Source organism: Microbacterium sp. Z11_20 (assembly GCF_057197605.1).
Window position 1 is genome coordinate 112,064 of the sequence record NZ_JBXVOQ010000004.1, and the last position, 57,671, is coordinate 169,734.

At 71.5% G+C, this 57,671-nt stretch carries 42 protein-coding genes (1 of these 42 cut by a window edge); 11 read left to right on the top strand and 31 right to left on the bottom strand.

Annotation, left to right across the window (positions count from 1 at the left end; all coding sequences use genetic code 11):
* The first annotated feature begins 20 nt into the window (after positions 1–20).
* The 5 genes from AC2DFQ_RS11030 to AC2DFQ_RS11050 all read left to right on the top strand — a co-directional run bounded on the left by AC2DFQ_RS11030 (position 21) and on the right by AC2DFQ_RS11050 (position 5,883).
* A complete protein-coding gene (locus tag AC2DFQ_RS11030; RefSeq protein WP_484510126.1) occupies positions 21–809 on the top strand; it encodes a class I SAM-dependent methyltransferase in 789 nt (262 codons plus the stop codon).
* 263 nt (positions 810–1,072) lie between these two features.
* Complete coding sequence (locus AC2DFQ_RS11035; protein ID WP_484510125.1) at positions 1,073–2,164, top strand: polysaccharide deacetylase family protein; 1,092 nt, start codon at positions 1,073–1,075, stop codon at positions 2,162–2,164.
* 456 nt (positions 2,165–2,620) lie between these two features.
* Complete coding sequence (locus AC2DFQ_RS11040; RefSeq protein ID WP_484533919.1) at positions 2,621–3,754, top strand: glycosyltransferase; 1,134 nt, start codon at positions 2,621–2,623, stop codon at positions 3,752–3,754.
* Positions 3,755–3,795: 41 nt separating this feature from the next.
* Positions 3,796–4,053, top strand: coding sequence for a glutaredoxin family protein (locus AC2DFQ_RS11045; protein ID WP_484510122.1), 258 nt, complete (start codon positions 3,796–3,798; stop codon positions 4,051–4,053).
* A gap of 93 nt (positions 4,054–4,146) precedes the next feature.
* The gene (locus tag AC2DFQ_RS11050) at positions 4,147–5,883 is read left to right on the top strand and encodes an aldehyde dehydrogenase family protein (RefSeq protein WP_484533920.1); all 1,737 of its coding nucleotides are present in this window, start codon (positions 4,147–4,149) and stop codon (positions 5,881–5,883) included.
* 108 nt (positions 5,884–5,991) lie between these two features.
* Here AC2DFQ_RS11050 and pip read toward each other — a convergent pair whose 3' ends face one another.
* Positions 5,992–6,969, bottom strand: a complete 978-nt coding sequence (pip, locus tag AC2DFQ_RS11055) for a prolyl aminopeptidase (protein ID WP_484533921.1) — start codon at positions 6,967–6,969, stop codon at positions 5,992–5,994.
* Positions 6,966–7,841 (bottom strand): KPN_02809 family neutral zinc metallopeptidase, encoded by an 876-nt coding sequence (gene ypfJ / locus AC2DFQ_RS11060; protein WP_484533922.1) that lies wholly within the window; start codon positions 7,839–7,841, stop codon positions 6,966–6,968. The genes pip and ypfJ overlap by 4 nt, the downstream gene beginning before the upstream one ends.
* Before the next feature lie 43 nt (positions 7,842–7,884).
* On the opposite strand from ypfJ, the gene AC2DFQ_RS11065 reads away from it, so the two are divergent.
* Complete coding sequence (locus AC2DFQ_RS11065; RefSeq protein ID WP_484533923.1) at positions 7,885–9,633, top strand: cation:proton antiporter; 1,749 nt, start codon at positions 7,885–7,887, stop codon at positions 9,631–9,633.
* Between the two features lie 48 nt (positions 9,634–9,681).
* The gene (locus AC2DFQ_RS11070) at positions 9,682–10,155 is read left to right on the top strand and encodes a dehydrogenase (protein WP_484533924.1); all 474 of its coding nucleotides are present in this window, start codon (positions 9,682–9,684) and stop codon (positions 10,153–10,155) included.
* Positions 10,156–10,235: 80 nt separating this feature from the next.
* Here AC2DFQ_RS11070 and AC2DFQ_RS11075 read toward each other — a convergent pair whose 3' ends face one another.
* From AC2DFQ_RS11075 to AC2DFQ_RS11155, 17 genes are all read right to left on the bottom strand, one after another.
* Positions 10,236–11,069: a hypothetical protein gene (locus AC2DFQ_RS11075; protein WP_484533925.1), complete on the bottom strand. Its 834-nt coding sequence runs from the start codon at positions 11,067–11,069 to the stop codon at positions 10,236–10,238.
* Positions 11,066–11,743: a response regulator gene (locus tag AC2DFQ_RS11080; protein ID WP_484510115.1), complete on the bottom strand. Its 678-nt coding sequence runs from the start codon at positions 11,741–11,743 to the stop codon at positions 11,066–11,068. Before AC2DFQ_RS11080 ends, AC2DFQ_RS11075 begins: the two co-directional genes overlap by 4 nt.
* 49 nt (positions 11,744–11,792) lie before the next feature.
* A complete protein-coding gene (locus tag AC2DFQ_RS11085; RefSeq protein ID WP_484533926.1) occupies positions 11,793–13,106 on the bottom strand; it encodes a sensor histidine kinase in 1,314 nt (437 codons plus the stop codon).
* 513 nt (positions 13,107–13,619) lie between these two features.
* Positions 13,620–15,269, bottom strand: coding sequence for a serine/threonine-protein kinase (locus AC2DFQ_RS11090; RefSeq protein WP_484533927.1), 1,650 nt, complete (start codon positions 15,267–15,269; stop codon positions 13,620–13,622).
* Positions 15,266–16,846, bottom strand: a complete 1,581-nt coding sequence (locus tag AC2DFQ_RS11095) for an FHA domain-containing protein (protein WP_484533928.1) — start codon at positions 16,844–16,846, stop codon at positions 15,266–15,268. The genes AC2DFQ_RS11090 and AC2DFQ_RS11095 overlap by 4 nt, the downstream gene beginning before the upstream one ends.
* Positions 16,843–17,703 (bottom strand): PP2C family protein-serine/threonine phosphatase, encoded by an 861-nt coding sequence (locus AC2DFQ_RS11100; protein ID WP_484533929.1) that lies wholly within the window; start codon positions 17,701–17,703, stop codon positions 16,843–16,845. Before AC2DFQ_RS11100 ends, AC2DFQ_RS11095 begins: the two co-directional genes overlap by 4 nt.
* Complete coding sequence (locus AC2DFQ_RS11105) at positions 17,700–18,023, bottom strand: FHA domain-containing protein (protein ID WP_484510110.1); 324 nt, start codon at positions 18,021–18,023, stop codon at positions 17,700–17,702. The genes AC2DFQ_RS11100 and AC2DFQ_RS11105 overlap by 4 nt, the downstream gene beginning before the upstream one ends.
* Positions 18,020–20,506 (bottom strand): transglutaminase-like domain-containing protein, encoded by a 2,487-nt coding sequence (locus AC2DFQ_RS11110; protein ID WP_484533930.1) that lies wholly within the window; start codon positions 20,504–20,506, stop codon positions 18,020–18,022. The genes AC2DFQ_RS11105 and AC2DFQ_RS11110 overlap by 4 nt, the downstream gene beginning before the upstream one ends.
* Positions 20,503–21,765, bottom strand: coding sequence for a DUF58 domain-containing protein (locus AC2DFQ_RS11115; protein WP_484533931.1), 1,263 nt, complete (start codon positions 21,763–21,765; stop codon positions 20,503–20,505). The genes AC2DFQ_RS11110 and AC2DFQ_RS11115 overlap by 4 nt, the downstream gene beginning before the upstream one ends.
* Positions 21,765–22,736 carry an AAA family ATPase gene (locus AC2DFQ_RS11120; RefSeq protein ID WP_484510107.1) on the bottom strand — a complete coding sequence of 324 codons (972 nt, stop codon included), beginning with the start codon at positions 22,734–22,736 and terminating at the stop codon, positions 21,765–21,767. The genes AC2DFQ_RS11115 and AC2DFQ_RS11120 overlap by 1 nt, the downstream gene beginning before the upstream one ends.
* A 22-nt stretch (positions 22,737–22,758) precedes the next feature.
* The gene (locus tag AC2DFQ_RS11125) at positions 22,759–28,824 is read right to left on the bottom strand and encodes an Ig-like domain-containing protein (protein WP_484533932.1); all 6,066 of its coding nucleotides are present in this window, start codon (positions 28,822–28,824) and stop codon (positions 22,759–22,761) included.
* A gap of 171 nt (positions 28,825–28,995) precedes the next feature.
* Positions 28,996–31,404, bottom strand: coding sequence for an ATP-binding cassette domain-containing protein (locus AC2DFQ_RS11130; protein WP_484533933.1), 2,409 nt, complete (start codon positions 31,402–31,404; stop codon positions 28,996–28,998).
* A gap of 355 nt (positions 31,405–31,759) precedes the next feature.
* A complete protein-coding gene (locus tag AC2DFQ_RS11135) occupies positions 31,760–34,018 on the bottom strand; it encodes an LLM class flavin-dependent oxidoreductase (RefSeq protein ID WP_484533934.1) in 2,259 nt (752 codons plus the stop codon).
* Position 34,019: 1 nt separating this feature from the next.
* Positions 34,020–34,604, bottom strand: a complete 585-nt coding sequence (locus tag AC2DFQ_RS11140) for a TetR/AcrR family transcriptional regulator (protein ID WP_484533935.1) — start codon at positions 34,602–34,604, stop codon at positions 34,020–34,022.
* 136 nt (positions 34,605–34,740) lie between these two features.
* Positions 34,741–36,234: a DEAD/DEAH box helicase gene (locus AC2DFQ_RS11145; RefSeq protein WP_484533936.1), complete on the bottom strand. Its 1,494-nt coding sequence runs from the start codon at positions 36,232–36,234 to the stop codon at positions 34,741–34,743.
* A 225-nt stretch (positions 36,235–36,459) separates the two neighbouring features.
* Complete coding sequence (locus AC2DFQ_RS11150) at positions 36,460–36,936, bottom strand: GNAT family N-acetyltransferase (RefSeq protein WP_484533937.1); 477 nt, start codon at positions 36,934–36,936, stop codon at positions 36,460–36,462.
* Between the two features lie 77 nt (positions 36,937–37,013).
* Positions 37,014–37,589: a DNA-3-methyladenine glycosylase I gene (locus AC2DFQ_RS11155; protein ID WP_484533938.1), complete on the bottom strand. Its 576-nt coding sequence runs from the start codon at positions 37,587–37,589 to the stop codon at positions 37,014–37,016.
* A 292-nt stretch (positions 37,590–37,881) separates the two neighbouring features.
* On the opposite strand from AC2DFQ_RS11155, the gene AC2DFQ_RS11160 reads away from it, so the two are divergent.
* A complete protein-coding gene (locus AC2DFQ_RS11160) occupies positions 37,882–38,208 on the top strand; it encodes a hypothetical protein (protein WP_484510098.1) in 327 nt (108 codons plus the stop codon).
* Between the two features lies 1 nt (position 38,209).
* Here the strand turns inward: AC2DFQ_RS11160 and AC2DFQ_RS11165 are convergent, their stop codons facing one another.
* Positions 38,210–40,315 carry an acyl-CoA dehydrogenase family protein gene (locus tag AC2DFQ_RS11165; RefSeq protein ID WP_484533939.1) on the bottom strand — a complete coding sequence of 702 codons (2,106 nt, stop codon included), beginning with the start codon at positions 40,313–40,315 and terminating at the stop codon, positions 38,210–38,212.
* A gap of 261 nt (positions 40,316–40,576) precedes the next feature.
* Here AC2DFQ_RS11165 and AC2DFQ_RS11170 point away from each other — a divergent pair, with 261 nt between their 5' ends.
* Both AC2DFQ_RS11170 and AC2DFQ_RS11175 read left to right on the top strand, forming a co-directional pair.
* A complete protein-coding gene (locus AC2DFQ_RS11170) occupies positions 40,577–42,049 on the top strand; it encodes a GNAT family N-acetyltransferase (protein WP_484533940.1) in 1,473 nt (490 codons plus the stop codon).
* Complete coding sequence (locus AC2DFQ_RS11175; RefSeq protein ID WP_484533941.1) at positions 42,046–42,207, top strand: hypothetical protein; 162 nt, start codon at positions 42,046–42,048, stop codon at positions 42,205–42,207. Before AC2DFQ_RS11170 ends, AC2DFQ_RS11175 begins: the two co-directional genes overlap by 4 nt.
* A gap of 145 nt (positions 42,208–42,352) precedes the next feature.
* Here AC2DFQ_RS11175 and recQ read toward each other — a convergent pair whose 3' ends face one another.
* From recQ to AC2DFQ_RS11225, 10 genes are all read right to left on the bottom strand, one after another.
* Positions 42,353–44,335 (bottom strand): DNA helicase RecQ, encoded by a 1,983-nt coding sequence (gene recQ, locus AC2DFQ_RS11180; RefSeq protein ID WP_484534104.1) that lies wholly within the window; start codon positions 44,333–44,335, stop codon positions 42,353–42,355.
* 165 nt (positions 44,336–44,500) lie between these two features.
* The gene (locus AC2DFQ_RS11185) at positions 44,501–44,962 is read right to left on the bottom strand and encodes a MarR family winged helix-turn-helix transcriptional regulator (protein WP_484533942.1); all 462 of its coding nucleotides are present in this window, start codon (positions 44,960–44,962) and stop codon (positions 44,501–44,503) included.
* A gap of 94 nt (positions 44,963–45,056) precedes the next feature.
* Positions 45,057–46,019 (bottom strand): alpha/beta hydrolase, encoded by a 963-nt coding sequence (locus AC2DFQ_RS11190; protein WP_484533943.1) that lies wholly within the window; start codon positions 46,017–46,019, stop codon positions 45,057–45,059.
* Between the two features lie 14 nt (positions 46,020–46,033).
* Entirely contained in the window at positions 46,034–46,975 is a 942-nt protein-coding gene (locus tag AC2DFQ_RS11195) for an NADP-dependent oxidoreductase (RefSeq protein WP_484533944.1), read from the bottom strand.
* 142 nt (positions 46,976–47,117) lie between these two features.
* On the bottom strand, positions 47,118–48,572 hold the full coding sequence (locus tag AC2DFQ_RS11200) for a sodium/solute symporter (protein ID WP_484533945.1): 1,455 nt from the start codon (positions 48,570–48,572) through the stop codon (positions 47,118–47,120).
* A complete protein-coding gene (locus AC2DFQ_RS11205) occupies positions 48,569–48,958 on the bottom strand; it encodes a heavy metal transporter (RefSeq protein WP_484510091.1) in 390 nt (129 codons plus the stop codon). The genes AC2DFQ_RS11200 and AC2DFQ_RS11205 overlap by 4 nt, the downstream gene beginning before the upstream one ends.
* A complete protein-coding gene (locus AC2DFQ_RS11210) occupies positions 48,955–49,683 on the bottom strand; it encodes a LytR/AlgR family response regulator transcription factor (RefSeq protein WP_484533946.1) in 729 nt (242 codons plus the stop codon). The genes AC2DFQ_RS11205 and AC2DFQ_RS11210 overlap by 4 nt, the downstream gene beginning before the upstream one ends.
* A complete protein-coding gene (locus tag AC2DFQ_RS11215) occupies positions 49,680–50,858 on the bottom strand; it encodes a sensor histidine kinase (RefSeq protein WP_484510089.1) in 1,179 nt (392 codons plus the stop codon). Before AC2DFQ_RS11215 ends, AC2DFQ_RS11210 begins: the two co-directional genes overlap by 4 nt.
* Positions 50,859–50,871: 13 nt before the next feature.
* Entirely contained in the window at positions 50,872–51,108 is a 237-nt protein-coding gene (locus tag AC2DFQ_RS11220) for a YbdD/YjiX family protein (protein ID WP_484533947.1), read from the bottom strand.
* A 14-nt stretch (positions 51,109–51,122) separates the two neighbouring features.
* Positions 51,123–53,402, bottom strand: a complete 2,280-nt coding sequence (locus AC2DFQ_RS11225) for a carbon starvation CstA family protein (RefSeq protein WP_484533948.1) — start codon at positions 53,400–53,402, stop codon at positions 51,123–51,125.
* Between the two features lie 201 nt (positions 53,403–53,603).
* On the opposite strand from AC2DFQ_RS11225, the gene AC2DFQ_RS11230 reads away from it, so the two are divergent.
* Positions 53,604–53,945 carry a GNAT family N-acetyltransferase gene (locus tag AC2DFQ_RS11230; protein ID WP_484510086.1) on the top strand — a complete coding sequence of 114 codons (342 nt, stop codon included), beginning with the start codon at positions 53,604–53,606 and terminating at the stop codon, positions 53,943–53,945.
* 131 nt (positions 53,946–54,076) lie between these two features.
* Here the strand turns inward: AC2DFQ_RS11230 and AC2DFQ_RS11235 are convergent, their stop codons facing one another.
* A protein-coding gene (locus tag AC2DFQ_RS11235) for a S8 family serine peptidase (protein WP_484533949.1) crosses the window boundary here: on the bottom strand, positions 54,077–57,671 show its 3' portion. 8 nt of this gene lie beyond the right edge of the window; the window shows 3,595 of its 3,603 coding nt (coding positions 9–3,603); the start codon falls outside the window, past its right edge; it ends in the stop codon at positions 54,077–54,079.

Here is a 57,671-nt window from a genome sequence, read left to right on the forward strand (position 1 = left end):
TTGGACGACAAACGATGGCCATGGCCCTAGTAAATGGCAACCCCTTCGACGACTCCTTGGCGGCAACAGCCCGGTGGGTCGAACCCACGACCAGCGCGATCGCCCATCGCCTCTTGGACGAGCTGGACCTGCCCGCCGGCGCACGGGTCCTCGACCTCGGCACAGGCACGGGATCCCTCGCCGTTGCCGCGGCGGAACGGGGATACGTCCCCACCGCGATCGACACCGCCCCGATGCTCACCGACTACGTCGCCGGGCGTCTGCGACACTGGCCCGCGGCATCCGCCGAATTGATGGACGCGACGACGCTGACCTACCCGGACGCCGCATTCGATGCCGTCTTTTCGATCTTCACGGTCATGTACCTGCGCGACGGCGTGCCCGCCGCGCTGGCCGAGGCGCGGCGCGTCCTGCGGCCCGGGGGCGCCGTGGCGATCACTCACTGGCCGTCACCGAAGGCGTCGTCCGTGATCCGGGCGCTGCTGGAGGCGTCCGAAGACATCGGCGAGGAGCTCCCGTTCCCCCTCGACTACACGGCGCACGACGACCTCGTCCGCGCCGTCGCCGCTGCCGGCTTCAGCGACATCGAGGTCACGGAGCGCGAGAGCGATTACGCGTTCCCGCCCGCCGACGAGGTGTACTGGGAGTTCCAGCCGTTCTTCGTGATGATGCCCTTCTTCCGCGCCATGCCGCCCCACCGCCGTGCCGAACTCGAATCGGCGATGATCGCGCGCGCACAACGGGTGGAGCGCGGCGAGCTGGAGCGGCCCGCGCTCACCTACAACCTGGTCACGGCACGGGCCGCCTGACCGCATCCCTGCGGTCTGGATCCGCCGGCACCCCGTGCGCGACTTCTCGCGCGCCTGTCTCGGCCGCCCCGTCGGCGCGCCTGCTCGCTGAGACGGTATTCCTTCGCGTCCGGCTAGGCTGCCGCCCACCGAGGCGCGGGGGCGGATCGGTACCAGGGGGAGTCATGACGGCCGGAACGGGATCTCGGATGCGACGCCGACACTCGTCGCACGGACCGCGGGCGTCCTCATCCCGGCGGCGGCGTCGCCGGCGGGCGATCGGTGTGGCCGCGGCGATCCTGAGCGTGGCCGTCGTCAGCACCATCTTGGCGTTCGCGATCGCGCGGGGCACCGCACCGCCGGAGGGGAGGGCCGCTGCGTCACCGCGGCCCTCCCCGACCCCGACGCCGACCCCTTCGCCCACGCCGCTCAGCCCGGCCGAGGCGCTGCTGGCTGCGACGCCCGACCCGTCCGCCTGCGCCGTGTCGTTCCTCGGCGACGGCATCGCCCTCGAACCGCAGCTCCAGACACAGGGAGTGCTCTACGCGGGCCTCCCGATCCCCCGCCAGGACGGACGGGTGTTCGCCGGCTGGTACGCGACAGCGGCGGATGCGGCGGGCTTCGCCGTCCCCGCCCGGGTGAACGGTGCCGACCTCGTGACCTGCACCGCGAGGCGAGTCACTCTGCATGCCGGGTGGAAGACGCCCGGAGACAACGCCGCCGAAGACGCCGGCATCCCCGTCCTCATGTACCACCAGTTCACCACCAAGCCCGAGGGGGAACCGGGCTGGTTGCGGCTCAACTACGCCTTCATCGGAGACTTCGACGCGCAGATGGCGTACATCGCCGACTCCGGCTTCTATCTGCCGACCTGGGACGAGCTGAGCGCCTTCATCGACGGCGCTCTGTTCCTCCCGAAGCGCTCGGTGATCATCACGGACGACGACGCCGACTCCTCGTGGCTGGAGTTGGCCGCACCCATCGTGCACGGCAGGGGCCTGCTCACCACGTCGTTCGTGATCACGTCCGCCCGCACCGAGCCGGCGCCGAACCCGTTCGTGCTGCAGCGCTCCCACACCCACGACATGCACCGCGCGGGCGTGAACGGCGACGGGCGGATGGTCAACGATGCCGCGGACGCCATCGCCGCCGACCTCGAGCAATCGGCCCAGATCCTCGGGGCGCGGGAGGTGGTCGCCTACCCGTTCGGTGACTACAACGACGAAGCCCGGCGCGGCGTCACTCAGGCCGGGTTCGAGCTGGCGCGCACGATCGAGCAGGGGTACGTCCGGATCGGTACGGACAAGCTCTCCCTCCCCTGCATCCGCATCAACTACGGCATGGGCGTCGAGGCGCTGGCAGGCCTCATCGGGTAGTCGTCGGCGCGAGCACCTGCTCGAGAACCTGCATCCCTGCCGGTACGACTCGGCTTCTGCGCCGACCCACGGACCCGTGGGGTCGAGTTGGCGTTTGCGATGGCACACCTGCACGGGTACCTGCTGACCGCACACCTTTCGTGCAGGCGGATGTCGAGGGACGCTACTTCGGATTCGCGGCATACGGAGGACCGAAAATCGCGCAGGTGGCGTACTCCGCTGCCCTCGCCGCGGCCACGACGGCGAAGGTCCGACCGGCTTGCAGTACTACCAGCGACGAACAGGCAAACTGCCGCAGGCAGCGACCAAGGCTCCCGTGCAGCACGCTGTATGCATCGGTTCCGACCCCTGAACGCGGAGTGAATTCCGGCGTACCGCTTCCCGGATCCCCCGGCCCACGCCAAGGTGCGGACATTAGGCTGAAAGGCCTCAGCCCGACGAAATCGCGAGCCGCCCATGGACCTCTCCCTCATCGTTCCGACCTTCAACGAAGGTCCGAACGTCCGGGAACTGCTGCGCCGTCTGGCCCTCACGCTGGACCGCTCCGCGTATGAGGTCGTCTTCGTCGACGACTCCACCGATGACACCCCGGAGATCATCCGTGCTGCGGCGCGCGAGAGCGAAGCGCCCGTCCGGCTGATCCACCGCGAGGAGGCCACGGGTGGACTGGGCGGCGCGGTCCTCGAGGGCGTGCAGGCCGCGCGTGCCGACTGGTGCCTCGTCATGGACGGTGACCTGCAGCATCCACCGGAGGTCATCCCGCAGCTGCTCGCCCGAGCCACGCGAGGCGATGTGGACGTGGTGGTCGCCTCGCGCTACGTCCCCGGCGGGACGTCCACGGGTCTCGCCGGCTCCGTGCGCACCACCGTGTCGCGGTTGTCGACCCTGCTGACCAAGGCGATGTTCCCGCGCAGGCTCCATGGATGCTCCGACCCGATGACCGGCTTCTTCCTGCTGCGCCGGTCGGCCGTCGAGCTGGACGGCCTGCGCCCTCGCGGATTCAAGATCCTCCTGGAGATCCTCGCGCGCCGTCAGCTGCGCCTCGCCGAGGTGCCTTTCGACTTCGCCGAACGATACGCAGGACGATCCAAGGCCTCCTTCACCCAGGGCGTGCGATTCCTCACGCAGCTGACCATGCTCCGATTCGGGCGCATGTCGGCCTTCGCGCTGGTCGGCGGGGCCGGTGCCGTGGCCAACCTGGCCATCATGTGGGCGCTCATCGCCCTCGGCATGGAATACGTGTGGGCGGCGATCATCGCCAGCGAAGTGACGATCCTCGGCAACTTCCTCCTCCTGGAGTATCTCGTCTTCGCCGACCTGCGGGCCGACTCCGGTCTGATGCGGCACCGGTTCCTCAAGTCGTTCACCTTCAACAACCTCGAAGCCGTCATCCGCATCCCCGTGTTGTGGATCCTCGTCGAGGCCACACATATCCCCAGCGTCCTCGCCGCCGGCCTCACCCTGGTGGCCGCCTTCGTCGTCCGGTTCGTCTTCCACGCGCTCGTCGTCTACGGCCCGGAGAAGCAGCGCGCGGCAGCCCCTGCCGCCGCACGTGCCGCGGCCGCCGCCGCCGACAACCTGGCCGCTTAGCAGTGGCGAGGCAGCCCTCCGCCCGGGCATAACCTGGAGGGATGACTTCCTCCGCTGCCGTGACGATGTTCGGCGCCGCGTGGTGCAGGGACTGCCGCCGCACCAAGGCCGCGCTCGACAGCCTCGGCGTGCCGTACGAGTACGTCGACCTCGAGGCCGATCCCGCCGCCGCCGATGTCGCGCGAGACATCTCCGGCCGCACGAACATTCCCGTCGTCGTATATCCGGACTCCTCGCACCATGTGGAGCCGTCCGACGCCGACCTCATCGCCAAGCTCCGCGAACTCGCGCTCATCTGACCGCCCCGGCCCGGGTGCGCGCGCAAGGCCTACCACAGCACGATCCCGCTCCGCGGCCGACCTAGGCTGGAGCCCTGTCCGAAGGAGTGTGTCGTGCCCCTCGATCTCCCCTCTTCCGCGCTTCCCGACGCCGCTCAGGCAGCGATCGACGCCGATCTCGACGCCCTCGCCGCCGGCTCGCGCCTGTGGTCCACGCTCACCCTCGATGAGCGCGCGCGGCTCCTCGATCGCCTGCACGACACCGTGGGCGCGTCGGCCGAGGAGTGGGCCACAGCGGCCGTCGCATCCAAGGGTCTCGTCCTGGACTCTCCTCTGGCCGGCGAGGAATGGCTCGCCGGGCCCTACGCGACCCTCGCCGCCCTGGACACCGCGCGGGATTCACTGCGCGCGCTGCACACCGGCCTCAGTCCGCTCGGCACCGCGCGCTTCGACCCGGCGCCCGGCGGGCGCCTGCGCGTGCGCGTCCTGCCTGCCGCACCGATCGACCGCGTGCTGCTCTCGGGCTTCCGCGGTGAGGTGTGGCTGGAGCCCGGGGTGACGCGGGCGCAGGCGATCACCTCTGCCGGGCTCGGCCAGCGCACCCCCACCGCATCCGGCGGTGTCGGCCTCGTCCTGGGCGCCGGCAACGTCACCTCGATCCCCGTCCTCGACGTCCTGTACGAACTGCTCTCGGCCAACCGCGTGTCGCTGCTGAAGCTCAACCCCACCCAGGATGCCCTCGTCCCGGTGTTCGAGCGGGCGCTCGCTCCGCTGATCGAGGCGGGGTTCCTGCGGATCGTGCGCGGGGGCGGAGACCTCGGTGCGCAGCTGACGCGGCATCCCGCGTTCTCCCACGTGCACGTCACCGGTTCGGCCGCCACCTTCGACGCGATCGTGTGGGGAGAGGATGCGGCCGCGCGACGTGCCGAGAACCGCCCAGCCCTCACCGTGCCCATCACGGCCGAACTCGGCGGCGTCGCCCCGATCATCGTGGTGCCGGGGAAGTGGACCACCGCCGACCTCAAATACCAGGCGGAGCACATCGCGACGATGCGCCTACAGAACGGCGGGCACAACTGCATCGCCGGACAGGTGGTGCTCCTCAGCGCCGACTGGCCGCAACGGGGCGCGTTCCTCGCCGCCCTCCGCCGCGCGTACGCCGCAGCCCCGGCCCGGCCGGCCTGGTACCCGCGGAGCGACGACGCGCTCGCCTCGGCGCGGGCGACCTACCCGCACGCGACGTGGTACGCCGACGACACCCGCGCGATCGTGGAGGTCGACCGGGATGCGGCAGCCGACGCCGTGGAGACCACGGAGTACTTCGCACCCGTGCTCGGAGTGCTGACGCTGCCGGGATCGGGTCAGGAGTTCCTCGACGCCGCCGTCGCGCACGCCAACGACCGCCTCACCGGCACCCTCGGCGCGAACGTCCTGATCGACCCGGTGAGCGAAGCCGAACTCGGCGCGGGGTTCGAGAGCGCCATCGCCGAGCTGCGCTACGGCGCAATCGCGATCAACACCTGGACGGGCGTGTCGTTCACCGTCCCGGCCCTGTCGTGGGGCGCGTTCCCCGGCGGCACGCTGCAGAACGTCGGCAGCGGCATCGGCGTCGTGCACAACGCACGCCTCATCGATCGGGTCGAGCGCTCGGTGCTGCGCGGTCCGTTCCGCCCGTTCCCCCGGATGGTTCGCGGATTCGGCCGCCGCGGGACGTTCACGGTGCTGCCCAAGCCGTCGTGGTTCGTGACGGCGCGCACCGGTGCCGCGGTGAGCAAGGGGCTCACCCTGTTCCGCGCGCACGGCAGCCTCGCGACACTCGCGGGGACGCTGCTGAAGGCCTTCCGCGCCTGACGCCCCGCCCGCCCCCGCGCACCCCGCCCGCCCGCGAGACACGACATTCCGGCCGAGACACCCCGCGCCGCGCCGTTTCTCAGCCGGAACGTTGTTTCTCGGCGCCGCTCAGGAGACCAAGCGGTCGGCGGCGTCGCGCAGGGCGCGGGCGATGCCGGGTTCGAGCGCCACGTGCCCGGCGCCGGGAACCACGACCAGCTCGGCCTCGGGGAGCGCCCGGTGCAGGTCCCACGCCGTCATCATGGGCGTGCACACGTCGTAGCGGCCCTGGACGATCACCGTCGGGATGCCGCGCAGCCGCCCCGCGTCCTCGATGAGCTGCCCCTCCCGCAACCACCCGCCATGCACGAAGTAGTGGTTCTCGATGCGCGCGAAGGCGATGGCCGACTCCGGCTCGCTCATCTCGGCGATGAAGCCCGCGTCCGGCATGAGGGTGACGGTGGCCGCCTCCCACCGGGTCCACGCCAGCGCCGCCGGGCCGTGTACCGCCGGGTCGGGGTCGGTGAGGCGGCGATGGTAGGCCTCGATCATGCGCGAACGTTCGAGCACCGGGATCGGCGCGACGAACTCTTCCCACAGGTCGGGGAACAGCGCCGACGCACCGCCCTCGTAGAACCACTCCAGTTCGTGGCGGCGCAGGGTGAAGATGCCGCGAAGCACCAGCGCGGTGACGGTGTCCGGGTGCGCCTCGGCGTAGGCGAGCGCGAGCGAACTGCCCCACGAGCCACCGAAGACCTGCCACTTCCGGATGCCCAGGTTGCGACGGAGGAGGTCCATGTCGGCGACGAGGTGCCACGTGGTGTTGAACCGCAGGTCGGTCGTCATATCGCTCGCGTGCGGCGTCGACCGCCCGCATCCGCGCTGATCGAACAGGATGATGCGGTACTTCTCCGGATCGAAGAAGCGCCGCTGCCACGGGCTCGTCCCGCCGCCTGGCCCTCCGTGCAGGTACACGACGGGGATGCCCTCGGGATTGCCGCTCTGCTCCCAGTAGATCCGCTGACCGTCGCCGGCCAGCAGCATCCCCGTCTCGTACGGTTCGATCTCGGGGTACAGGATGTCGTCGAGGTGTGCCAAGGCGCTCACAGCTGCGACCCCGCGATCGAGAAGGTGTCGCACGCGCCGGGGCGGCCGTCGTAGCCGGTGTCGAACCACCGCTGGCGCTGCTCGCTGGAGCCGTGGCTCCACGTGTCGGAGTTGACGGCGCCGCCGGACTGCTGCTGGATGTGGTCGTCGCCGACGGATGCTGCGGCGTTGAGCGCGTCGGAGATCTGGGCAGAGGTCGGCGTTTCGAGGTACCGGGTGCCGTCCGCGTCGTCGGCGATCGTCATCCCGGCCACCCACGCCCCGGCGAAGCAGTCGGCCTGCAGCTCGGTGCGCACGCCGTTGCTGTCGGGCCCGGTGCCGTTGTCGGGATACTGCTCGAAGACGCCGGTGATGTTCTGCACGTGGTGTCCGTATTCGTGCGCGAGCACGTAGAGCTGCGCGAGGTCGCCGCCCGTGGCGTCGAAGCGCTCCCGCAGGAGCGCGAAGAACGTCGGGTCGACGTACACGGTCTCCTCCGGCGGGCAGTAGAACGGCCCGGTGGCGTTCGAGGCGGTGCCGCACTGCGTCGACGTCGACCCGTCGACGATGATCAGCTGCGGTTCGCGGTAGCCCTCCAGCTCACCGGCCCAGTACTCGTCGAGGGCGAGCGAGCCGGCGGCCAGGCGGCAGTCGTCGCGCGCATTGGCGTCTTCGCCGGTCTGGCAGTTCGAGATCTCTGCCCCCTCACCCTGGGGCACCGGCCCCCCGGCACCCCCGCCGAGGAGGCTCGAGAAATCTCCCCCTGTGAAGGCGTTGAGCAGGAGCACCACGATCACGCCGACACCGGCGACACCGCCGCCGGCGATGGCCGCGCCCCGTCCGCGCCGGCGCGCACGATTGCCGCCGACCTTGGCATCGTCGTTGAAGGTCACATGTTCACGGTACCGTTCCGCCCGCCCGCAATATGCTCGTTGCGTGCTGGAGACCCTTGTGGTGGTCGTCATCGGCGTCGTCGTCATCTCGCTCGCGACGGCTCTGGCACCCCGCGTCAACATCGCCGGACCCCTCGTGCTCATGGGCATCGGCCTCGCCGTGAGCCTCCTGCCCTTCTTCCCCGCGTGGGAGCTCGACCCCGAGTGGATCCTCGTCGGCGTCCTGCCGCCGCTGCTGTACTCCGCCGCGGTGCAGCTGCCCGCCGTGGAGTTCCGCCGCGACTTCGCCCCGATCGCGGGCCTCTCGGTGCTGCTCGTGGTGATCTCCTCCGTGGCGCTGGGCCTCGTCTTCGCCCTGCTCATCCCGGGGCTGGGCCTCGCGCTGGGGATCGCCCTCGGTGCGATCCTGAGCCCGACGGATGCGGTGGCCACCTCCATCGCGAAGCGCCTGGGCCTCGCTCCGCGCGTGGTCACGATGCTCGAGGGCGAGAGCCTGCTCAACGATGCGACCGCGCTCGTGCTGTTGCGCACGGCCATCGCCGCGATCGCCGGTGGCTTCGCCTTCGGCGACACGGTCTGGGCGTTCCTGCAGGGCGTCGCGGTCGCGCTGGCGGTAGGCGCGGCCGTCGGCTGGGCGAACCTGCGCGTCCGGCAGTGGGTGCGTCATCCGGCGGCCAACACCGCCCTGAGCTTCACCGTTCCGTTCCTGGCGTACCTGCCCACCGAGGCCCTCGGGGGCTCGGGGCTCGTCGCCGCCGTGGTCGCCGGCATCGTCACCGGGCAGGGAGCCACCCGGCGTTTCACGCCCGAGCAGCGGATGAGCGACCACCTCAACTGGCGCACGATCGAGCTCCTGCTGGAGGGCGCCGTCTTTCTCATCATGGGCCTCGAGCTCAAAGAGATCGTGCGCGCGAACGTGGAGGAGCACGAAGGGCTCTGGTACGGCACGTGGCTGGCTCTCCTGGCCCTCGGCGCCGTCCTCGCGATCCGGGCCGGCTACGTCTCGGCGTTGATCTGGGCGCAGGGTGCGCGCTCGCGCTCACGCTCGCGTCTGCGCGACCGCCTGAAGAGCGCCCGATCACGGGCGGATGACGCCGAACGACGCCTCGCGTCCCCTCCCGGCGCCCCCGGCCATCCGGGCCGTGCCGCGGATCCGGAGCGGGTGGAGCGACGCCTCAGCGCCTTCCGCGCACGCCTGGCCCGCATGGTGGCCGACCTCGACTACTACCGCGACTCCCCCCTGGACTGGCGACACGGCGCGGTCATCGTGTGGGCGGGGATGCGCGGGGTGGTGACTCTGGCGGCGGCGCAGACCCTGCCCGCCGATGCCCCGAACCGCCCGCTGCTGATCTTCATCGCGTTTCTCGTCGCCGTGTTCAGCCTCCTGTTGCAGGGCCTCACGCTGCCGTGGGTCGTGCGTGCGCTCGGGCTGCAGAGCCAGGGCGGTGACCGTCCCCCGCACGAGGAGCAGCGGTCGCTGGCGGCGGAGATGCAGCGCGCGGCGGCGGAGGCGGTGGCCGGCGGTCGCCTGCGCCGGCGGGATGGCGATGCCTTCCCCGACGACGTCGTGACCCGCGTCAACGCCCGCCTCACCCGACCGCCCGAGGACGACTCGGGAACCCGCGCGCGCGACCACCTGGAGCTCCGGCTCGCCCTCATCGAGGTGATGCGCGACCGCCTGGTGGAGCTCTCGCGCGGCGGCCGGTACAGCACGGCGACCCTTCGGCACGCCCTCTCCGAGCTCGACGCCGACCAGCTGAGCCTGGAACTGCGGCTCGAGGGCGAGGACTGAGGTCTCGGCCCACCCGCGGAAGCGGGCACAATGGGGGCGGGAGGTGCCATGAGCGAGACGCAGGATCCGGCGGCGATGACGCACGCGCACGCCGCACCGACCGACACGAGCCCGCTGTATCTGCCGCACCCGGCCGCGGACTGCCCGAAGTGCTTCACCGAACTGCAACGCGACCGCCACTGGTGGCTCGCCCGCCCCGCCGGCGCCCGACTGGTGGGTCTTGTCGTGTCCCGCCCGGGTATGCCCTCGGTCGTCCAGCAGCGGGAGGACCTGACCCGCTTCGGCGTGGCCATCGCGGACTTCCGGCACCCGGCGCCGGAGACGCTCGAAGACTGGTCGGAACGGCTCTGTCGCTTCTTCGACACCCTCGGCCGCGGCGACGTGCTCGTCGTCGCGAACGTGCACGCCCTCGGCACGACGCTGGAGGAGGAGACCCGCGCCGTCGCCGAACTCCACCAGCGCGGCGTCGTGGTGAAGGTGCTGGGCCACGGTGGCCGGCACCTCTACGACACGGGGCGCTGAGCCGCGGCATCCACACGCGAACGTCCACGACAGCCGGGGCGCCGCAGCGCATGCCGGGTGTCGTGGAGGCTCGACGCGGGTCAGCCGGCGTTCAGGCGTGCGCTCCCGGCCGCCACCTCGACGAAGACCCGCGAGGATGCTCCCGACACGGTGCGGAGGTTGTTGTCCAGCTCGCCCGCCGCGACGTCGGAGGTGACGTCGTAGTCGTCGTCGGGCAGGGTCAGTTCCAGCGACCCGGCGCTGACCGAGACGGCGACCTCCGACGGCGCCTCGCCCTCGAGCCGGGCGACCATCTCCCCGGCGGACAGCTGCAGGTCGGCGTCGCGGACGCCCTCCAGATCGAGCTCGGCCCGGCCCGCGCTGATATCGGCGACGACCGACTCGGCGGTGCCGCTGATGTCCATCCCACCCGCACCCATCCCGAGTTCCAGATCTCCGAAGTCACCGTCCGCGGTCAGCGAGCCGGCGCCGAGGAACAGGGCGGTGGGGGCACCCTCCAGCTCGGCCGGGAGGGTGAGCACGGCACGGCCGTTGTCGGAGCCGAACCACGACACGAAGGCGGCGCGGGGCGTCTCCACGCTCAGCGTGTCGCCGGTGCGCTCGAATGTCCACGCCCCGCCGCTGGAGTCACGCACCTCCAGGGATGCCTCGGGCACGTCGTCGAAGCGGATGGTGAGCGAGGTCGCTGCCACGTCCACGTCCAGGTCGCGCACCCCGTCGACGGCCAGCGTGCGGGTATCCGAGGAAGCCACCGACGCCGCCACGGTCGAGCGGATCCCGGCCCACGCGACGGCGACGAGCACGCCGACCCCCAGGAGGGCCGTGAGAATCGTGATCACGCGCCCGGCCGCGTTCCCCGGCCGCGGGGCCTCCGGGCCGGCCGTCGGCACCGGCGGGTTCAGGGTGCTGGTCATCGTGCTGCTCCTGTCTGCGGCGCGGATCCGCCGAATTCGATGTGGACGAGCGCGGCCTGGACGCGGCGGTTGCCCGACTCGTCCTGCTCGAGTCCGAGCTTCTGGAAGATCGCCGTGATGTGCTTCTCGACGCTCGCCTCCGACACGAACAGCGTCCCGGCGATCGCCTGGTTGGACTTGCCCTCCGCGATGAGCGAGAGCACCTGGCGCTCGCGCTCGGTCAGCCGCTGCATCCGTTCGTCGCGGCTGCGCCGACCGAGCAGCTGCGCCACCACCTCGGGGTCGAGGACCGTGGCTCCGGCGCCGATGCGGGCGACCGAGTCGAGGAACTCGGCGACATCGGCGACGCGGTCTTTGAGGAGGTACCCGAGCGCCCCACCGCCGGCGGAGATGAGATCGCTCGCATAGCGCTCCTCGACGTACTGCGAGAGCACCAGCACCGGCAGGTCGGGATGCGCTGCCCGCAGCCGCGCGGCGGCGCGGATGCCCTCGTCGGTGTAGGTCGGGGGGAGCCGCACGTCGAGGATGCACAGGTCGGGCGCGACCTCGGCGACCGTGGCGTCGAGGTCGGACGCGTCGGGGAGGGCTGCGACCACGTCGTGGCCCGCGTCCTCGAGAAGGCGCACGAGGCCCTCGCGGAGGAGGACGGAGTCCTCACAGATCAGGATGCGCACGGGACACTTCCTGCCGGCTCGATGCGAACGTCGCTGACGGCGCTGCAGATCAGGATGCGCACGGGACGCTCACCTCCAGGGCGGTGGGGCCGCCGGTCGGGCTGTCGAGGCGGTAGGTTCCGCCGGCGCCGAGGATGCGGTTGGAGATTCCGTCGAGGCCGCCACCGGGAAGGATACGGGCACCGCCGATGCCATCGTCCTCGACACGGGCCCACAGTGACCCGTCGTCCCGGCGGCGGACGACGACCCGGACGGCGCTGGCACGGGAGTGCTTCGCCGCGTTCGTGAGCGACTCGGCGATCGAGAAGTACACCGCGGCCTCGGCGCTGCGCTCGCAGCGGCCGTCGATGCGGACATCCAGCTGGACGGGCACGTGCGACCGGGCCGCGAGCGCCGACAGCGCCGCATCCAGTCCCCGGTCATCCAGCACCGAGGCGTGGATGCCGCGGGCGAGTTGGCGGAGCTCGGTGATGGCCGCCTTCGTGGAGGTGTGCGCCTCCTCGATGAGCGCCTTGGCGGCGGCGGGGTCGTCGTCGATCTTCTGCCGGGCCAGGCCCAGGGTCATCCCGACGGAGACCAGCCGGGGCTGCACCCCGTCATGCAGATCGCGCTCGATCCGGGTGCGCTCGACGTCGGCGGCGCGCACCGCCCCGGCGCGCTGCTGCGCCGACTGCCGGGCCTGCGCGGTGAGCTGCGCCTCCTGCGACGGCACCAGGATGAGGCGGGCCAGGACGCCGTGCAGGATCGCGATCGCCACCAGCCCGGCGAGGGCCAGGAGAACCAGGATCGGACCGACCAGCAGCGCCCATCCCGCCGGAACGTCGATTCCGGTTCGCCACAGGCGGGCGACACCGGAGCCGGCGTACAGGGGGGCGAAGGTGAGGGCCGCCCCGGAGGCGATGAGGCCGACGAGCAGCACCGTCACGAAGCCGAGGATCGTCGCCACGGCGAAGTTCGCGATGCCCCGCCACACCGCCGGGTCGATCGCCTGGCGCCCCACCATCCGCACCACGCCCCCGAAACCCGCACGCTCTGGTCGCTGAACGGTCAGAGCCGGGATGCGGAAGCCGTACAGGCCCTCGACGCGGGCGTTCTCGAGCCACGCCACCGCCCACAGCGCGTAGACGAGAGCGACCAGGAACAGCAGCCCGATCCCGAGCAGAACCACCAGCCCGAGCCCGGTGCCCAGCAGGGTGAAGAGCACCGTGAAGACGACCGGGCCGACGACACCGAGTGCGGCGAGCTGGGCGATCGCGGTGAGGATGCGCCCGGGCGAGGCGACCGCGCGGCGGCTCGTCGACGCCGGGGAGGGTGCCGCGGCGGGGGATTCGGGTGCCGGGGCGGCAGCGGTCTGCGAGGTCATGCTCCCACGGTAGGACCGCAGCTCGGCGCTGTCCCCCGCGTCATCCCGACCCGTATGTCGGGTTATCCCGAAGACCCGCTCCCGCGCACCCGAACGGCTCCGGCGCGCACCTCGGCTGTGCACGTACTCAGTCTGAATCGGGGCCGGGCCCGGCGCGCACCTCGGCTGTGCACGTACTCAGTCTGAATCGGGGCCGCGCCCGGCGCGCACCCGGAATAGCGCGGCTGCCGTGTCCGCGGCACGCGATTGAGACTGAGTACGGGCTGGGCGGGCAGGGCTCCGCGCGGGTCAGGGGACGCAGGCCGACGCCGGCTCGGAGGCCTGGCCGTTTGCGCGGCACGCGATCGAGACTGAGTACGGGCTGGGCGGGCAGGGCTCCGCGCGCACCCGGGTGTGCACGTACTCAGTCTGAATCGGGGCCGGGCCCGGCGTGCACCCGGAATAGCGCGGCTGCCGTTCGCGCGGCACGCGATTGAGACTGAGTACGGCTCGGCAGGGAGGGCTCCGCGCGGGTCAGGGGACGCAGGCCGACGCCGGCTCGGAGGCCTGGCCGGTCGCGCGGCGCGTGAGCACCTGGATGCAGGTGGTGCCCGAGGGGTCGGCGGGGACGGTCACGGTCGTGTCCGCCACCGGCTCCAGGGGCGGGTCGCCTCCGCCGCGCGTGACGACGCCCCACAGGTACGCGTCCCCGTCGGCGGGGTCGGGGTTCACCCACGTGAACACGACGCCGTCGGGGGTGACCGTGCCGGCGAGGTCGGCGGGCGGCGGCGCCGCGACACCGACGACGTCGATCGGCTCGTCGGTGGGCTGCGCGGTCGGGGTCGGCTCACCTGCGGTCCCGAGGACGGCGGGAAGAGCGAGGGCCAGGATGACCACGACCACGAGGGCGAAAGCCCCGGCCCCCACGGCGAACCACAGGCCCCGGCGCGACAGGCGGGGAGCGCCCGCATCCGCCGCGGTGGCGGCCGGGGCGTGGCCCGTGACGGCGACCGGAGGCGCAGCCACGGAGGCAGACGGGAGCACCTGACCGGCGGATGCCGGTGCCATCGGCGCCGGCGGTGGCACGCGGGGGGCGGTACCGAACTCGGGTGCGATGACCGCGGGCGGCCGGATGCGGGTCTCGTCGTCGTCGCGCGGCGAACGGCGCGTCGACGACTCCGGCCCCCACAGATCGGCGCGCGGCGCGGGCGGGCGGGTGGCACCGGCGGCCGGAACCGTCTCGGGGTCGATGCTCACCACGCCGCGGACGCGCGTGAGTCCGTCGTCCTCGTCGTCGACCACCCCGTCGGGGGTGCCGTCGTCGAGGATGTCGATCGGAGTCACGGCGTGAGCGAGCTCGATCTGCACCTTCTGCAGCGCGCGGGCGAAGGCCAGCGCCGTGTCGTACCGGTCGGCCGGCGACTTGGCCATCGCGCGCTCGAGAGCGCGCTGGAGCGACGGCGGAGCATCCGGCCGCCCGAGCGGCGGCAGCGGAAGAGCCTCGATGCGGGTGATGAGGTCGGCGCCGGTGTTGCGCTCACCGACGAGCTCGAACGGCGACCGCCCCGCCAGGAGGCTGTACACCGTGGCCGCGAGCGACCAGACGTCGGCGCGCGCGTCACCCGACGGCACGGCCCCGAGCGCCTCGGGCGGCGACCACGGGATCGACAAGCCCCCCGCATCGCCGGCGCCGGTGGTGGAGGCGATACCGAAGTCGGTGAGGGCCGGACGGTTGTATTCGGTGACGAGGATGTTCGCGGGCTTGATGTCGCGGTGCAGCACGCCGGCGCGGTGCGCGGTCTCGACGGCCGCCCCGACCTGCACGCCGACCCGCAGCGCCTCGGCGACCGAGAACGGCTCACGCCGGTAGCGCGCCTGCAGGTTCGGCCGCGGGCAGTACTCCATCACGAGGTAGGGGCGACCGTCGCCGGCGACCCCGGCCTGGTGGATCGTGACGATCGCCGGATGCGTCGACAGCATGGCCATGACGTTCGCCTCGGCGGTGAACTCCGCGATGGAGCCGCTGGTCATCCGCTCGGTCAGCAGCACCTTCACGGCGACGCGGCGCTTGGGGAGCTGCTGCTGGTAGAGGAAGACGTCGGCGAATCCGCCCGAGCCGAGCAGTTCGAGGTACGTGAAACCCGGGAGGTCGGGCGGAGCCTGCGGCGACCGGCGCGGACTCACGGAGCGTCCTCGACCGCCACGGTCACGCCGTCTCCCAGGTCGAGCACGTCGCCGGCGACCACGATCGTCGGCTCGCCGGGATGCAGCCGCACCGGCTCGGATCCGTGGCGCAGCAGGGTCGTGCCGTTGGTGGTATTGAGGTCGGTGGCCAGGATGCTGTCGCCTTCGACGCGCACCTCGAGGTGGTTGCGCGAGATGTCCTGCTGCGGGCTGTCGACGGCCACGAGGTGCGGCAGGTCGGCGCCGCTGATCCGGGTGGAGCGCGGCCGCCGGCCGAGGATCACCGTGCGGTCCAGGAGCACGCTCTGCCCCGTGGAGGCCCGCAGCACGCCCGCGGCCGACGGCGGGGTCGGCGGCGACAGCGGCGGCGCGACCGGCGGCAGCTTCCCGGAGGCGCGCATCGCGCGCGCTTCGGCGAGGGTGATGGTCTCGTCGGCGGCGGATTCCTCCGCACCACCGCGGATGATGGTGGCCTCGACGTCTTCGGCCAGCTCGGGCACCGCGTTCCCCGCGGCCGGGGTGGGAAGGTCGTCCGCGACCGGGCTCGGCGGCCCGGGGTCGGGCGCGACGGTGGCGGTCGGGCCGACTCCCGCGCGGCCGGTCGGGCCGACTTCCGCGGGTCCGGCGGGGTCCGGCTCGGCCTCGTCCGGCTCGGCCTCGTCCGGCTCCGCCTCGGTCGGCTCGGCCTCGGTCGGCTCGGCCTCGGTCGGCTCGACATCGACGGGCTCGGCCTCGGCGGGCTCGGCTTCGGCAGGGGCCGGAGTCGCGGCGGGCGCGGCGGGAATCGGAGCAGCCGGGACCGGCGGAGGGGCCGGAATGTCGGCGGGCTCGGCTTGGGCAGGGGCCGGAGTGTCGGCGGGCGCGGCGGGAATAGGGGCAGCCGGGACCGGCGGAGGGGTCACCGCATCCCCGTCGACCGGCGCCGCGGGAGCCGGCGCCGCGGGAGCCGGTGGGGCGGGAATCGCGACGGGTACGGCGGGAACGGGGGCAGCCGGGACCGGCAGAGGGGTCGCCGCACCCCCGTCGACCGGCGCCGGGGCGGGAGCACTCGGAGCGCCGTGCACCTCCGCGACGCTGTGCGGCTGCACGGGCTCGCTCGGCGCCAGCGCACCGCTCGCCGAGCCCGCCGCCTCGGTCGCGGTCTCCTCCCGGGAGATCGTGACCACCGATGCCGGCACGACGCCGTCTCTCAGCGGCAGCGACGCCGTCGTCGCGTCGGCGTCGGCGTCGGCGCTGAGGACGAGCGCGTCCGCCGCGCGGATGCTGCGTTCGGTCCACGTGGAGGCGCCGGCACCGTCCACCCGCTCCCCGTCCGGGCCCACCGACACGGAGAGCGCGCCGCGCACGGCCACCCGCCAGGTTCCGTCCTCATCGAGAGCGACGGCGAAGGACGGCACGGACGAGAGGGGCCCGCCGGCGGCGAGGGCGTCGACGACGCCGGCCAGGCCCGCGCCGCGGGTGAGCTGCCGCCAGACCGACTCGGCGGCTGCATCCGTGGTCCCCTCGCCGAGCAGCGCGACCGCCGAGGGCGCGACGACGGCGCGCAGGGTTCCGATGGTGTATCGCACGACGGTCATGAGAGTCCTCCTCGGGCTCGCGCTCCCGCGCGCGGCAGGGTGTCGCCCTCGATCTCGACGAGCGGCGCGGTCGGGGTGGTCTCGCTGCGGTCGCGCGCGCCCCGGATGTGAACCGACAACGCGTCGACGACCACCACGGTGACATTGTCACGTCCGCCGGCGTCCACGGCCTCGCGCACCAGCCGCTCGGCAGCGGCCTGCGGGGAACGTTCGGAGCGCAGGATCAGGTCGATGCGGTCGGGGTCGATCTCGGTGGGAAGACCGTCGGAGCAGATGAGGATGCGGTCGCCCTCTTCGGCGGGGAGCAGCCAGAAGTCGGGCTCGCTGTCGCTGCCGGCACCGATCGCTCGCGTGATGACATTGCGGCGGGAATCCTGCGCGGCCGAGGCCGCGTCGAGCTGGCCGGAGTCGATGAGCTCCTGAACCACGGAGTGGTCCACGCTGACCTGCTCGAGCACACCCTCGCTGAGGCGGTACGTGCGCGAGTCGCCCACGTTGACCGCCAGCCAGTAGCCCTCACCCTCGATGTCGGCGATCGTCACGCCCGCGAGCGTCGTTCCCGCTCCCGCGCCACCGCCCGCCGGCAGCGTGTCGACCCGGTCGCGCGCGGCGCGGAAGGTCTCCTGCACCTCCTGGATGGTGAGGCTCGTGCGGCCCGCGAGCTTGGAGAACTCGTCGATCACGGTGGCGCTGGCGACCTCGCCGGCCTGGTGGCCGCCCATGCCGTCGGCGACGAGGAAGACCGGCGGCGCGGCGAGGAAGGCGTCCTCGTTGAGGGAACGCCGCCGGCCCACGTCGGTGGCAGCGCCCCAGGTCACGGTCACCGGCGACTGCCCGGCCCTCGCTCGCTCGCTCACGGTGCCCCGCTCACGGTCGCGTGGCGGTCCCCGAGTTCGAGGTGATCGCCACTGCGCAGTCCGACGCGCTCACCCGGGCGGAGGGTCATGCGCTTCCCATCTCGTACGATCACGGTGCCGTTGCGCGACCATCGGTCGGCGAGCCACGCCCCGGTGTCGTCGCCGCCCACCTCGAAGTGCGTTTTCGACAACGACAGCGTCTCGTCGCGCACGACCACGGTCGCGCACGGACCGCCGAAGGGGTCGCGACCGAACACGGTCCGACCGTACACCGCGACCTGCTCGCCGGTGTCCCACGTGAGCACGGCGACGGCGTTCACGATCCGTCCCCGTTCTTGCGAGGCATGCGGATGCGGCTGGCCAGCGCCTTGGCGCGAGGCACCAGGGCCTTCGCGCGAGTCACCAGCGGGTCGAACGATCGCTGCGACAACCGTGGCGCGCGCCGCGCGCCCGACGCATCCCTATCGTGTCGCACAGGCGACACCAGTGACCGCGGCACCCGCCGATCCGGCAGGGCGAAGCGCGTGTCGGCCAGGAGCGAGCGCACGTCCAGCCGTGCCTTCAGGCCCCGCCAGAATCCGACACGCTTGCCCATCCCGCCGACGATGTCATCCACCTCGCGCCAGAAGTCGTCGATGTCCTGCGGCGTCGGGTCGAAGGGACCGAACACCTCTGCGTCGGCGCGGCGGGCCAGGGTCTTCACCTGCGGTTCCTCGAAGGCGCTTCCCACGACCGCCGCATCCTCCGCGCGCGTGCCGCCGCGGCGGACGGGTGTGCCGTAGTCGCTGGCCCGATCGACGAGTTCCTCCCAGCCGCCGCTGATGCGGTCGGCGGGGCGTTCGGCCTCCCGGCGGCGTCGCCGGCGGGCGGCCTTGAGCGCGCCGATCACGACGAAGGGCGCGAGGAGCAGGACGAGCACGCCGAGGATGGCGGCCAACACGAGGGCGATGAGCCCGAGGATGCTGGCGAGCGGGTTCTCCTCGTCCTCGGCGCCGCGCTCGTCGGGCACCGTCGGGGGCAGGTCGACGGGCTCCTGCTCCGGCGGCGGGGGCTGCAGCACCTGCGGCTTGGGGTCGGCGCGCGGCTTGGTGGTCTGATCGGTCGGAACCTGATCTTCCGGCGGCGTCGGGTCGAACGTCACCCAGCCGGAGTCTTCGAAGGCCACTTCCACCCACGCGTGGAGCGTCTCGCCGGTCGCGACGAACTCCCGGCCCGCGTCGTCCTCCTCCGGGTAGAACCCCATCACGACGCGCGCGGGGATTCCGAGCTGGCCGGCGAGGAGCACCATCGTCACGGCATACTGCTCGTCGTCACCCACCCACTGGTCACCGCGGAGGAGGGTGGCGATGCGCTCAGCACCGTGCCCGGCGCGCGAGAGCACCTGGCCTTCGAGGCCATGGCTGAAGAAGCCGTCCTGCGACAGGGTCTGCTCCAGCGCCCGGGCCTGCTCGATCGGCGTGGATGCGTCGGCGACGATGTCGGAGGCGATCTCGGCGAACTCGGGCGGGACGCCCTTCTGCTTGGGCATGCGGAGCGGCGCGAACGCCTCGTCGGCGAGGCGTTCATCGCTCGGGTCGGTGGGGAGGATGGCTTCGAGGGTGTACGTGTCCCCCTCCGCGAGCCGCGAGGTGACCACCCCGGTACCGGTCGCGTCGTTGTAGTACGTGGCGCGTCGGAGGTCTTCGGCCCGTGCGCCGTCGAAGGCGATCGAACGGACGGCCCCGGCATCGGGCAGCCACACTCCCCGCAGTTCGCCGATCTCGACGGAGATCGTGGCGGCGGAGCCTTCGGCCTCGGGCGACATGATGCTCCGCACGGGCGCGAACGCGCTCGAAGAGCCGGCGCCGTCGTCGGCGACGTTGAACACCGTGCCGTTGTACGCATCCATCGTCGCCAGGCGCATCCGTGCGCCGTCGGGAAGCCCGGATGCGGTGAACAGCGGCTCGTCGGGGAAGTCGCGCACGTATCCGCGGAAGGCCTGCAGGGGGCTCGGGTACTGGCGCACGTCGAACGGCGGGATGACGACGTCGCGCAGCACGTAGCGCGGGCCGTCGGGGGCTGCGATCGCACTGGTGGCGACCCCGATCCCGGTCGCGACGGCGAGGACGGCGGCCCCGGCGACGAGGCGGCGCAGGGCCATGCCCTTGGGCTCCCCGCCCTCACCGACCGACACGGCCGCGCGTGCGGGTTGCCACGCCTGCCGCACCGCCAGCCACACGGCCGCGACGACGGCGACGGCGATGCCCTGCGCCAGCGGCACGGCCGGTTCGGCGGTGCCGAGGGCGATCTGCGCCCCGAGGTAGACCGCCACCGGGAGGAGGGCCCACGCGGGCCGGCGGACGCGAAGGGCCAGGCTCGCGGCCAGCACGGCCGCGACCAGGGTGAGCAGGTAGGGGACGATGAGGTGGTTCTCGCCCGTTCCGACCGGGGCGACGGTGGTCAGCAGCTCCTTCCACGACGTGACGATGCCGACCGCGAGGCGCTGCAGCGACTCCAGGGTGGGGATGAACCCCAGCAGAGCCGTGTGCGGCAGGGCGAGCATGGTGCCGAACACCACGTACGCACCCAGCGTCGCTCCGGCCACCGCCAGGATGCCCCATCGCCGCCACGCGCCCACGCCCGCGATCGCGAGGCCGAGGAGGAGGCCGCCGATCCCGGCGGGGAGATATCCGGGGCCGCCGAAGGTGGGCCAGAACCCCACGATGCCCACCGATAGCAGCAGGGCGACGGCGCCGAGGTCCAGCGCCCACCGTCGCACCTCGATTCCGCCGGTCGTCCGCGGCGAGCCGTCCGGGGCGGTCATGCGAACACCCGTCGGAGGGCTCCGGGCAGCTGGTCCAGCGCGCCGATCGTCAGCACGTCGGCGTCCGCGATCCGGCGGAGCGTGGGCGAGGCGACCGTCGTATCGGCGACCAGGGCCAGCACGCGCGCGCCGAACGGCACGCGGCCGCACGCCACACGGAGGCGGGCAGCATCCACCGCGCTGCCGCAGACGAGCACGACGACGCTCGCGAGCGCCACGGTCGCGGCGATGTGTCCGGACAGGTCGACGATGTCGCCGGTGCGTCCGCGGGCGTACTCGAGCCCCGAGAGCCCGTCGAGGAACTGCTTGCCGGTGGCGGCGGGAAGCTCGGCGCCCTGCACGCGCATCTCCACGCGCTGCGAGTCGCGAAGCGCCCGGAGGCCGAGCGAGCCGGCGGCGGAGATGCCCAGTTCGAACTCGTCGGGATCGCTGAAGTCGCCCGCATTGCGCGACAGCCCGATGACGAAGTGCGAGCGCCGGGTCTCCTCGTACTGGCGCACCATGAGCTTTCCGGTGCGTGCCGTCGAGCGCCAGTGGACGTTCCGGCGATCATCGCCCGGCTGGTACTCGCGGAGGGCGTGGAAGGAGATGTCGTCACGGGAGAGGTCGGTGGCCGGCAGTCCCTCGAGGTCGCGCAGGAACCCGAGCGACTGCCCGTCGAAGAGCACGGTGCGCGGATGCACGTACAGGTCGACCGGCTCGTCGCGGCGGTGCACCCGCTCGAAGACGCCGAGCGGGTCGCCGCGCACGACACTGACGGGACCGACGGCGAGGATGGCGCGGCGCTGAGTGGGGATGGCGAAGAGCTCTTCCGCCTCCTCCCCCGGCGCGAGCCGCTTGACCGCGAACTCTCCGCGGCCCGCGCCCACGGGCAGCACGACGCGGGAGGGGAGGATCGCCCGCGAACCTCTGTTCGCCAGCGTCAAGGCGCCGACCGCGCGTTCGCCCACGACGACCCGCGTGCGGGTGAGGTCGAGACCGACGTCGTAGTTCGTCCGGCCGATCAGGAACAGCCCGCACAGCGCCACCACCGCGGTGAGCACGGAGGCGGCGACGATCAGTTCGTACCAGCCGAGGAGCTGCCCGGTGATCCAGAGCACGACCATGCCGGCGATGAGGATCCATCCGAGCGGCCGGACGACGCCCAGGACCTCCCGCGCACCACGCAGCACACGCGCCGCGAACGGGGCTGCGACCTCGCGCAGCGCCGTGCGGGTCGTGCCGGCGGGAACGGTCGTCCCGAGCGTCTCGCTGGTCATCAGGCCGCGGACCTCGCCTGCGGTGCCGCGATCGAGTCGAGCGTCCGCGCGATCACGGTGTCGGGGGTGATGCCGCTGAACTCGGCCTCCGGGTCCATGACCAGGCGATGCGTCCACACGGGAGCGACCAGCGCCTTCACGTCGTCCGGGACGACGTAGTGACGACCCTGCGACGCCGCGCGGATCTTGGCGATGCGCACCATGGCGAGCGACCCGCGCACCGACACCCCCAGACGCGTCGCCGCATCGGCGCGCGTGGCCTCCGCCAGCTGCGCGATGTAGCGCAGCACGGCGGGCTCCACGTGCACGGTGGCGCCGAGGTCGGCCATGTCGGCGACGGCGGCCGTGGTGATGAGCGGCGACAGGCTCGCCGACGGGTTGCGATCGGCGGAGCCGGCGAGGATGCGCTCGGCGACGGCCAGGTCGGGGTAGCCGATCGACGTCTTCACGAGGAAGCGGTCGAGCTGGGCCTCGGGGAGCTTGTACGTGCCGGCCTGCTCGATGGGGTTCTGGGTCGCGATGACGAGGAACGGCCGGCCCACCTCGTGCGGCACACCGTCGACGGTGACGCGCGACTCCTCCATGACCTCCAGGAGCGCGGACTGGGTCTTGGGGGACGCGCGGTTGATCTCGTCGGCGAGCAGGATCGAGGTGAACACCGGGCCGCGGTGGAACTCGAACTTGTGGCTCGCCTGGTCGTAGATCGTCACGCCGGTGACGTCGGAGGGCAGCAGGTCGGGGGTGAACTGGATGCGGCTGCTGGTGCCCTGCACGGTGGCGGCGAGCGCTTTGGCAAGGCTCGTCTTGCCCGTGCCCGGGGCATCCTCCAGCAGGACGTGGCCCTCGGCCAGCATCGCCGACAGCACCAGCCCCACCACCTCGGGCTTTCCCATCAGGGCGCGGTCGACGTTCTCGACCAGGCGCGTGAAGGTGGTGTGGAACCAGGCGGCCTGGTCAGGGGTCATGGTCATGCGGTCATCCTCGTTCTCGTCGCTATCGCCATGTGAATTTCTCGGAGTCGCCCCAGCCTTGGATGCGGACCCACACCTGGGTGTTGGGTTTGCCGTAGTAGCACCCCAGCTGGATGCGGCCGTTCGCCGGGACGTTGTAGCTGGCGCCGTCGGTGAACTCGCCGTCGGGGCCGCTGTTGCAGTAGATCCGGTAGCTGCCGGCCGGGAAGTTCTCCGTGTTGAGCTGGAAGTACGCGCACGACGACGACGTGCAGCCGGACTGGCCCACGGCCGACCCGCCCTTGCTGATCGTTGCCTTCGCCTTGGGCCGGTCCGCGGTACGAGCCTCCGCGCTCGCGGACGAGGTCTGATTCGCCGCATCCGTGGCGCGCACCTGGATGGTGTGCTTCTCTTCGTAGCCGAAGTCCCGCGTCCGGGAACCGTTGAGACCGACCGTCTCCCAGCCGCCCCCGGCGATGTTGATCTCCATCTTCGTGATGGCACGCCCGTTCTCCGCGGGAGCCGACCATCCGAACTCGATCTGCGTGCCACTGCCGCGCGCCGTCGCTCCCGGGGGCCGGATCGGGCCGTACGGGGTCACCTGCGGGGTCGTGTTCGAGGACGGGCCGTAGTACGTCGTCCCGTCCTGGGTGGTCACCGCGCGCAGCGTGACGCTGTACGCGGTGCCGTTGGAGACGTTGGTGATGCGGTTGTTGCCGCTCAACGCCGCCCATCCGCCGCCGTTGAGCGAGTACTCGTACCGGACCGCGCCCGCGTCGGCGCCGTTGCGCTCGGCCGGCTGGTAGGCGACGTGGATGGAGTTGTCGGGTGCGGGCGTGGAGGCGCTGACGCCCTGCGGCGCGCCCGGCGGCGTGAAGGCTCGACGCGGCGCCGAGGGCGGGCTCGCCGGACCCCATCCGGCCTTGTTCCGCGCTTCGACGGTGAAGGTGTAGTCGTTGGAGGACGCGGGAACGACCACGGCCTGGGAGGTCGTTCCGGGGCTGATGCCCGCGATCGTCCGCGACTGCGCCCCGCCCTGCACGTTGAGCCGGTACTCGGCGATCGGGTCGCCGTTGTTCGCCGGGTGCTGCCACGACACCTGCAGCTGAGCCTGCGGCCCCACGGGGTCCAGGCGTGTCGTCGTCGGCGCGGCGGCGGCGGCGGGGGGCCCGGCGGGGATCTCTCCGGCCGAGTACCCGCTCCAGCTCGACGGCTCGGGCGCGCGGTTGTGGGCCTGCACGCGCACCTGGTACACGGTGCCGTTCTCCAGCCCCTCCCACACGAGCGAATTCCCGGTCGCGGTCTTCTGCGTCGCACCCGAGGGGGGCGCCGGAGAGATCTCCAGCGTGAACGACTCGACGGGTGAGCCGGGGGTCGGCGGCGTCACCCACGCGACGTTGAGCGAACGGTCGCCGAAGCGCAGCGTCGGCGGCTGCGGCGTGTCGGGGCGCGCGTCGGGTCGGGCGGTCTCCGACGGGGATGACGGGTCGGACTCGCCGACGCGGTTGGTCGCGGTCACGACGAAGTTGTACTCCACGTTGTTGGTGAGTCCGTCCAGCGTGCACGTGGTCGAGCCGCACTCCTTCGTGTAGTTCCCCGCGGTCGAGGTCACGGTGTAGCCGGTGATCGGAGCACCGTTGTTCGGCGGCGGCGTCCACGACAGCACGACCGTGCGGTCCTGCACGCTCGACACCGTCGGCACCCCGGGGGCGTCGGGCTTCCCCTGCACCGTGAGGCGGATGCGGCCCTCGACCTCCCGGTCGACATCCCCCGTCGCATCCTGGATGCGGTAGCGCACGACCATCGTGCCGAAGAAGCGCGCCGACGGCGTCACCGAGACCTGGTCACCGCGCACCTCGGCCATGCCCTCGCCGGTCTCGGTCGAGGCCGCGACCACCTTCAGCGGCGTCTCGGGGAACGGGTTGAAGTCGTTGGCGAGCACGGGGACCGAGATCGTCTTGCCCTGATCCGCCTCCGGAAGCACGTCGTCGTTCGCCGTCGGAAGCGGACGGGTGGATGCGGTCACCCGCACCGTCACGGTGCCCTCGATCGGGTCGGTCTCACCGTCGTCGATGCGGAGCTCGACCTCGGCGGTGGTGCCCTTGCGCGTATCGGCGTCCGCGCTCACGCGGAGGGTCTGCCCGTCGATCGTCGCGTTCATGCCGCTCGGCGACCCGCCCACGATCGTGTACCGCATCCGCTCGAGGTCGCCCTCATCCGGGTCGGTGGTCAACGCGGCGAGGTCGAGGCCCGTGGCCTCCTCGCCGGGGGCGACGTCCATCTGGCCGTTGACGAACGTCGGCTGCTGGTTGTCTGGCGGGAGCACGGTCACCGGCAGCGTCAGGGTCGACTTGCGACCCTCGGGGTCGTCGGGCCCGGTGCCGTCGGTGACCTCGAACGTGATCGCATCCTGACCGAAGTAGCCGTCGGCCGAGGTGTAGACGAGCGTGCGCTGGTCTTGGACGAGCGGCGCGCCGTTCGCGTGGGCGGCGCTGACCTTCGCCGCCTCGGTGATGACGACGTCGAGGTCGCCTGCCGCGCGGACGTGCTCGGACAGCGGGATCTCGATCGTCTCGCCGCTTTGCACCTCGACGCCCTCGGTGGAGATCAGCACCGGTGGGAGGTCCCGCAGGGCCGGGACGTGGATGAACGCGGATGCGGTCAGGTCGTCGCCGTCGGTGATCGTGTACGTCACCAGCTGCGCCTCTTCGAGGATCGGGACGCGGACGACACCGTCCTCCAGCACGCGCGCGCCCGCCGCATCCACCGCGATCTCGAGGGCGTCGACGGTGCCGTCGGGATCCTCGTCGTTGACGAGGACATCGAGATCGGCGAAGGAGTCGTCTTCGACGTCGACGGGACGCACGCGGTCATCGCGCGCGATGGGGCGCTGGAGGGGCACGTCCTCCGCGACGGTGACCTGCAGCACCGCGCGTGCTTCCGCGCCGCGGGCATCGCGGATCGTGTACTGCAGGCTCGTCTCCACGGGCTCACCCGGTGAGGTGACGACCACCCGGTCGCCCACGACCCGGGCCTCGAGACCCCCGACGTCGGGGAGGATGAGACCCTCGGAGATCAGGCTGAGCGCGTCGCCCTCGGGGTCGGAGTCGTTTGCGAGCACCGGTACGGCCACTTCGCGGCCCGGGCGCATGATGACCGCATCCTTCACCGCGTAGGGAGCCTGGTTGGCCGCCTCGGGCGGGGCGATCCCCACCCGCACCGCGGCGGTCGCCTCGGCGCCCTGACGGTCGCGCACGCGATAGGTGAAGGCGTCGGGTCCGGTCTCGCCCTCGAAGGCCTCGTAGGTCAGGAAGTTGGCGCCGACCTCGCTCACACGGCCCTTGGACGGGGCGGAGTCGATGCCGAGGAGTTCCACCGAGTCGCCGTCGGGGTCGAGGCCGTCCAGCGGAACCGGGATGCGCACCTCGGCGCCGGCGAGCGTCCGCGCGGTGATGTCGCGCGGGCGCGGAGCCTGGTTGGTGTCGGCGTCCACCGGGAGCACCTGGATCGTGACATACCCGGCGTCCTTCTGGCCGCTGGAGTCCTCCACCTCGTACGTCGCGTAGACGGTGCCCGGCTCGGCGCTCGCGCGGAAGCGGACGGTGTCCTGCGAGACGAAGATCGTGCCGTCTTCGGGGGCGGGCAGCGGCTCGACGAGGTCGGGGGCGAGGCGCAGGGTGTCATCGTTCGGGTGGTAGTCGTTGTCGAGCACCGGGATGGTGACGACATCGCCCGCGCGCACGACGGCTTCGTCGTCGTTGGCCACCGGCGGGCGCAGCTGGTCGGGCGCGGGCACGGGGAGGACGACGACCTCGCCCTCCGCGGTCTGCTGACCGTTGGAGATCCGGTAGCCGATCCGCGTCTGCTCCCCGAGAGCCGACTGGTCGGTGATGCGGAGGGTCTCGTGCCCGAGGACGGCCACCGAGATGCCGCTGGCGGGGTCGACCGTCACCGACTGGACGACGAGGATGCCGCCGGAGGGGTCGCTGTCGTTGGCGAGCACGTTCACGAGCACGTCGCCGCCGCTGGGGAGCAGGGCGACGTCGCGGACGGCGACGGGGGGCAGTTCGGTGTCGGCATCCGGCAGCACGTCGATGCGCACGAGGCCCGCCACCGCGTTGGGTCCGGCGGCGACGAGGTACTGCGCGTAGTACGTCCCGGGGGCCGAGGAGCGGAACGTGAACGTCTTGTTGGGGTAGTCGGGGACGATCTCGGCACCGGGCACTTGATCCACGCGCGTGAGGCGCAGCGCCTCGCGGCCGGAGCTGGTGTCGTTGGCCAGCGGCGCGACGGTCGCGGTCTGACCCGCGCGCACGACGAGGTGGTCGGCGTTGGTGACCGGGACGGTGGACCCGGGCGGTCTCACGTCGAAGCGCACGATGCCCTCGGTGACGTCCGATCCGTCCGACACGGTGATCGGCACCTCTTTGCGGCCCTGCGTCCCGCCGATCGCGCGATAGGTGATGCGGCCGTCGGCGGTGAAGTCGGCTTCGTCGCCCTCCGCCGGCACCACCGAGGCGAGGAAGATCTCATCGCCGTCGGGATCGATCCAGTCCGGCATCACGTTGTAGGTGATCGACCCGCCCGCCTCCACGACGACCGTCGTGACCCGCTTGGGTGCGGGCGGCGCGTTGACGTCCCATCCGCGCACCGACAGGCGCACGGTGGCGCTGTCGGTGCCGCCGCGGCCGTCGTCGATCTCGTACCGGAAGGTCTCCGACCCGGATGCCTCCTCCGGGATGGCGATCTGCAGCGCCGAGCCGTCATGGATCGGCTGCACGGCGCCGAGGCCCGGTGCGCCGTCGGGCAGCGTGACCGTCAGCACGTCGCCGTCGGCGTCGGTGTCGTTGTCGAGCACCGGCAGCACGGTGGTGCGGCCCGGCCGCACGCCGAACTCGTCGTCGGTGGCGATGGGAGGGGTGTTGACCTCGGTGCGTTCGGGGAGCGTCGTCTCGACGGTCTCCTCGGTGGTCTGCTCGTCCTCCTCCGCCTCCCCCTCGGGCGGGATGATGTCGTCCCAGTTGTCCACGCGCTGCATCGCGTCGGTCGCCATCCACGCAGCGCCGCCCACGACATCGTTGAGCACCACCACGTCGCGGTTCTGGCGGAACTGCAGCTGCGCGGTCGGGTCGAGGCCGTCGATCTGGGTGGTGAGATCGTTCGCGTCCCCGGAGCAGTCGCGCACGAACGCACCCGATCCGCTCCAGGCGGCGTACGTGCAGCCGCCCAGCGTCACCGCGGCGGCCGGTGCTCCCTCGCCCCCGCCTGAGGGCGTTTCCACCGGACCCGAGCCGTCGAAGGGCACCCGCACGACGGCGGATGCGGTCGACAGGACGACCTCCTCACCCGACGCGGCAGGTTGCTGCAGCACGGCGGAGTCGCCGCCGACCTCGGCCCGCATGCCTCCGGTCGTGTGCACGGTGCCGGTATCGGCGTCGAGCACCGCTGCCGTCGTGCCGACGACCGTGATCGACAGCTCGGCGCCCTCATCGACGCCGTCGAGTCCGCGCCGCGAGGGTTCGCCGGTCTCGCCGTCGGCGGCCACCGGCACCGTGACGATCTCGCGTGACTCCGGTGACACGCCGTAAACGGTGCCGTCGCGGCCCACCGCGACATCGGCGCCCTCGCCCAGTTCGGTCACCGGGTCGGTCCCCTCGACGGTGAACGCGGCGGTGGCGGCCGACCGGGCGACCCACAGCGAGCCGGTTGCCGGGTCGAGCACGGCCATCGTGGGGCCGCCGAGGGCGACCTTCGCCCCGGCGGGCACGTCGGCGGGGTCGGTGAGCATCACCATCGCCGGGTCGACAGCGGTCACGGTCGATTCGGTCTGGTCCAGGAGCAGCACGGTCGACCCGTCCTGGAGGATGTCGTACTCGTCGCCCGCGGCACGAAGGCCTCCGTCGAGCACGCGGGACTCGTGGTTGAAGTGTCCCACCAGCACGCTCGAGCGCTTCGTGATCCACACACCGCCGTCGTGCAGGTCGACCTCGGTGGTCGGGAACCCCTGGTACGCCACGGCCATCGTCGTCACCGCGAGCGCGGACACGGTGACGACGCCGACGGACGCAAGTGTCCGGCGACGCTGTCGAAGCCACGTAGAAGCCCTCACGCGACCCTGCCTCCTCGGGCGGAAACGAGCCGTCATCCCGTAGGAACGGGCGGATGTCGCACTCAGCATATCCACAGCAGCGACCCCAGCCGCAATCGCGTGGGAATCCTTGCCCCGCGCTTTCTCGGCGTGCTATCCCCCGCGCGGCATACAGCGAGGCGGTCGGGGGATTCAGGATGCCACGTACGCGGCCAGATGCTTCCCGGTGAGGGTGGATGCCGCGGCCACGAGGTCGGCGGGTGGGCCTTCGAACACCACCGTGCCCCCGTCGTTGCCGGCGCCGGGGCCGATGTCGATGATCCAGTCCGCGTGCGCCATGACGGCCTGGTGGTGTTCGATCACGATCACGCTGTTGCCGGCCTCGACGAGACGGTCCAGCATCCCGAGGAGGTTGTCGACGTCGGCGAGGTGCAGCCCCGTGGTCGGCTCGTCGAGCACGTAGATCGCCCCGGACTTGGCCATCGAGATGGCGAGCTTCAGGCGTTGCCGCTCGCCGCCTGACAGCGTGCTGAGGGCCTGCCCGAGGGTCAGGTAGCCCAGCCCGACATCGACCATGCGGGCAAGCGTCGTGTGAGCCGGTCCCTTCGGGAAGAACTGTGCGGCCTCCGTCGCCGACATAGAGAGCACCTCGGAGATGTTCTTGCCGTCGAGGCGGTACTGCAGCACCTCGTCGGAGAAGCCCGTGCCCGCGCACACCTCGCACAGCGTCTCCACCGTGGACTGGAAGCCGAGGTCGGTGATGATCACGCCGAGGCCCTTGCACGCGATGCACGCACCCTCCGAGTTCGCGCTGAACAGGGCGGGCTTCACGCCGTTCGCCTTCGCGAAGGCCGCCCGGATCGCGTCGAGAAGTCCGGTATAGGTGGCTGGGCTGCTCCGCCGCGAACCGCGGATCTGGGCCTGGTCGACCACCACGACCTCATCACGGCCGGAGAGATTCCCGTGGATGAGCGACGACTTGCCCGACCCCGCGACCCCGGTGACGACGGTGAGCACCCCGAGAGGGACGTCGACATCGACGCTTTGGAGGTTGTGCTGTCTCGCCCCGCGGATCTCGATCGCGCCGGCGGCGGCGCGCGTGGTCTCCTTGAGTCTCGCGCGGTGGTCGAGGTGACGGCCGGTGAGGGTGTCGGATGCGCGGAGACCCGCGACATCCCCGGTGAACTGGATGCGGCCGCCGTTGCGCCCCGCGCCGGGTCCGAGGTCGACGACATGATCGGCGATCGCGATCACCTCGGGTTTGTGCTCGACCACGAGCACCGTGTTGCCCTTGTCGCGGAGCGCGAGCAGCAGCGCATTCATCCGCTGGATGTCATGCGGGTGCAGGCCTGCGGTGGGCTCGTCGAAGACGTAGGTGACGTCGGTGAGGCTCGAGCGCAGGTGCCGGATCATCTTCGTCCGCTGGGCCTCGCCGCCCGAGAGCGTGCCGCTGGCACGGTCGAGTGAGAGATACCCGAGGCCGATGTCGACGAAGGAGTCCACGGTGTCGCGCAGGCCACGGATGAGCGGGGCGACGGCCGCGTCGTCGATGGTCCGCAGCCACGCCGCGAGATCGGTGATCTGCATCGCCGCCGCATCCGCGATGCTGACGCCCTCGATCGTGGACGAGCGCGCCCCCTCGTTCAGGCGCGTGCCGCCGCAGTCGGGGCACGGCATGAACTTCACGGCGCGATCGACGAACGCCCGGATGTGCGGCTGCAGCGAGTCGCGGTCCTTCTGCAGCATGCTCTTGGTGATCTTGGGCACCAGGCCCTCGTAGGTCATGTTGGTGTTGGCGATGCGCACCTTCGTCTGATCCCGGTAGAGGAAGTCGTTCAGCTCCTGCTCCGTGAAATCGGCGACGGGCCTGTCGGCAGGGACGAATCCGGATTCGGCGTAGATGCGCACCATCCAGCCGTCGGCGTTGTAGCCGGGGACGGTGATCGCACCGCCGTCGAGCGACTTCGAGCGATCGACGATTTCGTCGATATCGACCTCGCTCACCTCGCCGAGGCCCTCGCACCGCGGGCACATGCCGCCGGTGATCTCGAACGAGCGGCGCTCCTTCACGGTCTTCCCGCCGCGCTCGGACGTGATCGCGCCGCCCCCGCGCACCGACGGGACGTTGAAGGAGAACGCCTGCGGCGACCCGACGTGCGGGACGCCCAGCCGGCTGAACAGCATCCGCAGCATCGCGTGCACGTCGGTGGCGGTGCCCACCGTGGAGCGGGCGTTGGAGCCCATGCGCTCCTGGTCGACGAGGATCGCGGGGCTGATGTTCTCCAGCGCGTCGACCTCCGGGCGCGGCGGGGTCGCCATGAACGCCTGCACGAACGTCGGGTAGGTCTCGTTGATGAGCCGCTGCGACTCGGCGGCGATCGTGCCGAAGACGAGCGACGACTTGCCCGAGCCGCTCACGCCGGTGAAGACGGTGAGGCGGCGCTTGGGGATGTCGAGCGTGACCCCCTGCAGGTTGTTCTCCCGCGCCCCCACGACGCGGATGACGTCGTGGGCGTCCGGGGAGCGGTCGGTGGCGGGGGCTTCGGATGCGGCGGATTCGGCGGATTCGGCGGGCTCGGACGGAGCGGATGCGGCGGCCATGCTTCTCCTCCTCGATGCTCGCCCCAGTGTCCCGCACATCGCGGACATCCCGCTTCCTCGATCCGGCGCCCCCCTCCGCGACAATCCATGTGCGGGTCGAGAATGCCGCAGCGTGCCGTACCCTCGCCGCGCCGGTGGATTCTCGCGGTCTCGGGACGGGGACGCGTCCGCGCCGCCCCGCGCAGGGCCGGCCCCAGCGAGACTGCAGCCTGCCGACGAGACCGGCGCATTATGTCGGGGGCTCGTCGGCAGCGTGCGGTCTCGCGGTCTCGGGACGGGGGCGCGGGCGGGGGCGGGGGCGGGGGCGGGGGCGGGGGCGCGGGCGCGGCGCGGCGCGGGCGCGGGCGCGGGCGGGTCAGGATGCGGCGGCCGGCGCCTCGAATCCGTCGCAGAGCGCGACCGAGAAGTTGTCGGCGAACACGGCATCGGGATCGACCTCGTGCTTGACCGCGCGGAGACGCTCGATCTTGTGCACGGGGAAGGCGTCGAGGATGCGGTCGGGCCGATCAGAGGAGTCGAAGCTCAGGTACATCCCCTGCCCGAACGGGCGGAACGTCTCCCACGCGGCATCCAGCGTGGCGCTGTTCGAACCGAACGCCACCACGGAGAACTGCGCGGCGCGGTTCGAGTAGGCGGTGTCGTCCTCCCCCACGTCGGCGACGGCGCCGCCCACGGAGCGGTACTGGAGGAAGAACGCGGCCCCCTCATCCAGCATCCGCGTCGTGGCCGCTGCGATCTCCGGTGTGATGTCGCCGAGGAGCAGCGATCGCGCGTTCGGCTCCCCCCGCCCGTGCTGGGGCCCGAGATCGGCGTTCGCCATCACCTGCGGATACGACGTCACCTGAACCGTCTGCTGCAGCAGCGGTGCCAGCTCGGCGAACGGCTGGAGGCGCTCGATGATCTGGTCGGGATCGGCGGAGTCGACCATCGCCATGATCTGCGCGATGCGGGGCTGTCCCGGACGAGGGGCGCCGAGGAGGAGGAACGCCGTCAGATCGCGCGGCGCGTCGCGCATCACGCGGCTGTACCCGACGAGGAAGTCCTCGGCCTCGGACGCGTCGAAGGCGAGTTGCGCCCAGCCCACGTCGCCGACCTCGTCGACTTCGAAGTCGAAGCTCGTGACGATGCCGACGTTGGCGCCGGCCCCGCGGATCGCCCAGAACAGCTCGGGGCGGGTATCCGCATCCGTCTGCACGATGGAACCGTCGGCCAGCACCACCTCGGCTGCGCGAAGGTGGTCGATCGTCAAGCCGTGTTCGCGCGCGAGGAACCCGATCCCGCCGGCGGTCGCCAGCCCACCGACCCCCACGCCGCCGTAGTCGCCCGACGACAGGGCCCAGCCGTGCTGGCCGAGCGCGGCGGCGACTTCCGCCCAGCGCGCACCGGGACCGATCCGCACCCGGCGGCGCTCCTGGTCGATCACCTCGATGTCGTTGATCCGTCGCAGGTCGATCACGATGCCGCCGTCGTTGGTACTGCGACCGCTGATGCCGTGCCCGCCACTGCGGATCGACAGCGGGACACCAGGATGCTGCCGCGCATACGCCACCGCTTCGGCCACCTGTTCCGCCGAGCTCGGCTGCAGCACGATGCCGGGGGCGCCCCCGCGGAGGTACGTCGAGCTCACGTCCGGGTACTCGAAGTCGCCGGGCTCGATCGCGTGCATCCCCGCCGGTACCGCGTTGTAGTCGATGCCGGCGCGGCGGCGACCCAGCGCGGCGGCCGACCGCACCGGCGCCGAGGCGGTGCCGCGATCGCCGCGCTCGCGGGCGACGATCTCCCGGACCGCCGGGGCCACCTCCTGCCCGAAGAGCTGAATGATGCGTGGGTCGTCAGCGACGACGATGAGGCTCCCGATGCCGTCCTCGAGTGCGTACCCGGCGAGTTCTTCGATCCACCCGCGCAGGTCTCCCGAGGGCGCCCCCACGTTGAGCAGGCGACGGATCTCGCGGGGATCGCGCCCAGCGCCTGCGGCGGCCCCGTCGATGGCGGCGTTTCCGCGGGCGAGGTCACCCGGCTGCATGTACCCCAGACTCACCAGCCACCCATCCGCCACGCGACCGGTCAGTGCCAGCATCCGCGGCTTGTAGGCGCCGATCCAGATCGGGATGTCGTGGGCCGGGCGTGGTCCGCGCTTCGCGCCGTGCACCCGGTGGTACTGCCCGTCGGTGAACAGCCCTCGGCGCTCGGAGGTGTCCCACAGACCCCGGATGACCTCGATCGCCTCTTCGAGCGCGCTGACCGCCTGGCCGGGGGTGAGACGCCGGCCACCCATAGCCTCGATGGCGTCCCAGAAGGAGCCCGAGCCGAGGGCGAGGTCAACCCGTCCGCCGGAGAGGAGGTCGAGGCTCGCCGCCGACCGGGCGATCACGGCGGGCGGGCGCAACGGCACGTTGAGCACGTTCGGAGCGATGCGCACCGTCTGGGTCTGCGCCGCGACGTACGTCATGAGTGTCCAGGTGTCGAGGAACGCCGGCTGATACGGGTGGTCCTGGAACGTGACGAGGTCGAGTCCGGATGCTTCGGACAGCTGCGCGAGCGCGACCGGGACGTGGGGATCGGCCGCGGCGGGGGTGATGAATGCCCCGAAATCGAGTCGGTGCCCGTAATCCATGTCAGATCCTTGCTGCGAGAGGGCGGGAGGGAAGGAGGGAGGGGTCGCGGGATGACCGCAACCCGGCGATGAGCACATCCAGCAGCACGGGCCGATCTTCCGGCGAGCCGAGACGTACTGCGCGCTCGACCCCGCCCAGCATCCGCTGCACCTGTTCGACGGTGACGTCGGGGCGAATGGCGCCCTCGCGCTGAGCGCGTTCCAGTAGCGTGCGGAAGCTGCGGACGAACGCGCATTTCGCCTCGCGGGCCGCGCTGAGGACCCCATCGGGGGTGCTGATGATCGTCTGCACTCCTTCATCCCCGAGCTGCAGCTCCAGAGCGGCCGCCAAGAATCCGGGCAGTGCCTTCCCCGCGTCGGGGGAGCGTTCCGCGTCGGCGGCGAGGACGCGCAGCCGTTCGACGGAGTCGACGGAGAGCGCCTCCGCGAGCGCCGGCACGGTGGGGAAGTGCCGGTAGACCGTCGCGACCCCGACACCGGCGATGCGGGCAACTTCGTTCAGGCGCAGGTCGTCGCGCGGGATGCGGCGTGCCGCGCCCAGGATCGCTTCCCGGCTGCGCACGGCATCGGCTCGGGGACGGGTCATGGCCCGAGGCTACGCCGGAAACGGATACATCATCCGATTAATTTACGAACGTCCCCCACCCCGGGAACGACGAAGCGCCGACGGACAGCGATTCGCTGCCTGTCGGCGCTTCGGGGAGCGGGCGTGCCCGCGGGGATCAGCCCTGCGCGCGGCGGTTGGGGCGCGCGTTGCCACGCACCACATCGCCGACGCGGAGACCGCCCGAGCGCGAGCCGGATCCGGCGGCACCGGCCGAGCGCGAACCAGCACCGACGGGGGCCGCACCGGCACCGCGGCGACGGCCGTTGCCACCGTTGGATCCTGCCGAGCGCGAGGGCGCAGCATCCGCGGCCGGACGGCTGCCGGAGCGCGAGCCGCCACCGGAGCCGCCGCGGGCGGGACGGTTGCGCTGCGCGTTGCCGCCCTGCGACGAGCCGCCACCGCGCTGCTGCGGGGCCTGCTCGGGCGCGGGCGTCACGTACGCGGCGACGTCGCCGACGAGGGCGGTGACCTCGGCGGACTCGGGCGTCACCGGGGTGGGCGTCGCGGAGATCGCGGCCTTGCGGAGGATGTCGAGCGTGTCGCGGCGCTGCTCGGGCAGCATCACGGTCACGACGTCACCGGCGCTGCCGGCGCGGGCCGTGCGGCCGGAGCGGTGGAGGTATGCCTTGTGCTCGACGGGCGGGTCGACGTGCACCACGAGGGCGATGTCGTCGACGTGCACGCCGCGCGCGGCCACATCCGTTGCCACCAGCACGCGGGCGGTACCGGCGCTGAACGCGGCGAGGTTGCGGTCACGCGCCGGCTGCGAGAGGTTGCCGTGCAGGTCCACCGACGGGATGCCCGCTGCGGTCAGCGTGCGCGCCAGCTTCTTGGCCTGGTGCTTCGTGCGAGTGAAGAGGATGCGGCGGCTCGACCCCGATGCGAGGGCACGCACGAGGTTGTTCTTGGCCGTGGCATCCGCGGCGACGAAGACGTGGTGCGTCATCGCGGCGACGTGGGAGTTGGCCTCGTCGACCGAGTGCAGCACCTCGTTGCGCAGGAACTTGCGGACGAGCTTGTCGACGCCGTTGTCCAGCGTCGCCGAGAACAGCATGCGCTGTCCGCCGGCGGGGGTGCGGGTGAGCAGGCGCGTCACGCCGGGGAGGAAGCCGAGGTCGGCCATGTGGTCGGCCTCGTCCAGCACGGTGATCTCGATGTCATCCAGGCTCGCGAAGCGCTGGGAGATGAGGTCTTCCAGGCGGCCGGGGCACGCGACGAGGATGTCGACGCCGGCGGCGAGCGCATCCACCTGGCGGCGCTGGTTGACGCCGCCGTAGACGGTCGTGGTCGTCAGGCCGTACGCCGCGGCGAGCGGCTTGATGACGGCGTCGATCTGGTTGGCGAGCTCACGGGTGGGAGCCAGCACGAGCGCGCGGGGCTTGCGGCCCCGGCGGGTGGAGGCGGTGGCGCCGAGGCGGGCGACCAGCGGAAGGGAGAAGGCCAGGGTCTTGCCCGAGCCGGTCTTGCCCCGACCGAGCACGTCGCGCCCGGCGAGGGTGTCGGCGAGGGTGTCGGCCTGGATGGGGAACGCCTCGGTCATGCCCTGCGAAGCGAGGACGTCGACGAGAGGAGCGGGAACGCCGAGATCGGCGAAAGTAGGAGAGGTCATGTGTCTTTCATGCCGGCGCGCAGACGCACGCACGGCGATTCGGATGCGGCGCCGTCGGGAAGAGGGCCGCAGTATGGCGAAGGCGTCGGGTGACGCATCCGTTCGCCGTGAAAGTTCGGGCCCGAAGGCCGATGCGTTCGACGACGCAGGGAGCAGAAAAGCTCCGCAGTTCCCCCAGTCTACCGGGCCCCGCGGCCTCCGCGGACCACGCGGCGCGCGAGAGGGCTATAACGCCTTTCGCATCTGCTGCGTGACGACGTGGTAGCCGGATGTGTCGTACAGGCCGACGGCTACCGCGTTGTGTGCGAAGACGTTCAGTTCGAGCGCCGGCGCCCCCGCCGCCCGCGCCGCCTCCTCCACCGCTACCAGCAGCGCCCGGCCCCATCCCGATCCGCGGCGCTGCTCGATGACCTCGATGTCCTGGAGGAGCGCGACATCCGGCAGACCTCGCGGATGATCCAGTGACACCCACGCGTGACCCACCGCCTCTCCGGCGGTGTCGGTCGCGTGGAGGATCAGCATCCGAGGCGTATCGACGCCCTGGGGCAGCTGCCGCACGACCGCTTCCCGCGCGAGTTCCACCGACCCGGCCGCGCGCCAGTTGCCGGCCGCCACCTGTTCGTTCGCCAAGAGCCTGGCGACCGTCTCGACCCACCCCTCGTATTCCGCGTCGTTCATCTGCCGCAGCAGCACATCACTCACACCGAAAATCCTGACATCCGGCACATCGTTGGCGCCGTGGTTTCGCAAATCTGTGGGTGAGTGCGCCGACGGCCGCGTCAGGCGGCGCGCCAGCATCCGGCGATGTGGTCGTCGACCATCCCGGCGGACTGCATGAGCGCGTACATCGTCGTGGGGCCGACGAATCGGAATCCGCGCTTGCGCAGCGCCGTGCTCATCGCCGTGGACTCGGGCGTGACCGCGGGCATCTGGGCGAAAGCCGTCAGCCGCGCGCGCCGGGGCTCCGGGGCGAACGACCACAGCAGCGCGTCGAGCTCGCCCTCGCCCATCTCGGCGACGAGCCGGGCGTTGGAGATGGTGGCCTCGATCTTCGCGCGGTTGCGGATGATGCCGGCATCCTGCATCAGCCGCTCGATGTCGTTCTCGTCGAAGGCGGCGACCCGCGCCGGCTCGAACCCCGCGAACACCTCACGGAAGCGCGGCCGCTTGCGCAGGATCGTGATCCACGAGAGCCCGGCCTGGAACCCCTCGAGGCTCATCTTCTCGAACAGCGCCCGGTCCCCGTGCAGGGGAACGCCCCACTCCTCGTCGTGATAGCGGCGGTACTCCGCATCATCCCCCGCCCACGCGCAGCGCGGGACGCCGTCGGGTCCGATCCGCACGTCGGTGGTCACCGCGCCACCTTATCGGCGCGCGCCCGACGTCCGCCCCGCCACCGCTCGACCCGGCACCGCTCGTGCACAACGGCGGAGATTCTCGACAACACGCCGCGACCCCGACGCCGCCGCCGGGGCGCCGGGGTCGATCTCCGCCGTTGTGCACGCAGCACGGCATGGGCCGCGGCGTTGTGCACGCCGCACGGCATGGGCCGCGGCGGCACGGCACGCGCCACACGGCCCGGGGCGGGCACGGCCGGGGCGGGGAGCCCCCGGGCATTCATCCAGATACGCACGAGATGGTGGTCGGGTGAGCTCAGCCGACCACCATCCCGAGACCGTTGCCGCCGATGTCCTGGAGGCCCGGCTCGATGACCGGCGGATGCATCCGATCGCCAAGGCCGCACGCGTGGTCGCCACCTTCGCGATCGGGGTGCTCAGCGGAGGGGTCGGCACCGACGAGACCCTCCCCGGGATGGACCTCGTCGTCGCGCGCAAAGACACCGGTGCGGAGGTCGTCCGGCTCGCCGCCGGTCAGCCGCAGGAGGCCGACCGCATGCTGCAGTCCACCCGCCGCGACCTCGACGCCATGACCGTGGAACAGTTCGTGCGGTCATGGCGCGTCGTCGAGAACTGACCTACTTCTTCGCAGGCTTGGTCTCCGGCACCGGCGCGTTCCCGGATGCGGCCAGCGCGGCGTAGTACGCCGCCGCCTCATCCTGGCGCGCCTGCTCCGCGCCGGACGCGATGGGGGCGCGCACGTGCTCCGGCTCGTACCCGAAGGCGTCGACGAGGTCCTGGGCGTGGGGCCGCAGCCGCAGGCACAACCGGTCGATGTAGCTGGACACCGCCGCCGCACGCTGCGCGGACAGCCGGCCGTGGATGAGGTGCCACGAGAGGTGCTTCTCGATGACGCTCAGCCCGAAGAGATCGCGGAGCCACGTGAGCACCTGCTTCGTGCCGGCGTCCTCGGTGCGGTTCACCGCATCCGTGAACGCCTCCCAGTGCAGCAGCTCGCCGTGCGCCCGGGCCGCCTCGATGAGCTCGGACTGGTTGGCGTTGAACAGCGCGGCGGCCTCTTCGGGCGACAGCTTGGAGGCTGGGCGCAGCCGCCCCGCGATGTCGGCGACCATCTGCTGTACCCGGCCGGCGATCAGCTCGTGCTGCTGATCGGCGCGCAGCCCGCGCTCGACCGAGCGCGCCGTCGACCCGAAGTCGCTGACCGCCTGGCCAAGCTGGCGGAGACCCGCACCGTGGAAGACCTTGCCGGCGGTCTGGCCGACGGCGAATGCGGCCAGGGCCTTGGCATCCTTGCCCTTGAACTGCGCGGCGTAATCCGACAGCAGACGCTTGCCGACCAGTTGCAGCAGGACGTTGTTGTCCCCCTCGAATGTCGCGAAGATGTCGAGGTCCTGCCGGAGGCTCACGAGACGGTTCTCGAAGAGGAACCCCGCCCCACCGCAGGCTTCGCGCGCCTCCTGGAGGGTGTCCAGGGCGTGCCAGGTCGAGAGGGGCTTGAGCGCCGCGGCGAGGGTCTCGAGGTCTTGCCGATCTTCGTCGGTGTCGGTACGGCCGCTGAAGACGGCGTCGAACTTCTGGAGGAACTCGTCGTGCGCGAAGATCTGCGCGTAGGTCGTCGCCAACCGCGGCAGCAGCCGGCGCTGGTGCTTGCCGTAGTCCAGGAGCACGACCTCGGGCGTGCCACGGCCGGAGTCGAACTGGCGGCGCTGGTTGCCGTACGTGATCGCGATCTTGAGGCCCAGGGCCGACGCCCAGGCAGCAGCTCCGTCGAGGGAGATGCGCCCCTGCACGAGCGTTCCGAGCATCGTGAAGAAGCGGCGGCCGGGGCTGGAGATGTCGCTCATGTACGTGCCGTCGGGGGCGACGTCGCCGTAACGGTTGAGGAGGTTCGTGCGCGGGATGCGGACGGAATCGAAGTGGAGGCGGCCGTTGTCGATGCCGTTCAGCCCGCCCTTCAGGCCGTCGTCCTCGCCGCCGATGCCCGGCAGGAACTGTCCGTTCTCGTCGCGGAGCGGGACGTAGAAGCAGTGCACGCCGTGGTTGACGCCGTTCGTGATGAGCTGCGCGAAGACGGTCGCGGCGACGCCGTGCAGGGCCGCGTTGCCGAGGTAGTCCTTCCACGCACCGCGGAACGGCGTGTGAATCACGAATTCCTCGGTCGCGGGATCGTAGGTCGCCGTCGTTCCCACGGCCGCGACATCCGATCCGTGTCCGGTCTCGGTCATGGCGAACGCGCCGGGGATCTCCAGGCTCATGATGCCGGGCAGCCACTTCTCGTGGTGCTCGGCGTTGCCCAGCTGCAGCACCGCGGCACCGAACAGGCCCCACTGCACGCCCGATTTGATCTGGAGGCTCGGGTCGGCCACGACGAGCTCTTCGAACCCGGCGATGTTTCCGCCGTTGTCGTCGGAGCCCCCGAAACGCTTCGGGAAAGCACGGTGCACGGCCTTCTTCTGGACGAGCAGGTGCAGCTGGGTGAGCACGCGCTCGCGGTGCTCGTCCATGGATAGGCCGTCGACACGCCAGTACGCGGGGTCCTTGATCATCTCGCGGGCGGTGCGGCGGGTGTCAGCCCAGGTGCCGAGGAGCATGTCGGTCACCGCGGCGACATCGATCTGCGATTCGGATGCCTCGGCAGCCGTGTGCGCCGCGGTGGGTGCACCGCCCGCGGGCGTGCGCTGATCTTCGGCGGGAGTAGTGGGACGGATGGCGGCATCAGCCATATTCGAGACCTTTCGGCAAGACGCGGATCGACCATCACCGTAGGACTTCCTACAAGCTGCGGCCAACTCCGGTGGCCCTTTCCCACAAAGTCTCCGCGCTCCCCGAGCCCCCTCCCTTGTGCCTTCCGACAGTCCCCTCGCCGCCCTCACGGTTACGGACGACTTTTGTCGCTTCGGGCCCCTCCCACAACGACGAAACCGTCCGTCACCGGTGGCGCATCGGACGGGGGCGATGTCGGTGGGCGGCGGGACACTGGACCCATGCGCGATGAGAGCGTGACCCTGCGCCGGTGGGGGCCGGACGACCTGCCGCTGCTGGAGGCGGCAAACACTCCGGAGATGACGCGACTGATCGCCGGGCCGGAAACGGCGGAACAGCTCCGGGATCGCCACGCCCGCTACCTCCGTTTGAACGACGCGGGCGAGGCATGGATGTTCCGCATCGAGGTTGGCGGCGAGCCGGCCGGGGGAATCGGCTTCTGGTCGATCGAGCACGACGGCGCGGCCGCGTACGAGGCCGGCTGGAACGTGCTTCCGCCCTGGCAGGGCCGCGGCGTCGCGCGGGAGGCGGTCCGGCTTCTGCTGCGGTACGTCGCGGATGACTCGCCCCACCGCGATCACCTGTACGCGTACCCCGACGCCGCGAACGCCGCATCCAACGCCCTGTGCCGTTCCGCGGGCTTCGCCGACGTGGGTGAGCGCGACTACCCCTACCGGGACGCCGTCCTGCACGTTCGCGTCTGGGAGCTGGATCTGACTCCGCTGTCGCTCGGCGGGCGCACGCCCGATGTCGAGGAGAGCTTCAGCGAGCTCGACCCGGCCCGATGGTGGCCGTACTACACGCCGCACTGGTCGTCTCGGGCTCGAACGGCCGCGCGGTACGAGCTCGATGACACCGGACTCGTGCTGCGCGTCGACGCCGAGACCGCCCCGTGGGCGCCGCAGCTCGACGGGGAGGTGCGGGTGTCGCATCTGCAGACCGGGCAGTTCAGCGGCGGCGTCGGCTCGGCGATCGGCCAGCACCGGTTCCGCGACGACTTGATCGTGCAGGAGGAGCAGCCGCGCCATCGCGGCTGGCTCGTGCGGCAGGGCGTGATCGCGGCACGGTTCGCCGCAATCCGTCACCCGGACGCGATGGTGGCGCTCTGGCCGATCGGGTTCGAGGAACGGCCCGACGACTGCGGCGAGATCTGCATCGCGGAGATCTTCGGATCAGAGCTCGACGACTCCGGAGGCCGGGTGGGGGTGGGGGTCAAGGCGCAGCGCGATCCGCGACTGCGGACCGACTTCGACAAGGTCCGGGTCCGCGGCGACCTCACCGCGATGCACGACTACGCCGTCGCGTGGACGCCCGAGCGTTTGCGCTTCTTCATCGACGGGAGATGGGTGAAGACGGTCGGACAGCGGATCGACTACCCCGTGCAGCTGATGCTCGACGTCTACGAGCTCCCCGGCGCAGCGCCGCGCGACGTGTCGCAGCATCCCCTGCTCTTCCGGGTGGGGCGCATCGCCTCGTACCCGCCGGCGCCCAGCCGCGAGAAACCACAATCCGGCCGAGAAACAACGCGACGCGGCCTTTCTCGTCCGGGATGGCGTTTCTCGGGGAGGGCGCGGATCAGTCGCCGCCCCGGAAGAAGCGGTCACCGGTTGCACGAAGCTGTCTCTGCACGTCCCGGGCGTAGGAGATGGCCGGGGTCGCGGTCTCGGTCTCCCGCACGAAGTAGCGGCCGGTGACGCCGTCCAGTGCGGGGTCGAGGGCAGGGCCCGAGACGAGCACCGCCCTCGCCGTCGGTCCGCTCTACTATCGGGCGACCATCGAGCGCGCACCCGCCGACGACGCTCTGATCGAGCGCTGCGTCGACTCCCTCGGCACCTGGCGCGCACGCACCTGACCCGCGCCACCCGCCGGCGCCCAGCCGCGAGAAACAACATCCCGGACGAGAACCCACGCGTCGCGGCCTTTCTCGTCCGGATCGTCGTTTCTCGCGGCGGACGCGGCGGCAGAGCGGCGGCGGAGCGGCGGCGGAGAGCCGCGGGTCAGTGGGCGGCGACGACGGCGAGGATGCTGTCGCCGTAGGCCTCGCGCTTCTTCGCGCCGATGCCGGTGACGCCGTCGAGATCGGCGAGCGACGCGGGGCGGGCGGCGGCGAGCGCGCGCAGGGTCGCGTCGCCGAAGACGATGTACGCGGGGACGCCCTGCTCGCGCGCCTGCTCCGCGCGCCACGCGCGCAGCGCCTCGAACAGATCGCGGTCACCGGCATCGACCGACTCGGCCGCCGACGATTTGCGCACGCGCGCACCGCCCCCGCCCGCACGGCCGAGCGTGTCACGCCGCAGCGGCACCGGGGTCTCGCCGCGGAGGACACTCCCGCTCGACTCCGTCAGGGCGAGGGTGCCGTAGTCACCGCGGCCCACGAGCAGTCCCCGCGCCAGGAGCTGGCGGATGACGCTGCGCCAATCCTGGTCGGAGAGGTCGGCGCCGATGCCGTAGGTGGAGAGCTTGTCGTGGCCCTGCTGCGTGATCCGCTCGGTGCGCGCGCCGCGGAGGATGTCGACGAGGTGACCGGCGCCGTAGGACTGGCCGCGCTCCCGCTGCAGTCGCACGATGGTCGACAGGAGCTTCTGTGCGGCGACGAGTCCGTCCCACGTCTCAGGCGGCTCCAGGCACGTGTCGCAGTTGCCGCACCGACCGGCTTCCTCGCCGAAGTACGCCAGGAGGTTCTGCCGGCGGCACGCCACCGTTTCGCACAGCCCGAGCATCGCCTCCAGGTGCTGCCCTAGGCGCATCTTGAAGGTGCGGTCGCCCGGGGACTGGTCGATCATGCGGCGCTGCTGCACGACGTCGCCCAGTCCATACGCCAGCCATGCGACGGCCGGCTCGCCGTCGCGACCAGCGCGGCCGGTCTCCTGGTAGTAGCCCTCGACCGATTTCGGCAGGTCGATGTGCGCGACGAAGCGCACGTCGGGCTTGTCGATCCCCATGCCGAAGGCGATGGTGGCGACCATCACGACACCGTCCTCGCGCAGGAACTTCGACTGGTTCGCCGCCCGCACCGATCCATCCAGGCCCGCGTGATACGGCAGCGCGTCGATGCCCTGCGTGCGCAGGAACTCCGCCGTCTGGTCGACGGTCTTGCGGCTGAGGGCGTAGACGATGCCGGCCGACCCCTCCGGCTGCGCGCGGATGAAGGCGGCCAGCTGCTTGCGCGGCTCCACCTTGGGTGCGATGCGGTACTGGATGTTGGGACGGTCGAAGCTCGCGACGAACCGACGGGCGCCGTCCAGTCGCAGCCGCTCGACGATCTCGCGCGCCGTCGCGGGTGTGGCCGTGGCGGTGAGCGCCATGCGCGGAACACCGGGGAACCGGTCGGCCAGGTCGCCGAGCGCGAGGTAGTCGGGCCGGAAGTCGTGGCCCCACTGCGATACGCAGTGCGCCTCGTCGATCGCGATGACACTCAGCCGACCGCGGGCGAGGAGGTTCAGCGTCTGCGCACCGTTGAGCCGCTCGGGCGCGACGTAGAGGAGGTCGAGGGTGCCGGCGAGGTACGCCTGCTCGACGGCCTGCCGTTCGCCGGGGCTCTGCGTGGAGTTGAGGTACGCGGCCCGCACGCCGTTGGCCACGAGCGCGTCGACCTGGTCGTGCATGAGCGCGATGAGGGGGCTGACCACGAGGCCCGTGCCGGGCCGGACGAGGGCGGGCACCTGGTACGTGACGCTCTTGCCGCCGCCGGTGGGCATGAGCACCACCGCATCCCCGCCTTCGATCACGTGCGAGACCACGTCGGCCTGATCACCGCGGAACACGTCGTAGCCGTAGACCTCGTGCAGCACCTCGCGGGCGTCGCGCCCTGCGAAGTCGCGCGTGGCGAGGTCGAGGCCCGCGGATGACGCGCCGCCGAGAGCCGTGCGGGCGGAGGCCGCGGGTGACGCACGCGGGCGGAATGCGGCCGGTGCGTCCATGGGCGGGGGCGGCACGTCGAGGTCGTCCGGCGGCGCGAGGTCGTCGGGGTTCCAGTCCATCCCGGCGTAGGGGTCGTCGGGCGGCACGTCGGCGTACGGATCGCCGTACGCGGGGTCGGAGCCGGCGAACGTCACCCGTCCACGGTAACCCGACCCGCCGACGCTCCGGGACCGCACTTCCCCGTCGGGGACGCCGCAGAGCAGGCCGGACCTGCGGACGAAGGGTCAGCGGTCGTCGGGTTCGATCGCGGCGAGTATTTCCTCCGCCAGCGCCAGGAACGCCGCGCGTTGATCTGTGGAGAGGAGCGATGTGGTCTTCTCCTCCAGCTCCCGCCATGCGTTCTCGATGGGACTCCTGAGTGCTCGACCTGCGGAGGTCAGGAAGACCAGGCTGATCCGGCCGTCGTCAGGGGATTTGACCCGGTCGACCAGGCCCGCTTCCTCCAGCCTGCGGATCGACTTCGCGACGGTCGAGTGGTCGAGTTTGAGAGCATCGACGAGCTGCTTCTGTGGGATGCCGTCGGTCTCCCAGAGGTAGAAGAGCGTGAGCTCCTGGCCGGGGAAGAGGCCGTGCCTGCTGAGCAGCTCGGTGGCGAGGGCGCGGTGCGCTCGCGACAACGCGAAGATCGACCAGCTGACCGGATATCGGGCAGCGGCAGGCGGCGGAGGCACGTCGGGGGTGGTCATGGTTTCGTTCTCTGCGAGGAGTCTGCTGGTCGGCGAGGACCACCTCAGACGATAGCGGCCGCGCGGCCGCTGCGACCCGCACCCCGCGCCGCCGTCACCACCGCCCGAGGGTGCGGCTGATCCAGGAGTCTCTCGCGGCGATGGCAGCTCGCGAGACCTGCGCCTCCGGGGCTGCCCCGTCGAAGATGTGGAATCCGCCCGCCCATACGTGGAGTTCGGCCTGGACCGCGTGCTCCCACAGCTTCGTCGCGTACGCGACGCCCTCGTCTCGGAATACCTCGGCAGACCCCACGTCGATGAACGCGGGCGGGAGGCCGGAGAGATCGCCGGCCCGTGCGGGCGCGCTGGCGATGTCCACCTGATCGGTCTTGCGCCGATTCCCGAGGAGAGCGTCCCAGCCGGTGTCGTTGCTCTCGCGACTCCATGATCCCGTCCCGGTGTACTGCCTGCTCGAGGCCGTCGCGTCACGGTCGTCCAGCATCGGGCTGAGGAGCATCTGCGCGAGTGCCTCCTGACCGCCCCGCTCCCTCACCAGCACGGTGACGCCCGCCGCGAGCCCGCCCCCGGCCGAAGTACCCACGAGGAGAAGGCGATCGTTGGGCACGCCGATATCACCGGCGATCGCCGCGAGCCACTCCCAGCCGGCGTAGGCATCTTCCACCGGGGTCGGGGCGGGATGCTCGGGAGCGAGCCGGTACTCCGGAGAGACGACGACCGCGCCGTACTGGATGGCCCAGTCCAGGACGTGTCCGATGCCGGTGAACCGGTTGCCGATGATCATCCCGCCGCCGTGGAGGTGGTAGATCGCCGAGGTGACATCATGCCCGGTCGGCGTGAACACGGAGACGGCGATCTCCCCGCCGGGAACCGGGATCATGATCTCCCGATGGTGAAGGGGGCGGGTCGCGAGCAGGTCGTCGAGGCCCGGCCCGAATGGATTCGCCCGGAGGAACTCGATCATGTCGGCGGTGACGGTGCTCGGCAGCGGGCTGCTGTCCAGCAGCAGTGCGAGTTCGGGGTCGTAGGGAGGGCGGATGGGATCGGACGTGGTGCTCACGATCGGTGACTCCTTCACTTCTCACTGCCCGCATCGCCGACGGCGACGATGATCTTCCCCCGCAGGTGCTCGCCCTCGCTGAGGCGCAGCGCCTCGGGTAGTGCGTCGAACTCGAACGTGGCGCCGATCTCCACGCGCACGGACTGGTCCGCCGCCAGGGCGAGTGCCGAGCGCACGGCGTCGTTCACGGGGAGTTGAGTCGGGTCGCCTCCGGCGACGATGGCCCCCCGAGCGCCGGCGGCGAAGTCCGAGATCGTGACGATCCGGCTCGCGGGAATGAGATCGCCGACCCGGCCGACGAAGCCGTGACCTGCTGCGTCGAAGGCGGCGTCGACGCCGTTCGGGGCCGCCGCGCGGAGCTCGTCCAGCATGCTGTCGCTGTAACCGACGGGGGTCGCTCCGAGCTGCCGGAGGAAATCATGGTTGCCCCTGCTCGCAGTGCCGATCACGGAGTGGCGGCCATATCGGTCGAGCTGAAGCAGCTGCACCATCATGCTGCCGACCGAGCCGGCGGCGCCGTTGACCACGATCGTGGAGCCCTGGGCCGGCGCGAGCATCGTGTAGATGCGGTCGGCGGTCTCGGCGGCGGTGGGGATCGCCGCAGCCGTCGCGGCCGTGACGCCGTTCGGGATGCGGGCGAGCCGGCTCGCGCGTGTCACGCCGAACTCTGCGTAGGCACCGCTGTCGATGAAACCGGTGACACGGTCACCCGGGGCGAAGCTCTCGACCCCGGGGCCCGCCTCCACGACGGTGCCGGCGGCCTCCGAGCCGATGACGGCGGGAAGGTCGAGCGGGATCATCTGGGCGAGGGAGCCGTTGCGGATCTTCCAATCCACGGGATTGATCCCGATCGCGTCGATACGGACCTTCACCTGCCCGGCACCGGCCAACGGTTCATCCATCTGCTTCCTGATCAGGCCGTCGGGCCCGTAAGAGGCCAGGACGTGTGCGTACATGGCTGCTTCTCTGCTTTCCTTCGCGGTGGGTTGTCGCTTCGGGCGCCACCCCCAGCACCTTGTCGATGACCTACCGGGCGAATTGCGTTGCCGACCACCTAAATGTACAACTATGTGGTCGGCAACACAATAGAACCGGGAGTCAGGTCTCGGGGGTGTGCAGGCGGGCGAGGAAGCGCTCGGTGCGAAGGGGCACGCCGCGGCGATCCCGCAACGAGACGACCACGATCACGGCGGTGGACAGGGGGATCGTCCACGCCCCGGGCTGCGTGAAGACCACCGACCACGCCCCGGCGTCCCTCGCCAACGCCCCGCCGATGAGCGCGCCGCCGCACGAGATCGCACCCACCACCATCCCGGCCACCGCGCCACGAGCGGTGAGCCCCCGCCACCACACGCCCAGCAGCAGCACGGGCGAGAGGCTCGAGGCGGCGAAGACGAAGACCAGACCGACGGTGGAGACGAGCCCGTCCGGGACGGCCACGAGGGCGACGACCAGCGGCACCGCCGTGCACAGAAGCGCCGAGAGCCGGAACGAGCGGACGCTCCCGCCGAAGAGGTCCTGGCTGACCACTCCGGCCAGCGACACCACGAGCCCCGACGAGGTCGCCAGGAACGCGGCGAAGGCCCCCGCCACGATGAGGGCAGTGAGGAGCTCGCCGAGGAGCCCCGGGAAGACGCGCGAGGGAAGAGCCAGCACGACCGCATCGGCCACGCCGGGCTCCGCCATGTCGGGCGCCACGACGCGGGCGACCAACCCCAGGGTCGACGACACCGCGTAGAACACCCCGACCATGCCGACGACGAGGACCGTGGTCCGTCGCGCCGACCCGCCGTCGGGGCTCGTGTAGAAGCGCACCAGCACGTGCGGCAGGCCGATCGTGCCCAGCAGCAGCGCCACCATGAGGGATGCGGTGGCATACGTGTTCGCGCCCGCCGGTCCTCGATCGGGCGGGAAGACGACCTGGGGGTCGACGTCGTAGCCGCCCCCGCTGAGCGCGACGAGCAGGAACACGGCCGGGACCAGGAGCGCGGTGAGCTTGAGCCAGTACTGGAACGCCTGCACGGCGGTGATCGCGCGCATCCCGCCGGCGGCCACGGTGCCGGCCACGAGCACCGCGACGAGGGCGGCTCCCATCCACGGGGGCACGTCGGCGACCACACCGAGGGTGATCGCCGCACCGTGCAGCTGCGGCACGATGTAGAGCCACCCGATGATCAGCACCACGATGCTCGTCACGCGCCGGGCGGCGAGCGACTCCAGCCGGGCGTGCACGAAGTCGGGGATCGTGTAGGCGCCGCTGCGGCGGAGCGGCGCGGCCACGAACAGCAGCACGAGCAGATAACCGGCGGCGTAGCCGACGGGAAACCAGAATCCCTCGGCTCCGGAGAGCAGCACGAGGCCGGCCAGCCCGAGGAACGTGCCGGCGGAGAGGTACTCCCCGCTGATGGCCGAGGCGTTCCAGACCGGCCGGACGCTCCGCGAGGCGACGAAGAAGTCGCTCGTGGTGCGGGAGAGCCGGATGCCGGCGAACCCCAGCACCGCGGTGACCAGGACGAGGAGGCCGATCGCCGTGAGGTCGAAGAGCGGATTCACGACTCGTGCCCGGGTTCCACCAGCGCGCGATAGCGCCGCTCGTTGCGGCTGGCACCGCGGGCGTACACGATCGCGAACACCAGGATGATCGGGTAGAACCCGTAGGCGTGCAGCAGCCACGACAGCGGCACCCCGAACAGCACGGGGTCGGCGACGGCCGGCAGCAGGTGGAGCACGGCGGTCAGCGCACCGGCGACGACCAGGAAACCGAGCAGGCACGCGACGGCCAGGCGCAGCTGAGCGCGCACGAGCCCGCGGGAGAACACCGCGTCGGCCTCGTCGGTGCGGGAGCCGGGAAGCGCGATCCCGCGGGTGGCCGTCCGCGCGGAGCGGCGCGCCTCGGATGCGGTGACCCGAACACGCGCGGGCGGGCGATCGCCGCTCATCCGCGTGACCGATCGGGCCGCACGAGGGCATCGCGCACCGCCGGAACGAGGCGCCGGCTCACGGGCAGCTCGATCTCGGCGAGCGCCACGGTCGGGCTGGCCCCCGCCAGGCGCACCAGCACCACCGCATCCCGGTGCACGAGATACGAGCGGTGCACCCGCACGAACCCCGCCCCCGACCACCTCTCGGCGAGGTCGGAGAGGGGGATGCGCACCAGGTGGTCGTCGCCACCCGTGGTCCACAGGCGGGAATAGTCGCCCTGCGCCTGCACCCACCGGATGTCGCTGCGACGCACCATCCGCGTGGTCGCCCCCACCGTCACGGGGATCGTCTCGTCGTCGGCGGCCTCCTCGGTGCCGGCGGACCAGTCGAGCGCCCGGCCGACCGCCCGTCGCAGCCGCTCGACCCGCACGGGTTTGAGCACATAGTCCACCGCGTCGAGGTCGAATGCCTCGACCGCCCCGGCGTCGTCCGCGGTGACGAAGACGACCGCCGGTCGAGCTCGCAGGCGCGCGAACGATCGCACGAGCTCGAACCCGCTGAGGCCGGGCATGTGGATGTCGAGGAACGCCGCCTGCGCGATTCCCGACTCGAGGATGCCGAGCGCCTCGGCGCCGTTTCGCGCCGTGTGCACCGCGCCGACGCGCTCGTCTGCGCGGAGGAGTGCCGCCAGCTCCTCGAGGGCGGGCGGCTCGTCATCGGCGACGAGCACGTCGAGGGTCATCCGACACCCGTATCGTGCAGCGGCTGCGACTTCGGCACGCGCATGCGCACCAAAGTACCCGCGCCGAGGTTCGTCTCCACCACGAGCCCGCCGCCGCTGCCGTAGAGCTGGCGCAGGCGCGTGTCGACGTTGCGGAGACCCACGTGCGGGGAGGACGCGTCGGCGTCCAGCAGCGCGGCGAGCTCGGTCGGATCCATCCCCGCCCCGTCGTCCTCGACGGTGATCTCGGTGTGCGTGCCGTCATCCAGCGATGCCAGCGTGATGACGCCGCCGTGCTCGCCGGGCTCGAGCCCGTGGCGCACGGCGTTCTCCACGAGCGGCTGTACGGAGAGGAAGGGGATGACCGTGGTGAGGGTCTCCGGAGCGACCCGCAGCCGCACGGTGAGGCGTTCCCCGAAGCGTGCGCGCTCGAGCTCGAGGTACGAATGGATGCTGCGCAGCTCCTCGGCGAGCGTGGTGAATTCGCCCTGACGGCGGAAGGAGTACCGCGTGAAGTCGGCGAACTCCAGGACGAGGTCGCGCGCCCGCGGCGGATCGGTCGAGATGAAGGACGCGATCGCGGTGAGGGCGTTGAAGATGAAGTGCGGGCTGATCTGCGCGCGCAGGGCACGCAGCTCGGCTTCGGCCAGCGCCGTGCGCGAGGAATCCAGCTCTCCCAGCGCCAGCTGGGCGGCGCACCATCCGGCGACGTCCCCCGCCGCCCGCACGAGCGGACCGCGCACGGGCGCGGCGAAGGCGACGATCGCGCCCCACGTCGCTCCGTCCACGACGATCGGCGCGCCCACCGCATCCAGCGCCGCCCCGTCGGGATGCGGGAACACCTGCCGTCGCCCGGTCTCGCGCACCCGCGCCGCGATGCGGCGGGCGGCGGCTTCGAGGTCGTCGGCGCCGTCGAGGGCGACGGCATCCCCCGGCCCCACGAGGGCGACGGCGGGACTGCCCAGCAGCGTCCGCAGGTGCCGCACGGCCCGGTGCGTGTCGGGTTCTGCCCGGCCGCCGCGGAGCGCCGCGGCGGCCTGTGCGGCGACGTGCAGCGTGCGGTGCGTCGCCCGCTCCGCATCGCTGCCGAGGTCGCGTGACGCGTGCCCCAGGCGCCGGACGAACACCAGGGCGAGGGTCAGGAGCACACCGGCGGCGACTCCGACGGCCCCGCTGATCAGCGCGGCGTCCGGCATCCTCGAAGCCTAGTCAGCAGCAGCGCGCGCCGGGGTTGCGGTCCTGCTCGTCCGATCGGGCGCGCCAGAACTCCCGTTCTGTCATCGGCTCCTGGTGCGGATGGTGCCGGCGCAGGTGCGCGACGTAGGTGTCGTACGCCCCGTCGCCCATCAGGGTCGTGACGTACCAGCGGATGCTCCGCCCTGCCCTGCCGAGAGGTGCACGCACGTGCGCCCACCACGCTGGCCAGGCCGGGGCATCCGTCGGCATCATGTCGATCCTGTTCACGAGTGAGCGGCCGCCTTCCGGTGCGCGGCATCGTCGGTGCGCGGCAGCGCTTCCCACTCCCGCTCGATCTCGCGTTCCGCCTGGGTGGCGATGAATCCCGCCGGGGCGAACCGCCGCGAGGGCACGGGCGGGTCCTCGTGATCGTTGCCCCCGCCTTGGACCACGGCCCGGATCGCCACCCCCACGGCGATCGCGATGACGATGATGGCCAGGGTGACGAAGATGATCGACAGGGTTCCCTGCACCGCCGTGTTGCGCACGACGGCTTCCATGGCCTCGCGGCTCGTGGCGGTGCCGAACTCGGTGAGCCCCTCATCCAGTGCGCCGCGGAAGGCGAAGTGGTTCGCCCAGTACCCGACGGCCGGGACCGGCGAGAAGATCTTGTACATCGACGCGGTGATGGTCACCACCGACGCGAACGCCAGAGGGACGGCCACGATCCACAGCCACTTGGCGTAGCTGCGGCCGCGCTTGGCGACGATCGCGAGCACGACGGCGAGCGCGATCGCGGCGAGCAGCTGGTTGGCGATGCCGAACAGCGGGAAGAAGGTGTTGATCCCGCCGAGCGGATCGGTCACGCCCAGGATGAGGATCGACCCCCACCCCGCCACCATGATGGCGGTGCAGATCCACACACCCGGCCGCCACGACACGTCGCGGAACTTGGGGATGAGGATGCCGACGGAGTCCTGCAGCATGAATCGTGCGACCCGGGTGCCGGCGTCGACGGCGGTGAGGATGAACAACGCCTCGAACATGATCGCGAAGTGGTACCAGAAGGCCATCAGCGCCGGTCCGCCCAGCGCCGCCTGCATGATGTTCGCCAGCCCGAGCGCGAGGGTCGGGGCGCCACCGGTGCGCGAGACGATCGTCTCCTCCCCCACCGCGTCAGCCGCCGAGGTGAGCATGTCGGGGGTCAGGGTGACGCCCGTCAGGCCCAGGCCGTTCACGAAGGCCACCGCTCCCTCGACGGTGCCGAGGGTCGCCGCCGCCGAGGAGTTCATCGCGAAGTAGATGCCGCGATCGATCGAGAGCGCCGCGACCAGCGCCATGATGGCGACGAACGATTCCATCAGCATCCCGCCGTAGCCGATGACCCGCGCCTGGCGCTCCTTCTCCAGCAGCTTGGGGGTGGTGCCGGAGGCGATGAGGGCGTGGAATCCGGAGAGCGCGCCGCACGCGATGGTCACGAACAGGAACGGGAAGATCGGGCCGGTGAACACCGGGCCGAGCTCGCCGCCGGCGAACTCGCTGAAGGCGGGCACGTCGATCTCGGGACGCACGAGCACGATCGCACCGGCGAGCATCACGATGACGCCGATCTTCATGAACGTCGACAGGTAGTCGCGCGGCGCGAGCAGCAGCCACACCGGCAGCACGGCGGCGACGAAGCCGTAGATGATGATGCCCCACGCGATCGTGGTGCGGTCGAGGGTGAAGATCGCCGCGCCCCACTCGGTGGAGGCCACCCAGCCGCCGGCGATGATCGCGGCGATCAGCAGCACGAAGCCGATGATCGAGATCTCGGTGATGCGTCCGGGACGAATCCACCGCAGGTAGCAGCCCATGAACAGCGCGATGGGAATGGTCATCGAGACGCTGAAGACGCCCCACGGGCTCTCGCCGAGGGCGTTGACGACCACGAGCGCGAGGATCGCCACGATGATCAGCATGATGAGGAGGCTCGCGATGATCGCGGCGGTGCCGCCGATGCGCCCGAGCTCCTGGCGGGCCATCTGCCCGATGGTGCGCCCGCCCCGACGCATCGAGAAGAAGAGCACGAGGTAGTCCTGCACGGCTCCGGCCAGCACGACACCGACGATGATCCAGATCGTGCCGGGCAGGTAGCCCATCTGCGCGGCCAGCACCGGCCCGACGAGGGGCCCGGCTCCCGCGATCGCGGCGAAGTGGTGGCCGTAGAGCACCCGGCGGTCGGTGGGGACATAGTCCTTGCCGTCCTGCTTGCGCTCCGCGGGGGTCGCCCGCCGGTCGTCAGGGCGGGTGATGTGGCGCTCGATGATCTTCGAATAGAAGCGGTACGCGATGGCGTACGTGCAGACGGCCGCGAAGACGAACCAGATCGCGTTCACCGTCTCGCCCCGGACGATCGCGAGCATCGTCCAGGCCACGCCGCCCAGGAGGGCGACGGCCACCCACAGGAGGATCTTCGGCCACGTCCATCGCGAATCCAGGCGGTCGGCGGGGACGGCCACCGGGGGCAGGGACGGATCGGTCGTGAGTTCGGGCTCGCGGGCGGGAGGCCGGATTGCGGACATGGTTCTCCTCGGGGTCGCGTCGTTGCGGACGCGTCGAGGTTATGGACCGAGGCGCGGGGACGCGGAGAGGATCACCGCCGTCGTGCGATGAGCGGCGCCATCCGTGCGCCCAGCGGCGACACCACCCCTGTGGCCGCGGGTGCCATGGCGGAACAGGATGCCGCGCCCGTACGTTGGGGGGAGTAATCGGAAGGAAATCGGATGACCGACGCGATCATCGTCACCCGCAACGAGGAGAAGTCCCGCTACGAGATCCATGTGGGCGACCAGCTGGGCGGAACGCTGGACCTCGAGCCGAGCGAGGACGGCCCGGTGTCTCTTCCCCACACGAACGTGGACTCGGCGTTCAAGGGCAAGGGGCTCGGCTCGCAGCTCGTCGGCGAGGCCCTGGCCGACATGGCCCGGCGGGGCGAGACCGTCAGCCCGGTGTGCCCGTTCGTCGCCCACTACCTGCGCGAGAACGAAGTCGCCGGCCTGATCATCGATTGGCCGGTCGAAGAGGACGGCGAAGACGCCGCCGCCCCGTCCGAAAGCTCGGGCTGACGCAGGGGGACGGTGCCCACCGCCGGCGCGCCTGTCCTCGATTGCGCAGTGGCAGCATCCGGTGAGTGAGCCGAGAGCGCTCGAGGGCGCCCGAGCCGGAGCCCGGACGCCCTCGAGGCCGATCCAGCGCGTCAGCGATACACGACGAACCCGCTCAGGCCCGTGGACGAGGCGACGGTGTCGCTCCCGTCATACTGCGCGATCACGACCTTGACGCCTCGGGACTGCCGCGGCAGCGGGATGGTCGCGGTGCCCTCGGCGAGCGTGCCGGTGTAGGACCGGCCGTTCACCCACACCCGGACGTCACCGGTGGCGGGGGCTCCTCCCGACGGGGAGACGGACACGGTGACCGCGTAATCCTGCGACGAGGTGCCGATGTAGCGGTTGAGTGTCACCGACGTGTGCGACGTGAACTTCACGAACACTCCGGCGCTGTCGGCCACCCCCGGCGTGGGGTTGCCCTCGGCGGTGGCCGTCACCCGCACCGACAGCGTCGTGCCCACGTCGGCCCTGGTGACCCGATACGTGTTCCCGGTCGCGCCCTCGATGGGCTGCCCGTCGCGCAGCCACTGGTAGGCCACCGTGACGTCGGCCGGCTCCCACGTGCCCGGGCTCGCGGTGAGCGTCCTTCCGGGCCGCGGGTCGCCCGAGATCGTCGGCGCCTCGGTGGCGGACGGCGGCGCCTGGCCCGACTCGACCGTGAGCACCGTGCGCACCTCGGAGTCGCCGTACTGCGCGACCCCGAGGTAGCGGGTCTCGGGCTGCAGGCCGGCCCACGACAGCGTGTACGTCGTGGCCACGCCCTCCTCGGCGGGGATCGGGTTGGGAGTCGCCGTCAGCGCTCCTTCTCCGCCTTCGGCTGGAACGTTGCCGAACCACAGATCCCACGTGAAGGGATCGGCGTAGGCGAACACGTTCATCTCGACGAGGTAGGTGCCCGCCGTGGGGTTTTGCAGGGTCACCTCCTCGTCGGCAGCGCCGGTGCCCGACTGCCACATCTCGTAGTAGCGGAGGTCGTCGGGGCTGACGACACGGGAGACGGCAAGGTCGAGGTCGCTGGTCTCGTCGTCGGAGGAGTCCAGCGTGAACCGCGAGAGTTCAGTGCCCTCCGGCACCTCCACGATCCACCTGACGTATCCCTTCGTATCGGCACCGGACTTCTCGTCGCCCGAGTGGCCCTCGACGGGGTTGTCGGGGTCGGCCAGGAGGGCCATCGGCGCGAGCCCGGTGAGGTTCACCGGCAGGTCGCCCGTGATCCCCGGCGTGATGGTCACGTCGGTGCTGCCGGTGATGCCGGTGCCCGACACCTCGGCCGGAGCATCCGCCGTGACCGGCTGGATCGCGACCGGCGAGCGCACCGTGGTGTCGCCGTTCGTCCACGTGAGACGCCCGGTCGTCCATTCCTCGGTGGGGGCGCCGTCGCGCGTGAACGTCACCGTGTACGACTGCGTCTCGCCGGCCGCGCCGAACGTGAGGCTCGCCGGCTCCACGACCGCGTCGATACCCGGCACGTCGATGGATGCGGTGAAGGTTCCCGCCTGCGTGGACGTCACCGAGCGCGTCACCGTCTGGGGCGCCGAGAGCGATCCGATCGAAATGGAGGCGAGGTTCAGATCGCTGCCGTCGATCGGCTCGACCGCATACTGCGGGAAGCTCAAGCCCTTGCCCTGCAGGTACGCCGCCCAATCGCTCGGACCGTTCAGGTAGAGCAGGCCCGGATCGAAGAACCGCGTGGGATCGACGTGACCGGCGCCCTGCGCGAACGGATCGGAGTTGGTCGACCCGTCGTCGTTCACGGTGTCGTACGCGGTGGTCATCATCGCCGACTTGATCTCGGCCGGCGCGGCCTGGGGACGCTCCCCGAGATACAGCGCGGCCAGTCCCGCGATGTGCGGTGCCGACATCGACGTCCCCGACTTGAAGCCGAACGTGGCGTCCTCGTCGTCGGCATTGTGGGTCGGAGCCAGGATCGCCACCCCCGGCGCGGTGATGTCGGGTTTGAGGATGTCGCTGCCGTCGGCGAGCATCGGTCCGCGGCTGGAGAACCCGGCGATCACGGGGGTGGGAGTCTCCACGCCCGTGACGTTCTCCCCGATCAGCGTGGCGGTGGCATCCGGGGTGTTCCGCACGTAGTCCAGCAGCGCGGCACGGTGGGTGTGCGCCAGGTGCACGGTCGGCACGGAGTGGAAGTCGTTGTCCAGCGACCCGGGTGTGACGTTCACGAGGATCATGCCGATCCCACCCGCCTCTTCGACGGCCTGCGACTTCTCCACGCGGGCGTTCTCCCCGCGATCGCACACCACGATCTTCCCCTCGGCCTCTGCGGGGTCGAGCGCCCCGAGATAGCAGAGCGCCGCCTGGGCCGGGTCGGCTCCGGCCGCGACGATGTCGCCGGCGTAGACGACGGGACCGGTGACCTCCTCGCCGAACGGCACCGACACCGACGCGCCGGCGGCCTCGAACCCGTCAGGCAGTTGCACGGTTCCCTCGTAGGTGGGGACCGTCGACGCGGCGACCGTCGTGTACCAGGGCGACGCGTGGTCGGCCGTGGCGGCGCCCGGGCCGGCGTTGCCGGCGCTGACGGAGACGAAGATGCCCGCTGCGGCGGCGTTGAAGAACGAGCGGTCATCGGGAGCGAGTGTCGTCGTGGCCGATCCGCCGCCGATCGAGTAGTTGATGACGTCGACCCCGTCGCTCGCGGCGGCGTTGATCGCGGCGAGCAGGTCGCTCAGCGCGCAGATGTCGTCGGTGTTGTCGAGGGGATCGGGCCCGGCGTAGCAGGCCTTGTACGCGGCGATCTTGGCGCCCGGCGCCACACCGGAGATGTCACCGAAGTCGATTCCCTCGACGCCGGCGGCCACGGCGTGGTTTCCCGCTGCGGTGCCCGCGGTGTGCGACCCGTGCCCGTCGTTGTCTCGGGGTGAGCGGAAGTCGGAGGAGAAATCGAACCCGGCTTTCTCGGCGCCCGAGCTGAAGTACTTCGCACCGATGAGCTTGGTGGAATAGTCGTCTGCGTCCCACTGCTGGCCGGTGACGCGCTCGCTCCGGAACGTCGTGCCGTCGGACTTGGCGAAGACCACCTCGTTGCCGTCGAGGTACGGCTCCGCACCCGGCGCGGTGCCCAGGGGGTCGCCCGCGAACGACGGGTTCTCCGGCGCGATGCCGGTGTCGATCACGCCGACCACGGTTCCCTCGCCCGCGGCGTCCGCACCGCCCACGGCCTCCCACACGCCGCCGGCGCCCTCGAGTCCCAGGAACTGCGTCGACGGCACCGCGTCGGGGTGGCGGATCTCGTCCGGCACGACGGCGGCGACACCCTCCGTGGCCGCCAGCTTCGCCGCCTGCTCCGCGCTCAGCCGCGCGCTGAAGCCGTTGGCGGTGAGCGTGTAGGAGTAGTCGCGGTCGGCATCGACCTCGGCGGCGACCTCCTGCTGCCGGGTGTCGAGGAACTCCGTGTATTCACGCACCTCCGGCGAGTGGGCGTCGAGCTTCGCCCCCTCCTCGGGCTGCGTGGCGCGCAGGTCGGACTGGCCGCCGTCGTAGGTCGCGGCCGGCGCCTCATCCAGCAGCACGATGTACTGCCCGCTGGGAGCATCGATCGGGACGGGACTGGTCAACTCGCCCGACTCGATCGCGCCGAAGCTGGCGGTGGCGGTGGTGCTGGTGAACAGCGCGGCGAGTGCCAGGACGGCGACCGCACGCAGGGGTCGACGGTGGGTGCCTGCA

Coding starts and splice junctions, on each gene's coding strand:
- AC2DFQ_RS11075 (WP_484533925.1), bottom strand. CDS start 11,069: ATGACCAGCACCCTGAACCCGCCGGTGCCGACGGCCGGCCCGGAGGCC.
- AC2DFQ_RS11030 (WP_484510126.1), top strand. CDS start 21: ATGGCCCTAGTAAATGGCAACCCCTTCGACGACTCCTTGGCGGCAACA.
- AC2DFQ_RS11170 (WP_484533940.1), top strand. CDS start 40,577: ATGCGCGATGAGAGCGTGACCCTGCGCCGGTGGGGGCCGGACGACCTG.
- AC2DFQ_RS11225 (WP_484533948.1), bottom strand. CDS start 53,402: ATGTCCGCAATCCGGCCTCCCGCCCGCGAGCCCGAACTCACGACCGAT.
- AC2DFQ_RS11135 (WP_484533934.1), bottom strand. CDS start 34,018: ATGGATTACGGGCACCGACTCGATTTCGGGGCATTCATCACCCCCGCC.
- AC2DFQ_RS11120 (WP_484510107.1), bottom strand. CDS start 22,736: ATGACCATGACCCCTGACCAGGCCGCCTGGTTCCACACCACCTTCACG.
- AC2DFQ_RS11210 (WP_484533946.1), bottom strand. CDS start 49,683: ATGACCCTCGACGTGCTCGTCGCCGATGACGAGCCGCCCGCCCTCGAG.
- AC2DFQ_RS11095 (WP_484533928.1), bottom strand. CDS start 16,846: ATGACCGTCGTGCGATACACCATCGGAACCCTGCGCGCCGTCGTCGCG.
- AC2DFQ_RS11145 (WP_484533936.1), bottom strand. CDS start 36,234: ATGACCTCTCCTACTTTCGCCGATCTCGGCGTTCCCGCTCCTCTCGTC.
- AC2DFQ_RS11115 (WP_484533931.1), bottom strand. CDS start 21,765: ATGACCAGCGAGACGCTCGGGACGACCGTTCCCGCCGGCACGACCCGC.
- AC2DFQ_RS11130 (WP_484533933.1), bottom strand. CDS start 31,404: ATGGCCGCCGCATCCGCTCCGTCCGAGCCCGCCGAATCCGCCGAATCC.
- AC2DFQ_RS11230 (WP_484510086.1), top strand. CDS start 53,604: ATGACCGACGCGATCATCGTCACCCGCAACGAGGAGAAGTCCCGCTAC.
- AC2DFQ_RS11045 (WP_484510122.1), top strand. CDS start 3,796: ATGACTTCCTCCGCTGCCGTGACGATGTTCGGCGCCGCGTGGTGCAGG.
- AC2DFQ_RS11040 (WP_484533919.1), top strand. CDS start 2,621: ATGGACCTCTCCCTCATCGTTCCGACCTTCAACGAAGGTCCGAACGTC.
- AC2DFQ_RS11085 (WP_484533926.1), bottom strand. CDS start 13,106: ATGACCTCGCAGACCGCTGCCGCCCCGGCACCCGAATCCCCCGCCGCG.
- AC2DFQ_RS11070 (WP_484533924.1), top strand. CDS start 9,682: ATGAGCGAGACGCAGGATCCGGCGGCGATGACGCACGCGCACGCCGCA.
- AC2DFQ_RS11110 (WP_484533930.1), bottom strand. CDS start 20,506: ATGACCGCCCCGGACGGCTCGCCGCGGACGACCGGCGGAATCGAGGTG.
- recQ (WP_484534104.1), bottom strand. CDS start 44,335: ATGGACTGGAACCCCGACGACCTCGCGCCGCCGGACGACCTCGACGTG.
- AC2DFQ_RS11215 (WP_484510089.1), bottom strand. CDS start 50,858: ATGCCGGACGCCGCGCTGATCAGCGGGGCCGTCGGAGTCGCCGCCGGT.
- AC2DFQ_RS11195 (WP_484533944.1), bottom strand. CDS start 46,975: ATGTACGCACACGTCCTGGCCTCTTACGGGCCCGACGGCCTGATCAGG.
- AC2DFQ_RS11165 (WP_484533939.1), bottom strand. CDS start 40,315: ATGGCTGATGCCGCCATCCGTCCCACTACTCCCGCCGAAGATCAGCGC.
- AC2DFQ_RS11185 (WP_484533942.1), bottom strand. CDS start 44,962: ATGACCACCCCCGACGTGCCTCCGCCGCCTGCCGCTGCCCGATATCCG.
- AC2DFQ_RS11140 (WP_484533935.1), bottom strand. CDS start 34,604: ATGACCCGTCCCCGAGCCGATGCCGTGCGCAGCCGGGAAGCGATCCTG.
- AC2DFQ_RS11220 (WP_484533947.1), bottom strand. CDS start 51,108: ATGCCGACGGATGCCCCGGCCTGGCCAGCGTGGTGGGCGCACGTGCGT.
- AC2DFQ_RS11205 (WP_484510091.1), bottom strand. CDS start 48,958: ATGAGCGGCGATCGCCCGCCCGCGCGTGTTCGGGTCACCGCATCCGAG.